Source organism: Aeromonas sp. R7-4, from assembly GCF_040908055.1.
Lineage (GTDB): Bacteria > Pseudomonadota > Gammaproteobacteria > Enterobacterales > Aeromonadaceae > Aeromonas > Aeromonas sanarellii.
In genome coordinates this window covers 57,672-114,015 of the sequence record NZ_JBFODA010000022.1, presented here as the reverse complement: position 1 = coordinate 114,015, position 56,344 = coordinate 57,672, and the positions used below count along the sequence as shown (strand labels likewise).

The 56,344-nt window shown below is 64.0% G+C and carries 50 protein-coding genes and 1 other RNA gene (2 of these 51 only partly in view); 19 read left to right on the top strand and 32 right to left on the bottom strand.

Annotation, left to right across the window (positions count from 1 at the left end):
- From secD to queA, 4 genes are all read right to left on the bottom strand, one after another.
- On the bottom strand, positions 1 to 898 hold the 5' end (the start) of the coding sequence (secD, locus tag AB5Y72_RS04310) for a protein translocase subunit SecD (protein WP_042076627.1). Its footprint begins 956 nt before the window's first position; the window shows 898 of its 1,854 coding nt (coding positions 1-898); the start codon lies at positions 896 to 898; its stop codon lies beyond the left edge, outside the window.
- 18 nt (positions 899 to 916) lie between these two features.
- Positions 917 to 1,252: a preprotein translocase subunit YajC gene (gene yajC, locus AB5Y72_RS04305; protein WP_042076628.1), complete on the bottom strand. Its 336-nt coding sequence runs from the start codon at positions 1,250 to 1,252 to the stop codon at positions 917 to 919.
- Positions 1,253 to 1,302: 50 nt separating this feature from the next.
- Positions 1,303 to 2,439 (bottom strand): tRNA guanosine(34) transglycosylase Tgt, encoded by a 1,137-nt coding sequence (tgt, locus tag AB5Y72_RS04300; protein WP_042076631.1) that lies wholly within the window; start codon positions 2,437 to 2,439, stop codon positions 1,303 to 1,305.
- A gap of 118 nt (positions 2,440 to 2,557) precedes the next feature.
- On the bottom strand, positions 2,558 to 3,625 hold the full coding sequence (gene queA, locus AB5Y72_RS04295; protein ID WP_209792697.1) for a tRNA preQ1(34) S-adenosylmethionine ribosyltransferase-isomerase QueA: 1,068 nt from the start codon (positions 3,623 to 3,625) through the stop codon (positions 2,558 to 2,560).
- 211 nt (positions 3,626 to 3,836) lie between these two features.
- Between queA and AB5Y72_RS04290 the strand changes: the two genes are divergently transcribed.
- From AB5Y72_RS04290 to ahpF, 3 genes are all read left to right on the top strand, one after another.
- On the top strand, positions 3,837 to 4,283 hold the full coding sequence (locus AB5Y72_RS04290; protein WP_042076634.1) for a CBS domain-containing protein: 447 nt from the start codon (positions 3,837 to 3,839) through the stop codon (positions 4,281 to 4,283).
- 628 nt (positions 4,284 to 4,911) lie between these two features.
- The gene (ahpC, locus tag AB5Y72_RS04285; protein ID WP_042076637.1) at positions 4,912 to 5,478 is read left to right on the top strand and encodes an alkyl hydroperoxide reductase subunit C; all 567 of its coding nucleotides are present in this window, start codon (positions 4,912 to 4,914) and stop codon (positions 5,476 to 5,478) included.
- A 142-nt stretch (positions 5,479 to 5,620) separates the two neighbouring features.
- A complete protein-coding gene (gene ahpF, locus AB5Y72_RS04280; RefSeq protein ID WP_325782959.1) occupies positions 5,621 to 7,207 on the top strand; it encodes an alkyl hydroperoxide reductase subunit F in 1,587 nt (528 codons plus the stop codon).
- Between the two features lie 68 nt (positions 7,208 to 7,275).
- Here ahpF and AB5Y72_RS04275 read toward each other — a convergent pair whose 3' ends face one another.
- Positions 7,276 to 8,586: an MFS transporter gene (locus tag AB5Y72_RS04275; protein WP_325782960.1), complete on the bottom strand. Its 1,311-nt coding sequence runs from the start codon at positions 8,584 to 8,586 to the stop codon at positions 7,276 to 7,278.
- Between the two features lie 118 nt (positions 8,587 to 8,704).
- Here AB5Y72_RS04275 and AB5Y72_RS04270 point away from each other — a divergent pair, with 118 nt between their 5' ends.
- Positions 8,705 to 8,950 (top strand): hypothetical protein, encoded by a 246-nt coding sequence (locus AB5Y72_RS04270; protein ID WP_042076661.1) that lies wholly within the window; start codon positions 8,705 to 8,707, stop codon positions 8,948 to 8,950.
- Between the two features lie 133 nt (positions 8,951 to 9,083).
- Here the strand turns inward: AB5Y72_RS04270 and AB5Y72_RS04265 are convergent, their stop codons facing one another.
- On the bottom strand, positions 9,084 to 10,652 hold the full coding sequence (locus tag AB5Y72_RS04265; RefSeq protein ID WP_368198630.1) for a diguanylate cyclase: 1,569 nt from the start codon (positions 10,650 to 10,652) through the stop codon (positions 9,084 to 9,086).
- A 308-nt stretch (positions 10,653 to 10,960) separates the two neighbouring features.
- The gene (locus AB5Y72_RS04260; RefSeq protein WP_368198629.1) at positions 10,961 to 11,710 is read right to left on the bottom strand and encodes a class I SAM-dependent methyltransferase; all 750 of its coding nucleotides are present in this window, start codon (positions 11,708 to 11,710) and stop codon (positions 10,961 to 10,963) included.
- 430 nt (positions 11,711 to 12,140) lie between these two features.
- On the opposite strand from AB5Y72_RS04260, the gene AB5Y72_RS04255 reads away from it, so the two are divergent.
- Complete coding sequence (locus AB5Y72_RS04255) at positions 12,141 to 12,353, top strand: hypothetical protein (protein ID WP_157005364.1); 213 nt, start codon at positions 12,141 to 12,143, stop codon at positions 12,351 to 12,353.
- A 47-nt stretch (positions 12,354 to 12,400) separates the two neighbouring features.
- Positions 12,401 to 12,886 carry a VOC family protein gene (locus AB5Y72_RS04250; protein WP_368198628.1) on the top strand — a complete coding sequence of 162 codons (486 nt, stop codon included), beginning with the start codon at positions 12,401 to 12,403 and terminating at the stop codon, positions 12,884 to 12,886.
- Between the two features lie 87 nt (positions 12,887 to 12,973).
- On the opposite strand, the gene gcvP is transcribed toward AB5Y72_RS04250, so the two are convergent.
- The 6 genes from gcvP to AB5Y72_RS04220 form a co-directional block, all read right to left on the bottom strand.
- Positions 12,974 to 15,850, bottom strand: coding sequence for an aminomethyl-transferring glycine dehydrogenase (gene gcvP, locus AB5Y72_RS04245; RefSeq protein ID WP_368198627.1), 2,877 nt, complete (start codon positions 15,848 to 15,850; stop codon positions 12,974 to 12,976).
- Positions 15,851 to 16,084: 234 nt separating this feature from the next.
- Positions 16,085 to 16,474 (bottom strand): glycine cleavage system protein GcvH, encoded by a 390-nt coding sequence (gene gcvH, locus AB5Y72_RS04240; protein WP_042076214.1) that lies wholly within the window; start codon positions 16,472 to 16,474, stop codon positions 16,085 to 16,087.
- A 74-nt stretch (positions 16,475 to 16,548) separates the two neighbouring features.
- A complete protein-coding gene (gene gcvT, locus AB5Y72_RS04235; RefSeq protein WP_368198626.1) occupies positions 16,549 to 17,649 on the bottom strand; it encodes a glycine cleavage system aminomethyltransferase GcvT in 1,101 nt (366 codons plus the stop codon).
- Positions 17,650 to 18,030: 381 nt separating this feature from the next.
- Positions 18,031 to 19,251 carry an FAD-dependent 2-octaprenylphenol hydroxylase gene (locus AB5Y72_RS04230; RefSeq protein ID WP_368198625.1) on the bottom strand — a complete coding sequence of 407 codons (1,221 nt, stop codon included), beginning with the start codon at positions 19,249 to 19,251 and terminating at the stop codon, positions 18,031 to 18,033.
- A gap of 100 nt (positions 19,252 to 19,351) precedes the next feature.
- Positions 19,352 to 20,575, bottom strand: coding sequence for a 2-octaprenyl-6-methoxyphenyl hydroxylase (ubiH, locus tag AB5Y72_RS04225; RefSeq protein ID WP_368198624.1), 1,224 nt, complete (start codon positions 20,573 to 20,575; stop codon positions 19,352 to 19,354).
- A 184-nt stretch (positions 20,576 to 20,759) separates the two neighbouring features.
- Positions 20,760 to 21,329: a UPF0149 family protein gene (locus tag AB5Y72_RS04220; RefSeq protein WP_042076206.1), complete on the bottom strand. Its 570-nt coding sequence runs from the start codon at positions 21,327 to 21,329 to the stop codon at positions 20,760 to 20,762.
- 173 nt (positions 21,330 to 21,502) lie between these two features.
- On the opposite strand from AB5Y72_RS04220, the gene zapA reads away from it, so the two are divergent.
- Both zapA and ssrS read left to right on the top strand, forming a co-directional pair.
- On the top strand, positions 21,503 to 21,835 hold the full coding sequence (zapA, locus tag AB5Y72_RS04215; RefSeq protein WP_042076205.1) for a cell division protein ZapA: 333 nt from the start codon (positions 21,503 to 21,505) through the stop codon (positions 21,833 to 21,835).
- A 16-nt stretch (positions 21,836 to 21,851) separates the two neighbouring features.
- A non-coding RNA gene (gene ssrS / locus AB5Y72_RS04210) (6S RNA) lies at positions 21,852 to 22,034 on the top strand.
- 132 nt (positions 22,035 to 22,166) lie between these two features.
- On the opposite strand, the gene emrD is transcribed toward ssrS, so the two are convergent.
- The 4 genes from emrD to AB5Y72_RS04190 form a co-directional block, all read right to left on the bottom strand.
- Positions 22,167 to 23,366, bottom strand: coding sequence for a multidrug efflux MFS transporter EmrD (gene emrD / locus AB5Y72_RS04205; RefSeq protein WP_325782967.1), 1,200 nt, complete (start codon positions 23,364 to 23,366; stop codon positions 22,167 to 22,169).
- Between the two features lie 359 nt (positions 23,367 to 23,725).
- Entirely contained in the window at positions 23,726 to 24,388 is a 663-nt protein-coding gene (locus tag AB5Y72_RS04200) for a glutathione S-transferase family protein (RefSeq protein WP_219142080.1), read from the bottom strand.
- A 31-nt stretch (positions 24,389 to 24,419) separates the two neighbouring features.
- Positions 24,420 to 25,028 carry a glutathione S-transferase family protein gene (locus AB5Y72_RS04195; protein ID WP_325782968.1) on the bottom strand — a complete coding sequence of 203 codons (609 nt, stop codon included), beginning with the start codon at positions 25,026 to 25,028 and terminating at the stop codon, positions 24,420 to 24,422.
- A 132-nt stretch (positions 25,029 to 25,160) separates the two neighbouring features.
- Positions 25,161 to 25,616, bottom strand: coding sequence for a hypothetical protein (locus tag AB5Y72_RS04190; protein WP_216990466.1), 456 nt, complete (start codon positions 25,614 to 25,616; stop codon positions 25,161 to 25,163).
- Between the two features lie 201 nt (positions 25,617 to 25,817).
- Between AB5Y72_RS04190 and suhB the strand changes: the two genes are divergently transcribed.
- Complete coding sequence (gene suhB / locus AB5Y72_RS04185) at positions 25,818 to 26,621, top strand: inositol-1-monophosphatase (RefSeq protein ID WP_042076198.1); 804 nt, start codon at positions 25,818 to 25,820, stop codon at positions 26,619 to 26,621.
- 102 nt (positions 26,622 to 26,723) lie between these two features.
- Here suhB and AB5Y72_RS04180 read toward each other — a convergent pair whose 3' ends face one another.
- Both AB5Y72_RS04180 and AB5Y72_RS04175 read right to left on the bottom strand, forming a co-directional pair.
- Positions 26,724 to 27,599 (bottom strand): OmpA family protein, encoded by an 876-nt coding sequence (locus AB5Y72_RS04180; protein ID WP_209428953.1) that lies wholly within the window; start codon positions 27,597 to 27,599, stop codon positions 26,724 to 26,726.
- Positions 27,600 to 27,667: 68 nt separating this feature from the next.
- Complete coding sequence (locus AB5Y72_RS04175) at positions 27,668 to 29,641, bottom strand: methyl-accepting chemotaxis protein (RefSeq protein WP_368198623.1); 1,974 nt, start codon at positions 29,639 to 29,641, stop codon at positions 27,668 to 27,670.
- A gap of 145 nt (positions 29,642 to 29,786) precedes the next feature.
- Here AB5Y72_RS04175 and rnt point away from each other — a divergent pair, with 145 nt between their 5' ends.
- Together rnt and AB5Y72_RS04165 are read left to right on the top strand one after the other, a co-directional pair.
- Positions 29,787 to 30,446: a ribonuclease T gene (rnt, locus tag AB5Y72_RS04170; RefSeq protein WP_325782970.1), complete on the top strand. Its 660-nt coding sequence runs from the start codon at positions 29,787 to 29,789 to the stop codon at positions 30,444 to 30,446.
- Positions 30,447 to 30,693: 247 nt separating this feature from the next.
- The gene (locus AB5Y72_RS04165; protein WP_325782971.1) at positions 30,694 to 32,016 is read left to right on the top strand and encodes a Na+/H+ antiporter family protein; all 1,323 of its coding nucleotides are present in this window, start codon (positions 30,694 to 30,696) and stop codon (positions 32,014 to 32,016) included.
- 69 nt (positions 32,017 to 32,085) lie between these two features.
- Here the strand turns inward: AB5Y72_RS04165 and AB5Y72_RS04160 are convergent, their stop codons facing one another.
- The 6 genes from AB5Y72_RS04160 to AB5Y72_RS04135 form a co-directional block, all read right to left on the bottom strand.
- Positions 32,086 to 33,258 (bottom strand): MFS transporter, encoded by a 1,173-nt coding sequence (locus AB5Y72_RS04160; protein WP_325782972.1) that lies wholly within the window; start codon positions 33,256 to 33,258, stop codon positions 32,086 to 32,088.
- Positions 33,259 to 33,362: 104 nt separating this feature from the next.
- Positions 33,363 to 34,268 (bottom strand): LysR family transcriptional regulator, encoded by a 906-nt coding sequence (locus AB5Y72_RS04155; protein WP_325782973.1) that lies wholly within the window; start codon positions 34,266 to 34,268, stop codon positions 33,363 to 33,365.
- 201 nt (positions 34,269 to 34,469) lie between these two features.
- A complete protein-coding gene (locus AB5Y72_RS04150) occupies positions 34,470 to 36,383 on the bottom strand; it encodes a DEAD/DEAH box helicase (protein WP_325782974.1) in 1,914 nt (637 codons plus the stop codon).
- Between the two features lie 180 nt (positions 36,384 to 36,563).
- Positions 36,564 to 37,025 carry a hotdog fold thioesterase gene (locus AB5Y72_RS04145; RefSeq protein ID WP_325782975.1) on the bottom strand — a complete coding sequence of 154 codons (462 nt, stop codon included), beginning with the start codon at positions 37,023 to 37,025 and terminating at the stop codon, positions 36,564 to 36,566.
- 126 nt (positions 37,026 to 37,151) lie between these two features.
- Positions 37,152 to 37,640, bottom strand: a complete 489-nt coding sequence (locus AB5Y72_RS04140; RefSeq protein ID WP_042078829.1) for a hypothetical protein — start codon at positions 37,638 to 37,640, stop codon at positions 37,152 to 37,154.
- Positions 37,640 to 40,699, bottom strand: a complete 3,060-nt coding sequence (locus AB5Y72_RS04135; protein WP_325782976.1) for an FAD-binding and (Fe-S)-binding domain-containing protein — start codon at positions 40,697 to 40,699, stop codon at positions 37,640 to 37,642. The genes AB5Y72_RS04140 and AB5Y72_RS04135 overlap by 1 nt, the downstream gene beginning before the upstream one ends.
- 169 nt (positions 40,700 to 40,868) lie before the next feature.
- Here AB5Y72_RS04135 and AB5Y72_RS04130 point away from each other — a divergent pair, with 169 nt between their 5' ends.
- From AB5Y72_RS04130 to AB5Y72_RS04115, 4 genes are all read left to right on the top strand, one after another.
- Entirely contained in the window at positions 40,869 to 41,795 is a 927-nt protein-coding gene (locus AB5Y72_RS04130) for a cation diffusion facilitator family transporter (protein WP_042078827.1), read from the top strand.
- A 278-nt stretch (positions 41,796 to 42,073) separates the two neighbouring features.
- Positions 42,074 to 43,615, top strand: coding sequence for a TerC family protein (locus tag AB5Y72_RS04125; protein ID WP_368198622.1), 1,542 nt, complete (start codon positions 42,074 to 42,076; stop codon positions 43,613 to 43,615).
- A 173-nt stretch (positions 43,616 to 43,788) separates the two neighbouring features.
- Complete coding sequence (locus AB5Y72_RS04120; RefSeq protein WP_325782978.1) at positions 43,789 to 44,898, top strand: alkene reductase; 1,110 nt, start codon at positions 43,789 to 43,791, stop codon at positions 44,896 to 44,898.
- Between the two features lie 151 nt (positions 44,899 to 45,049).
- On the top strand, positions 45,050 to 46,036 hold the full coding sequence (locus AB5Y72_RS04115; protein ID WP_325782979.1) for a zinc-binding dehydrogenase: 987 nt from the start codon (positions 45,050 to 45,052) through the stop codon (positions 46,034 to 46,036).
- Positions 46,037 to 46,126: 90 nt separating this feature from the next.
- On the opposite strand, the gene AB5Y72_RS04110 is transcribed toward AB5Y72_RS04115, so the two are convergent.
- On the bottom strand, positions 46,127 to 47,146 hold the full coding sequence (locus AB5Y72_RS04110) for an adenosine deaminase (protein ID WP_325782980.1): 1,020 nt from the start codon (positions 47,144 to 47,146) through the stop codon (positions 46,127 to 46,129).
- A 207-nt stretch (positions 47,147 to 47,353) separates the two neighbouring features.
- Between AB5Y72_RS04110 and AB5Y72_RS04105 the strand changes: the two genes are divergently transcribed.
- From AB5Y72_RS04105 to AB5Y72_RS04090, 4 genes are all read left to right on the top strand, one after another.
- Positions 47,354 to 48,103, top strand: a complete 750-nt coding sequence (locus tag AB5Y72_RS04105; protein WP_052816355.1) for an HAD-IIA family hydrolase — start codon at positions 47,354 to 47,356, stop codon at positions 48,101 to 48,103.
- A 142-nt stretch (positions 48,104 to 48,245) separates the two neighbouring features.
- Positions 48,246 to 48,614 carry a cupin domain-containing protein gene (locus AB5Y72_RS04100; protein ID WP_325782981.1) on the top strand — a complete coding sequence of 123 codons (369 nt, stop codon included), beginning with the start codon at positions 48,246 to 48,248 and terminating at the stop codon, positions 48,612 to 48,614.
- Positions 48,615 to 48,818: 204 nt separating this feature from the next.
- The gene (asnB, locus tag AB5Y72_RS04095) at positions 48,819 to 50,483 is read left to right on the top strand and encodes an asparagine synthase B (RefSeq protein ID WP_325782982.1); all 1,665 of its coding nucleotides are present in this window, start codon (positions 48,819 to 48,821) and stop codon (positions 50,481 to 50,483) included.
- A 182-nt stretch (positions 50,484 to 50,665) separates the two neighbouring features.
- Complete coding sequence (locus AB5Y72_RS04090; RefSeq protein WP_325782983.1) at positions 50,666 to 51,166, top strand: thioredoxin family protein; 501 nt, start codon at positions 50,666 to 50,668, stop codon at positions 51,164 to 51,166.
- A 79-nt stretch (positions 51,167 to 51,245) separates the two neighbouring features.
- Here the strand turns inward: AB5Y72_RS04090 and maiA are convergent, their stop codons facing one another.
- From maiA to AB5Y72_RS04060, 6 genes are all read right to left on the bottom strand, one after another.
- A complete protein-coding gene (maiA, locus tag AB5Y72_RS04085) occupies positions 51,246 to 51,884 on the bottom strand; it encodes a maleylacetoacetate isomerase (protein WP_209792753.1) in 639 nt (212 codons plus the stop codon).
- Positions 51,885 to 51,952: 68 nt separating this feature from the next.
- Positions 51,953 to 52,951 (bottom strand): fumarylacetoacetate hydrolase family protein, encoded by a 999-nt coding sequence (locus AB5Y72_RS04080; RefSeq protein ID WP_325782984.1) that lies wholly within the window; start codon positions 52,949 to 52,951, stop codon positions 51,953 to 51,955.
- A 10-nt stretch (positions 52,952 to 52,961) separates the two neighbouring features.
- Positions 52,962 to 54,110 carry a homogentisate 1,2-dioxygenase gene (locus AB5Y72_RS04075; RefSeq protein WP_325782985.1) on the bottom strand — a complete coding sequence of 383 codons (1,149 nt, stop codon included), beginning with the start codon at positions 54,108 to 54,110 and terminating at the stop codon, positions 52,962 to 52,964.
- Complete coding sequence (gene hppD, locus AB5Y72_RS04070) at positions 54,103 to 55,233, bottom strand: 4-hydroxyphenylpyruvate dioxygenase (RefSeq protein WP_325782986.1); 1,131 nt, start codon at positions 55,231 to 55,233, stop codon at positions 54,103 to 54,105. The genes AB5Y72_RS04075 and hppD overlap by 8 nt, the downstream gene beginning before the upstream one ends.
- A gap of 236 nt (positions 55,234 to 55,469) precedes the next feature.
- On the bottom strand, positions 55,470 to 56,123 hold the full coding sequence (locus tag AB5Y72_RS04065; RefSeq protein WP_368198621.1) for an HAD family hydrolase: 654 nt from the start codon (positions 56,121 to 56,123) through the stop codon (positions 55,470 to 55,472).
- On the bottom strand, positions 56,120 to 56,344 hold the 3' end of the coding sequence (locus tag AB5Y72_RS04060; protein ID WP_325782988.1) for a TIGR01621 family pseudouridine synthase. The gene runs 420 nt beyond the window's last position; only the last 225 of its 645 coding nucleotides appear in the window; the start codon falls outside the window, past its right edge; the stop codon is at positions 56,120 to 56,122. Before AB5Y72_RS04060 ends, AB5Y72_RS04065 begins: the two co-directional genes overlap by 4 nt.

Genomic DNA, 56,344 nt, shown 5'->3' with positions numbered 1-56,344 from the left:
CCCGGCCACTGGCGGCGGCCTGGATGTCGGCGGCCTCGTCGACCATGTGGAACTCCAGGGTCGCGGTGGCGCCCAGGATCTCCTTGGCACGGGCGGTGTCCTGAATCCCCGGCAGCTCCACCACGATGCGCTCGGCACCCTGCTGCTGGACCAGCGGCTCGGCCACCCCCAGCTCGTTCACCCGGTTGCGGATGATGGTGATGTTCTGCTCGAGGGCGTACTTCTTCACTTCCTTGATCTTGGCTTCGCTCAGGCTGGCCAGCAGGATGAAGTCATCCCCTTTCTGTTCGCCGGTGAAGACAAGATCCGGATTCTGACGGCGCAGATGGGAGATCGCCTTGGCCTGATCGGCCTCGTCACGGAACACCACCTGCACCTGATCGCCGACCCGGCGCACGCCGGAGTAACGGATCTTCTGGGTACGCAGCTCGGAGCGGAAATCCTGCACCATCTGCTCCTGCTGCTTGGCCAGCGCCTCGGCCATGTCCACTTCCATCAGGAAGTGCACGCCGCCACGAAGGTCCAGACCGAGCTTGAGGGGAGCGGCGCCGATGGCTTCGAGCCAGGCCGGGGTGGAGGGCGCCAGGTTGAGGGCCGTGATGAAGTTGTCCCCCAGCTTGTTGGCCACGATGTCGCGGGCCTTGAGCTGGTCTTCGGTGTTGTTGAAACGGATCAGGATGAAGCCGTGTTCGAACGCCGCATGCTTGACCGGGATCCGGGCCGCCTCGAGCGTCTCCTTCACCAAGTCAAGGGTGTCGAGCTTGACTTCGGCACCACGGCTGGCAGAGACCTGGAGGGCCGGGTCTTCGCCGTAAAGATTGGGGGCTGCATATAGAAAACCGATGGCGATCACCACGATCACCATCAGGTATTTCCACAGCGGATAGCGATTTAACACGCTGTGCTCCTCGGGAGATTAGAGGGACTGGATAGAACCCTTGGGCAGAACGGCAGAGACGAAGTCACGCTTGATGGTGACCTGGGTCTGATCGTTCAGGGCCAGCACAATGTAGTCGCTGTCGGCGGAGACCTTGGCGATCTTGCCGACCAGGCCACCGGAAGTGAGCACTTCGTCGCCCTTGGTCAGGGAGCTCATCAGGTTGCGATGCTCCTTGGCGCGTTTGGCCTGGGGACGGTAGATCATGAAGTAGAAGATGAGACCGAACACGGCCAGCATGATGATCATTTCCATGCCACCACCCTGTGCCGCCGGAGCCGCGCCTTCTGCATACGCCTTGGAGATAATGCTCATTTAACAACCTCTTATTGATGTAGATTTGATAACTAACTTATATGTCGTTGTTATTTCACGTCATTTTCAGCCAGTGGAGGCACAGGCTTCCCTTGCCGACGGTAAAACTCAGTTACAAAGTCGTCTAATTTACCCTGCTCGATCGCGTCCCGCAAACCCTGCATCACACGCTGGTAATAACGCAGGTTGTGGATGGTATTCAGACGGGCACCGAGGATCTCGTTGCACTTGTCCAGATGGTACAGATAGCTGCGGGTGTAGTTCTTGCAGGTGTAGCAGTCGCAGTCCGCATCCAGGGTGCTGGTATCCTCGCGATACTTGGCGTTGCGGATCTTCACCACACCGTCCGTGGTGAACAGGTGGCCGTTGCGGGCGTTGCGGGTCGGCATCACGCAGTCGAACATGTCGATGCCGCGGCGCACCCCTTCCACCAGGTCCTCCGGCTTGCCCACCCCCATCAGGTAGCGCGGCTTGTCGGCCGGGATCTTCGGGCAGACGTGGTCGAGGATGCGGTGCATGTCCTCTTTCGGCTCACCCACGGCGAGACCGCCGACCGCGTAGCCATCGAAGCCGATCTCCAGCAGGCCGTCCAGCGACACATCCCGCAGCGGCTCGTAGACGGAGCCCTGGATGATGCCGAACAGGGCGTTCTTGTTGCCGAGGGCATCGAACTTGGCGCGGGAGCGCTTGGCCCAGCGCAGGGACATCTCCATGGACTTGCGCGCCTCTTCGTAGGTGGCCGGGTAGGGCGTGCACTCGTCGAAGATCATCACGATGTCGGAGCCGAGATCGTACTGGATCTCCATGGACTTCTCGGGGTCCAGGAAGATCTTCTCGCCGTTGATGGGATGACGGAAGTGCACCCCCTCCTCGGTGATCTTGCGGATGTGCCCCAGGCTGAACACCTGGAAACCGCCGGAGTCGGTCAGGATGGGTCCCTGCCAGTTCATGAAGTCGTGCAGGTCGCCGTGGGCGCGCATCACTTCCTGCCCCGGGCGCAGCCAGAGGTGGAAGGTGTTGCCGAGCAGGATCTGGGCGCCGGTCTCGCGCACCTCTTCCGGGGTCATCCCCTTGACGGTGCCGTAAGTGCCGACCGGCATGAAGGCCGGGGTCTGGACCACGCCGCGCTCGAATACCAGCTGGCCGCGGCGGGCGCGACCGTCTGTGGTTTTCAGTTCAAATTTCATTGCTACCTCGATTCAGTCAGAGAAACAGTCTGACAAGGGAGAGCCCGAGGGCCCGGTAATAAAGAAGCCGGCCGGGATCCTGACAAGCAGACCCTGAACGGCTTCTGAAGGGCGAGGCTTAACCTTGCGCCCGGCGACGGGTGACAAACATGGCGTCCCCGTAGCTGAAGAAACGATACTGCCCGGTCACGGCGGCCTGATAGGCGGCCATCACATTGTCATAGCCCGCGAAGGCGCTGACCAGCATGATCAGGGTGGATTCGGGCAGGTGGAAGTTGGTGATCATGGCGTCGACCACCTGAAACTCGTAGCCTGGGAAGATGAAGATGTCGGTGTCGCTGAAGAAGGGTGCCAGCGGCTTGCCCTGGGCCAGGGTCGCCTTGGCCGCGCTCTCCAGCGAACGTACCGAGGTGGTGCCCACGGCAATCACGCGGCCACCGCGCGCACGGGTCGCCGCGATGGCGTCCACCACCTCCTGGGGCACCTCGGCGTATTCCGAGTGCATGTGGTGATCTTCAATCTTCTCCACCCGCACCGGCTGGAAGGTGCCCGCCCCCACGTGCAGGGTCACGAAGGCCAGCTCCACCCCCTTGGCGCGGATCTTCTCGAGCAGCGGCTCGTCGAAGTGCAGGCCCGCGGTCGGCGCCGCCACGGCACCCGGCTTCTGGTTGTAGACGGTCTGGTAGCGCTCCTTGTCGGCGTCCTCGTCGGGGCGGTCGATGTAGGGGGGCAGCGGCATGTGGCCGATGGCTTCCAGAATGGTCAGCACGGGGCGCGGATCCAGGAAATGGATCTCGAACAGGGCGTCGTGGCGAACACGCATCTCGGCCTCCACCTTCTCCCCATCGGGGCCACCGTCCAGGATCAGGCGGGTGCCGGGCTTGGGGGACTTGGAGGAGCGGACGTGGGCCAGCACGCTGTGCTCGTCCAGGATGCGCTCCACCAGCACCTCCAGCTTGCCGCCGCTGGCCTTCTGACCAAACATCCGCGCCGGGATGACACGGGTATTGTTGAACACCAGCAGGTCGCCGGGATTGAGCTGGTCCAGCACATCGACAAATTGACCGTGGCGCAGGGCGCCGGTTTGACCATCGAGCTGCAGCAGGCGGCTGGCGGTCCGCTCCGCCATCGGATAGCGGGCAATCAGCTCGTCTGGCAGATCAAAATGAAAATCGGATACTTGCATCTTTCACCTCGGGGGAATCGGCGGCTAGTCTAGTTATCCCCCTCTTGCAAGGCAACCCAAAAGACCAAAAACCCAAGGCAGACAAGGGATAGCGGGCAATTATGTGAGGCAACACCCGTTAAAAAATCTTTAATCTTTTGTATTGACCCCGATCATGTTCCGCCCCTCCGGGCTGGGCTAGGGTGAAGATAGATACACAAGGAGGCCCACCATGATGACCCTCTCCGAGATCATGACCGAACACCCCTTCACCCTGGGTCCGGAAAACAGCGTCAAGCAGGCGATGGAGCTGATGCAGCAGGAGCGGATCCGCCACATCCCCATCGTCGACGAGCACCAGCATCTGCTGGGACTGGTCACCCTCTCCGACATCCTGGCCACCCGCGAATCCAAGCTGCTGCTGATCAACCCGGAGCGGGAGGCGGAGTTCACCGACAGCGTCCAGCTCGACGAGATCATGACCCGCCAGGTGGCGAGCGTGGACCCCCACGCCGGCATCAAGGAGGCGGCCCTCTACCTGCAGCGCCACAAATATGGCTGCCTGCCGGTACTCAAGGGGCGCAAGCTGATCGGCATCGTCACCGAGTCTGACTTCATCGCGGTGGCCATCAACCTGCTGGAGCTGATGGAAGAGCAGGAGCCCCCCACCGACTTCTGATCACTTATTTATGAAATTAAATTACAATAAAAGCGTTTTAAGCCTTATTTTTCGGCTAAAACACTGAAACACTTTCAGTTTGATTGAAAAATTACACCATATTCTTGCTTTGTGATCCTCATCACACTATGATGCGACCCATGCAATGGTTGCCGAAGAGGTGATGAGGATTGTGCACCCACGTCTTCTCTTCATATATCCGCAAGTTTGCACACCCCGTAGTTAGTCTTTGCTGTAAAGCATTTTTATCGCCATTCCTTGTTTGATGACCCGGCCCTGTCCTCGCGACCGCGCCGGGATTTTTTTGTCCGCGTTCTTCCCCTCTCCGCCGCGTCTGCGGCACGCCCATGCATGCCATCCATAAAACAAGATCCCATCCGGGACTTGAAAATGTGAACTGCAGGACAGAAATTGAACTTCGACAATGAGTTATCTCAGAAGACTTGAGATATTCATGTTAGGTACAGTTGGGATGGGCTATCTAATAAATAGATTTAAGTGATTCAAAATTGTGGCTTTGACCGATTAGCGAAAAGCCCTATGATGCCTCCATCGAAAGTTAAGCGCCTCGTCTGGCACAACTCTTCAACACCAGACCGGCATATGTACATCACCAAGGAGCAAATACATGTCTACCTACATCAACACTGAAATCAAGCCGTTCAACGCTACCGCCTACCACAATGGCAAATTCGTTCAGGTGTCTGACGCTGACCTGAAAGGCAAGTGGTCCGTGGTCTTCTTCTACCCGGCTGACTTCACCTTCGTCTGCCCGACCGAGCTGGGCGACCTGGCCGACAACTACGCTGCCTTCAAGAAGCTGGGCGTCGAGATCTACGCTGTCTCCACCGACACCCACTTCACTCACAAGGCCTGGCACGACACTTCTGACACCATCAAGAAGATCCAGTACCCGATGATCGGCGACCCGACCGGCACCATCACCCGCAACTTCGGCGTGATGATCGAAGAAGCTGGCCTGGCTGACCGCGGTACCTTCGTCATCGACCCGAACGGCGTCATCCAGATCGTCGAGATCAACGCCGGCGGTATCGGCCGTGACGCTCTGGAACTGCTGCGCAAGGTCAAGGCTGCCCAGTACGTTGCCGCCCACCCGGGTGAAGTGTGCCCGGCCAAATGGCAAGAAGGCGATGCCACCCTGGCCCCGTCCCTGGATCTGGTAGGCAAGATCTAAGCCTCCCCGCTCCAAAGACCGGCCCGTTTCAGGGCCGGTCTGTTTTCCGGCCTAGCTCAAGGGTGATGGCCTGCTTTTCGGCACAGCCTTTTCAGTATTCAGCCATACCGCCGACCCGCATTCAGCCAGAAGGAATTCGACCATGTTAGATACCAACCTCAAACAACAACTCAACGGTTACCTGCAGTACATCGTCAATCCCATCGAGATCAGCGTGTCCGGCAACGACAGCGACAAATCCGCAGAGCTCCTGGCATTGGCCACCGAGATAGCCGAGATGTCCCCCAAGATTTCCCTGACCGATGGTACTGCCGCCCGCAAGCCTTCCATGAGCATCGCGCCCCAGGGGCAAGCCCCGCGCGTGCACTTTGCCGGCATTCCAATGGGTCATGAATTCACCTCCCTGGTGCTCGCCCTGCTGCAAAGCGGCGGCCACCCCTCCAAGGCCGATCCGGCCGTGCTGGAGCAGGTCAGGAACCTGAAGGGTGAGTTCCACTTCGAGACCTACATCTCCCTCTCCTGTCACAACTGCCCGGACGTGGTGCAGGCCCTGAACCTGATGGCCACCCTGAACCCGGGCATCAGCCACACCATGATCGACGGTGCCCTGTTCCAGGACGAGGTGAACGAGCGCCAGATCATGGCGGTCCCGAACGTCTACCTGAACGGCCAGCCGTTCAGCCAGGGCCGTACCTCCCTCGAAGAGATCGTCGCCAAGCTCGACACCGGCGCCGCCGAGCGCAAGGCCGCCGAGCTGAGCGAAAAAGCGCCTTACGACGTGCTGGTGGTGGGCGGTGGCCCGGCCGGCGCCGCGGCAGCCATCTATGCCGCCCGTAAAGGCATTCGCACCGCCATCGTCGCCGAGCGCTTCGGCGGCCAGGTGATGGACACCGTCGGCATCGAGAACTTCATCTCCGTGCCCTACACCGAAGGCCCCAAGCTCGCCGCCAGCCTGGAGCAGCACGTCAAGCAGTACGGCGTGGAAGTGATCACCGAGCAGCGCGCCGCCGCCATCAGCAAGGATGGCTACGTCAACGTGGATCTCGCCTCCGGTGCCACCCTGAAGAGCCGCGCCGTGATCCTGGCGACCGGTGCCCGCTGGCGTGACCTAAACGTGCCGGGTGAGGTGGAATACCGCACCAAGGGCGTGGCCTATTGCCCCCACTGCGACGGCCCCTTCTTCAAGGGCAAGCGGGTCGCGGTGATCGGTGGCGGTAACTCCGGCATCGAGGCGGCCATCGATCTGGCCGGCATCGTCGAACACGTCACAGTAGTGGAGTTCGCCGATACCCTGCGCGCCGACGACGTGCTGCAGAAGAAGGCCCGCTCCATGGGCAACATCGACATCATCATGAGCGCCCGCACCACAGAAGTGATCGGTGACGGCAGCAAGGTGGTGGGCATGGATTACGAGGATCGCACCACGGGCGAGATCAAGCACCTCGCCGTGGCCGGCATCTTCGTCCAGATCGGCCTGGTCCCGAACACCGAGTTCCTGAAAGGGAGCGAGGTGGCCCTGACCCGCTTCGGCGAGATTGAGATCGACACCAAGGGCGCCACCTCCCTGCCCGGTGTCTACGCCGCAGGGGATGCCACCACAGTACCGTTCAAGCAGATCATCATCTCCATGGGGGCCGGTGCCACCGCCGCCCTGGGGGCGTTCGATTACCTCATTCGCAACCCGGCTCCTGAGGCCCAGGCCACCCAGGCCGACGCCATGACTGCCTGATAACCTCCTTCAGGCCAACAAAAAACCGACTCCCAGGAGTCGGTTTTTTTATGGGTGAATGGCCAGGCTCAGCACTTGGCCTCTTCCGGTTCGCTCGCCTCTGGTTCGGGCGCTGCGGGCTCCGGCGTGGCATAACTCGCGGGTACCGCCTCCCCTGCCAGATCCGTTCTCGGCTCCAGCTCCGCCGTCATGGGGGTGTTGGGGGGCACCGGCATGAACACCTGGTGTTCCGCCAGCGGAATGGGGGCCCGCTGCCGCCTGCGCCAGCCCAGATAACCCGAGAGCAGCAGGCCGCACAGGGCGAAGTAGACGAACAGCCCCTGCGGCCCGAACAGCCCCATGACCGAGGGGGCCAGCAGCGGCCCTATCATGGCCCCTAGGCTGTAGGCGAGCAGCAGCCCCTGGTTGGCCCCCAGCACCTGATCCGGGCGCAACTCGTCGCAGGCGTGGCTGAGGCTCAAGGGGTAGATGGAGAACGCCATGCCCCCCAGCAGAAAGATCAGGCCTCCCTCGATCGGCGCGCGCCAGGCGCCTGGCAGCAGCACCATCATGAGGGCGAGCAGGGTCAGCGCGCTGCACAGCAGCAGGATCACCAGCCGCCTGTCATGGCGGTCGGACATCCGGCCTATGGGGTATTGCAGGCACATGCCTCCCAGGATCACCAGCGCCATCATGTCCGCCACCCGCGAGAGAGTGGCACCGCTGTCGGTAAAATAGAGCGGCAACAAGCCGTAGATGGCACCGAGCACCAGGCCCGAGGTGAAACTGCTGCCCATCCCCGCCGGAGTGAGGCGCACCAGCTCCCGCACCCCGACCCGTTGGGGGGCCACCATGGCCGGGGTCGATACCCGGGAGATCGCCAGGGGCACCACCGACAGGGTCGCCGCCATGGCGCACAGGGCGAAGGGAGTCAGCACCATGGGGTCCACCCACTTGAGCAGCTGTTGCCCCATCGCCAGGGAGCCATAGAGCAGGATCATGTAGAGGGACATCAGCCGTCCCCGGTTGGCCGGGGTGCTGGAAACCAGCATCCAGGACTCCAGCACCACGAAGATCCCGCCGGTGGCAAAGCCCCCCACCAACCGCAGCACGGTCCAGGCGATGGGATCCACCACCATGCCGTGAAGCAGAAACAGGAAGCAGAGCAGGGAGGCATAGGCCGCATAGGCCCGGATGTGGCCCACCCGTATGATGAGACGGGCGTTGACGAAGGCCCCCAGCACCAGGCCACCGAAGTAGGCCGCCGACACCAGGCCGATGGCCTGGGCGGACACCTGCTCGGCGGACAGGCGCACCGTCAGCAGGGTGTTGAACAGGCCGTGACCCAGGATGAAGACCACCAGACTGGTCAGGGGTGAGAACAATCTCGTGAGTGCCATGACGCCTCCCCTCGGGGTAAAACGGTCATGGTAGCGTCTGTTTCTTGCCCACTTCAACCGACCGCCCCCATTTTTGAGAGGCTATCCTTAACGGGATCCCATCATGGAGGTCGTCAAGATGAGACTCACGCTGTTGTTGGCAACTTTGCTCTTCTCCGCCAGCGCCCTCGCCTTCCACTGTCCCATGGACATGAAGAAGATCGATGACGCCCTGGCCACAAACCCGGCGCTCAGCGCCGAGCGGCTGGCCGAGGTGAAGCAGCTCAGGGCCGAAGGAGAGAGCCTGCACAAGGCAGGCAAACATCAGGAATCCGTCGATAGCCTGGCCAAGGCCATGGCCATTCTCGGCATCGACGAGGGCTAGTCGCCGGCTCGCCGCGCGACGGTCTGCCCTGCATCGCGCCGATGTGGCAGGCCGCCCACTTGACACAAGGCCCTCGTCCCCCGTGGCGAGGGCCTTGTCATGAGCGGGGTGGCGGCAGGCAGACGCTCGCTACCTATGCCTCCTCGATGCGATGGATGCGGTTCTTGCCGGCACGCTTGGCCTGATACATCGCCTTGTCGACCAGGGCTATCAGCACCTCGGGGGATCGTCCCTGGCTGGTGCCGATACCGGCGCTGAAGGTGACCCGCATCCCCTTCTCCCGCCATTTCTGCTCGCTGAGCTGGCAGCGCCACAGCTCCATCAGCCGCTCGGCCTCTGCCAGCGAGTGCTGCTCGAAGAGGGCCACCAGCTCCTCGCCACCGTAGCGGCACAGTAAGACCCCCTCGCCCAGCAACGTCTGTCCCAGCTCGACACAACGGCACAGCGCCGCATCGCCGCCGGCATGGCCGTAGACGTCGTTGAGCTGCTTGAAATTGTCCAGGTCGACCAGGGCCAGGACAAAGCTGTTCCCCTCCTCGTGCAGCTGGCGCAGACGCTGATCCAGAAACCGCCGATTGTAGCTGCCGGTGAGTGCGTCCCTGTGGGCCAGGTCAAACGACTCTTGCAGGTGATCTGACACCTGATCCAGCTCCTGATCCAGCAAGGCCATCTCCGGGAAGGCGGGCAGCGCACTCGCCGGCCGAGCCTCTCGCGAGCCGGCACCGAGTCGACGGATCCGGCCGGCCAGGTTGTCGATGAGCACCAGCAGGCGCAGGCGGAAGAAGGCCGACATGGTGATGAAGAGGGCGCAGGCAATGACCAGCAGCCCGAGCGCCAGGCCTCCCCCCATGGCGGCGACCGAGTCTCGCCTTGGCTGTACCGTGATGGCCATCCAGTGCTCCCGGTCCGGCAGGGTGCCGTAGGCCACATATTCATTGCTCAGGTCCGAGTAGAAGGAGCCGGAGTGCGCCGTCAGGCGCGCCAGCCAGGGGGCCTGCAGGATCTGGCCGTTGTTGGCCGACTGCGAGCTCACCAGGATCTGGTGGGTGCGCCGGTCAATCACCATGTGGCTCACGGCATTGTCCCCATACAGCATGTCCCTGAGCATCTTGGACCACTGTGCAACGTTCACGTCGATGCCGATGACCCGCTCCCCCTGCTCACCCTGCTGCCGGCCATCCGTCAGACGATGGGCCAGGGTCAGGATGTAGTCGCCCGTCAAGATGTCCTGATAGGCCGGGGTCCAGTAAAACGTCCGGGCCTCCAGCGCCCCCTTGAACCAGGCTCTGGATCGCACATTGGCCCTGGCATTGACCCAGGCCTGGTCCGCCTCTTTGCTGCCGGAGAAGAAATAGCCGTTCGAATCGGCATGAAAGATCAGGGTCACCAGGGGATCGAGGGCCGCCATGTTGCCCCACCGCTCGCGATACACCTGCCTGGCCTCGGTCGAGGAGAACACTGGGGTCAGCAGGTCCGCCGTGACCTCGACGGACATCAGCTGTTCGAGGTGGTCGAGCATCCTGTCTTCCGTCACCACCGCCATGCCGTTCAGGCTGGCCAGTTTCTGCTCCACGACCACGCCGTGGTTGTAGACCGACAGGGCAAACAGGCCGCCAATCCCGAGCAGCATCGGCAAGGCCAGCAGCCAGAGATAGCCCGTGATGAAGGTGAAATTTTTCTGCGTGCGTCTGAACGTCAACATACCCTGGATCCTACCCATTACCCTTTTCGCTTGCCCGAGATACCGACGGGGCTGCCATCAAAAGGCGCGCAGTATGCCGTTATCACTTTCGAGAGGGCGAATCCTTTCGCGGCCTTGTTCAAGCACGATTCAGGCAGATTTGGGGGGTAAATGCGGTTTTATCTGATAAAACAGGGAGATGCTGAGTGTTTTCTGGTCAAGGAAAAACCTGGGCGACGGCGCTGATCTCCGGGCCAGGAAAAGCGCCGACACAGGGGCAGGCGATCGGCGGCCCGGCCGTCCTCCCGCCCCCTTCCACTCGCGCTTCGCTATACCCGGCCGCTGTAGACCAGGGTGCAATAGTTGAACGCTATCTTGCCGTTCACCGCATGGCGCTCAAACGCACGGCGGATGAGCGCCGTCATCTGATCGTGGGCCCGGGTGCCGACGGCTGGGGCATAGGAGGAGGAGTTGAGCCGCCCCAGCACCCCGTCGAGATCGAACAGCTGCTGGTTCTCGAAGCGATCGAGCCGATACTCCCCCTCGAAGAAGGCACGAAAATCGGCCTCGCCCAGGTTGCGATGATTGACCTCCTCATAGTCCCCCGAGTAGGCGTGCAGCCCCTCCTCGTAGGCCTCGAGAAACGGGGTGTTCATCAGCCGATCGTTCCAGATGAGGGCGATCCGGCCACCGGGTTTGAGCAGGCGCTGGCACTCCAGTCGGAAGGCTGTGCGATCGAACCAGTGAAACGCCTGGGCGACCGTCACAAGATCCACCGAGCCCGCCGGCAGGCCGGTGGCCTCCGCACTGCCGTGGGACCAGCCGACGTTGCCCACACCCGCCAGCAGCCGTCTGGCGGCCGCCCGCATCTCGTCATTGGGCTCCACCGCCCAGACTCGCGCCACCCGGGGGGCCAGCAGGGCCGTCAGGATGCCGGTGCCCGCGCCGATATCGGCCACCTGGGCCTCGGGCCCCATGGCCAAGTCGCGGGCCAGAAAATCCAGCATGGCCGCGGGATAACCGGGGCGGTATTTCACATAGGCCTCGACCCGGGTCGAGAATCGCTGGGTACTGTCCATCGCTCGCTCCTTGTGGTGGATCACGCGAGTCGCATGATGCCGTTAAGGCATCCTGCACCAACATCCAGAGTCGGGGCAACCGCATGAGGGCACTTGACTGCCACAAAAAACGGACCTGGCCAGGGTAAGTTCCGTCAGCATCGGCGCGTGCCATGCACTGCGCCTTGATGATATCCCCCTTGAGCATGGGCTCATCGGGAACTGGTAGAGTGGTCGCGACAGCCAGACCGCAAGGGCAGGGCATTCAAGCTAGGACAAGGCTTTAACCTGGCAGAGGCCCCTGTGATGAGGCATTGACCCATGACGGAGTGAGACGGAAGAGATTGACGCCTCTTCGAGCTTCCCTATTCACTCTGGCACTACACTCAACCCTGAACGGCCTCGCCGAGGGAGGCGCACACCATTGACCACCAGACCGTACGGGGGATCCATGTCGACATCCAGATACCTGCTGCCACTCATCGCTGCCCTGTTGACCGGGTGCGGCGGCGAATTGCTCAGCACGGCGGCAACCACCGGAAAACTCCAGGCGGAGCAGGCCAATCAAGCCAGGGCGCAACTGGATCAGTTCAACGAGGCCCTGAGTGCCGCCGTCGACGCCACCGAGGCGGCGTCCGTATCGGCCGCCCCTCCGGCCCAATAGCAACGCCTGGCCGGCAACTGTCCCGCTGTTTTCAACGGAGAAATGAGATGACGCAAGCTGCAAAGAACCGGATCTGCCTCTGGTACGACGGGGATGCCGAAGAGGCGGCGCACTTCTACGCCCGAACCTTCCCCGACTCCGCCGTCGGTGCCGTACACCGGGCCCCGGCCGACTATCCCGCCGGCAAGAAAGGGGACGTGCTGACGGTCGAGTTCAGCGTGATGGGGATCCCCTGCCTCGGCCTCAACGGCGGGCCCGGGGTCAACCACAACTGGGCCTTCTCGTTTCAGGTGGCCACCCAGGACCAGGCCGAGACGGATCGCTACTGGCACGCCATCATCGAGAGCGGCGGTCAGGCGAGCAAGTGCGGCTGGTGCCAGGACAGGTGGGGCATCTCCTGGCAGATCACCCCCCAGGCCCTCATCGAGGCGATAAGCGATCCCGACCCCGAGGCAGCGAGGCGCGCCTTCGAGGCCATGATGCAGATGGGCAAGATTGACATTGCCGCCATGGCGGCGCGCCGGGGCGACTAGCCCGTTTGCGCGGGCGCCACAAACAACAAGGCCACCCCTGGGGGTGGCCTTGTGCGTATTGGCTGTCAGCCCTTCACGGTGCCGCGATTACTTGGCGTAATCCTCGGTGGGCACGCAGGAGCAGAACAGGTTGCGATCGCCGTAGACGTCGTCGATGCGGTTGACCGACGGCCACAGCTTGCTGGCGCGCACGGCGTCGGACGGGAAGACCGCCTCGGCGCGGGTGTAGCCACGGTTCCACTCTGCATCCATCACGTCATCCTGGGTGTGCGGCGCATGGACCAGGGGGTTGTCGGCGAGGCTCCAGTGGCCGTCCTGCACCTTGGCTATCTCGGCGCGGATGGCGGTCATGGCTTCCACGAAGCGATCCAGCTCGCGCTTGGATTCGGATTCGGTCGGCTCGACCATCAGGGTCCCCGCCACCGGGAAGCTCATGGTCGGCGCGTGGAAGCCGTAGTCCATCAGGCGCTTGGCCACGTCCATCTCGCTGATGCCACTGGCCTCCTTGAGCGGACGGATGTCCAGGATGCACTCGTGGGCCACCCGGCCGTTGCGACCTGTATAGAGCACGGGGAAGGACTCGCCGAGCTTCTTGGCCAGGTAGTTGGCGTTGAGGATGGCGACCTGGGTGGATTTCTTCAGGCCCTCGTCACCCAGCATGGCGATGTACATCCAGCTGATGGGCAGGATGCTGGCCGAGCCGAACGGGGCGGCAGACACGGCGCCGTTGTCACGGCTCTCCTTGTCGGTCTTGACCACGGCGTGACCGGCCACAAACGGTGCCAGGTGTTTCTTCACGCCGATGGGACCCATGCCCGGACCGCCACCGCCGTGGGGGATGGCGAAGGTCTTGTGCAGGTTGAGGTGGGAGACGTCCGCCCCGATGAAGCCTGGCGCCGTCAGCCCGACCTGCGCGTTCATGTTGGCGCCGTCCAGATAGACCTGACCGCCATACTGGTGAACGATGTCGCACACCTCCTTGATGGTCTCCTCGTACACCCCGTGGGTGGAGGGATAGGTCACCATCAGGCAGGAGAGCTGGTCCCCCACCTCGGCAGCCTTGGCGCGCAGGTCGTCCAAGTCCACGTTGCCGGCCTTGTCACAGGCGGTGACGATCACCTTGAGGCCCGCCATCTGGGCTGAGGCCGGGTTGGTGCCGTGGGCGGAAGCCGGGATGAGACAGACATCGCGATGCCCCTCGCCGCGGGACTCGTGGTATTTCTTGATGGCGAGCAGGCCCGCGTATTCCCCCTGGGCGCCGGAGTTCGGCTGCATGCAGACCGCATCGTAGCCGGTCACCTTCACCAGCCAGTCTTCCAGATCTGCCAGCAGCAGCTGGTAACCCCTGGCCTGCTTGAGCGGCGCGAAGGGGTGCAGCTTGCCAAACTCGGGCCAGGTCACCGGGATCATCTCGGCGGTGGCGTTAAGCTTCATGGTGCAGGAGCCGAGGGAGATCATGGCGTAGTTCAGGGCCAGATCTTTCGCTTCGAGACGGTGGATGTAGCGCAGCATCTCGGTCTCGGAGTGGTACTTGTTGAACACCTCGTGGGTCAGCACGGCGTCGGTACGCAGCAGCGCCTGCGGGATGGCCTGGTGGCCCTGAGCCGCCTTGTCCAGCGCCTCCACATCCAGGCCGTGGCCTTGTCCCAGGAAGAGGTCGAACAGCTCGGCCACGTCACCCCGGGTGGTGGTCTCGGAGAGCGACACCCCCACGGCGCCGTCGAGATCCGCGCGCAGGTTGATGCCGAGCCCTTCGGCCTTGGCAATCAGCGCCGCCTTGTCCGACGTCAGGACTGTGAGGGTATCGAACCAGCTGTCGTGCTTGAGGGCCACGCCCTTGGCCTTGAGGCCGAGCGCCAGGATCGTGGTCAGACGGTGCACGCGGGAAGCGATGGTCTTGAGCCCCACAGGGCCGTGATAGACGGCGTAGAAGCTCGCCATGTTGGCCAGCAGCACCTGGGCGGTACAGATGTTGGAGTTGGCCTTCTCGCGGCGGATGTGCTGCTCGCGGGTCTGCATGGCCATGCGAAGGGCGGCCTTGCCGCGGGCATCCTTGGAGACGCCGATGATGCGGCCCGGCATGGAGCGCTTGTAGGCATCGCGGGTGGCGAAAAACGCCGCGTGGGGGCCGCCGTAACCCATGGGCACGCCGAAGCGCTGGGCACTGCCGAACACCACGTCGGCGCCCAGTTCACCCGGGGATTTGAGCAGCAGCAAGGAGAGCAGGTCGGCGCCGACGCAGGCCAGCCCCTTCTGGGCCTGGACGGCTGCAATGAGGGAACGCAGATCGGTCACATTGCCGGTGGTGGACGGGTACTGGAACATGGCACCGAACACCTCTTCACTCACGGCCTCACCCGCCGGGCCGACGACCACGTCGAAACCAAAGTGCACCGCGCGCTCCTTGACCACGTCGATCACCTGGGGGTGCACGTCGTCGGCCACGAAGAAGAGGTTGGACTTGGATTTGGCCATGCGCTTGGCCAGCGCCATGGCTTCGGCGGCGGCGGTGGCTTCATCGAGCAGGGAGGCGCTCGCCAGATCCATGCCGGTGAGATCCAGGGTGAGCTGCTGGAAGTTGAGCAGGGCTTCGAGACGGCCCTGGGCCAGCTCGGGCTGATAGGGGGTGTAGGCGGTGTACCAGCCCGGGTTTTCCAGCACGTTGCGCAGGATGACGTGGGGTACATGGGTGTCGTGATAGCCCATGCCGATGTAGCTCTTGGCGATCTGGTTCTGGGCGGCATAGCCCTTGAGCTTGGCCAGGGCTTCCACCTCGGTCATGGGGGCGCCGATACCGAGCGGCCCCGGGCGGCGGATGGCGGCGGGGACCGTCTGCTCAATCAGATCGTCCAGGCTCTCGGCGCCCACGGTGGCGAGCAGGGCGCGCATCTCTTCCTCACCCGGGCCGATGTGGCGGCGGATGAAATCGGTTTTTTGCTCGAGTTCAAACAGTGACTGGGTCATTTCCCTATTTCCTGGTAAATAAGTCCTGGTATGAAGGCCTGATAACCAAGACCTGATGTTCCTGATAGCCGGCAGATACCGGCTCCACTCATGTTCTCTGTCCGCCGCAGGCAGACGGGGGATGCGGCAAGGGCATCCCGAAGGCGCAGAGGCTGCGCCCTTCCTGCAACCTCCATGGCCGCAGGATGGCAGTCATACAAGAGGGCCCTGCTGTGTTGGCAGGGCCCGGGGGCATTACTCTTCGTCCACCACGTTCTGGTAGCCGTCGGCATCCAGCAGGTTGGCGAGCTCGCCCGCGTCGTCCAGCTTGATGCGGAACAGCCAGCCGGCGCCATAGGGGTCGGAGTTGACCAGCTCGGGGCTGCCTTCCAGCTCTTCGTTGACGGCCAGGATCTCGCCGCTCACCGGGCTGTAGATGTCGGAGGCGGCCTTGACGGACTCCGCCACGGCGCAATCTTCACCGGCGCTCACCTGCTTGCCCACTTCCGGCAGATCGACGAACACCATGTCACCCAGCAGATCCTGGGCGTGCTCGGTGATACCGACCACGGCTTCGCCGTTGGCTTCGACACGGACCCACTCGTGGGAGGTGGCATATTTCAGTTCGCTCGGGATATGGCTCATTTGTGCTTCCTTTATGCTCTTGGATCGCTTCAACAAAAATGGGTCGGCGAAGGGACGCCCCTCGCCGCAATGAATCATGACACCAGGGGCTGGCCGTTGCGCACGAAGGCCGGCTTGGTGACTTTCACGGTGACCTGCTTCTTGCGGATCTCCACCTGGGCCTGTTCGCCGATATCGCGGGGCACCCGCGCCAGGGCGATGCTGTAACCCAGGGTCGGCGAGAAGGAGCCGGAAGTGATCACCCCTTCACGCACTTCGCCGCTCTCGCTGGTGAAGGTGACCGGCATGCCGCTGCGCAGCACGCCCTTCTCCTCCATCACCAGGCCCACCAGCTTGGGCTGGTTGCCGGCAGCCTTCTGGGCCTCCAGGGCGGCGCGGCCGATAAACTGGCGATCGCTGGGTTCCCAGGCCAGGGTCCAGGCCATGTTGGCGGCGAGCGGAGAGATTGACTCGTCCATGTCCTGGCCGTAGAGGTTCATGCCCGCTTCCAGGCGCAGGGTATCGCGTGCACCCAGGCCGCAGGGGGCCACGCCGTTGTCCAGCAGGGACTGCCACAGATCGCACGCCTTCTCCTGGGGCACCACTATCTCGTAGCCATCTTCACCGGTATAGCCTGTGGTGGCGATGAAGAGATCCCCGGCCTGCACGCCGAAGAAGGGCTTCATGCCCTCAACCGCGGCATTCTGCTCAGGGGTGAACACCTTGGCCGCCTTGGCCTTGGCGTTGGGGCCCTGTACGGCGATCATGGCGAGCTCGGGGCGCTCGGTCACGCTCACGGCGAAGTCGATGGCGTGGTGGCGGATCCAGGCCAGATCCTTCTCGCGGGTGGCGGAGTTCACCACCAGGCGATAGAAGGCATCGGTCAGGTAATAGGTGATGAGGTCATCGATGACGCCGCCTTCCGGATTGAGCATGCCGCTGTAGAGGGCCTTGCCGGGGACGGTGAGTTTGGCCACGTCGTTGGCCAGCAGGTGTTGCAGGAAGGCTTTGACCCGCTCGCCGGTCAAATCGACGATGGTCATGTGGGAGACATCGAACATGCCTGCATCGGTGCGCACCGCGTGGTGCTCTTCCAACTGGGAACCGTAGTTGATGGGCATCTCCCAACCGTGGAAGTCCACCATCTTGGCACCCGCTTCCAGGTGTTTCGGATGCAATACAGTAGTCTGGATCATCGCTGTGTTTCCTTAAGCGTTCGCGACAACACTCGCAATCCGCCCCGGCACGTCGGGCAAAACGGACCACAAGCTCTGTGCTCGTCCCCGCCCGGGCGGGCAGGAGTGATTCCTTGAACGGTGCGGATTATATGACAAGCGCGCCGGGGCGCCGCTCAAAAAAAACTAATCCCCACCTGACAAACTGACACCAGACACTAAGGCAAAAACAGTGATAAAAACAGTGCAAACCGAACATTGGCGAGATTTAATGTTGATTTTTACCGTTTCGTCACAATTTACGGAAAAACGTTTCGCTTCTTGCCAACATTAAAGGCTGACACCACGAGGGGGCATACTGCCCCATCAGATTAGTTTTATTGTCAAAACCCCGGGGTAAGATTAGATTTTTTCACCCTTGGCCAGGGCGGGCAGCTCCCCGTCCAGCCCCATGGCGGCCCGGATCATGCCCTGCTTGAGGGGGCCGAGGGCGTCGACGGCACAGAGCCCCACCCCGCGCACCAGCTTCTTGAGGGGGTTGCTGCCTGCAAACAGCCGCTTGAGCCCCTCCATGGCCGCCAGCATGCGGGCCGCCTCGCTCTTGCGCCAGCGTTCGTACCCGCGCAGGTTGGCGTGCAGGCCGATGTCCGCGCCCTTGCCGTGATGAATGAGGATCTGCTCCGCCAGGGCGGCGGCATCCAGCAAGCCCAGATTCACCCCCTGCCCCGCCAGCGGGTGTATGGTGTGGGCCGCATCCCCCACCAGCACCAGCCGCTCACGGGCAAAGTCGCGGGCGTAGCGGGCGGTGAGCGGAATGGCGCTGCGGGCCCCCTCCACCTTGCACAGCCCGAGCCTGCCATCGAAGGCGGCGGTGAGCTGGCGGCTGAACCGCTCGTCATCCAGGGCGCACAGCGCCTCGGCCCGTTTGGCCGGCACAGACCAGACGATGGAGCAGAGGTCGGGTTCCCACAGGGGCAGGAAGGCGAGCGGCCCCTGGGGGGTGAAGATCTGGCGCGCCACCGCCTCGTGGGGCTCGGCACAACGTACCGTCGCCACCAGGGCGTGGTGGCCATAATCCCAGCTGGTGAGGGGAATGTCCGCCTGGCGGCGCACCCAGGAGTGGGCGCCGTCGGCGGCCACCACCAGGCTAGCCGAGAGGGCGCGGCCATCCTCGAGCAGCAGCAGGGCGCCCGCTGCACTGCTCTGCAGGCTCTTGGCCCGGGCCGGGGTCAGCAGCTGGATATTGCCTGCGCCGCCGATGGCTTCCAGCAGCGCAAGCTGGATCACCCGGTTCTCGACGATGTGGCCGAGGGCGCCCTGGCGCAAACTGGCGGCATCGAACGCGATCTGGCCGAAGCTGTCCTGCTCCCACACCTGCATCCTCTCGTAGGGCTGCAGGCGGCGCGCCGCTATGCCGTCCCAGGCGCCGACCCCCTGCAGTATCCGCTGGCTGGCAAGGCTCAGGGCGCTGACCCTGTTGTCAGGCGCCGTCCCCAGCACGGGATCCGGCAGCCGGCCTTCCACCACGGCCACCCTGAGTGTGCTCTGCTTGAGGGCGGCGGCGAGCCCCAGGCCCACCATGCCGCCCCCCACGATCACCACATCTACCTCTTGCATCTGCATTCTCTTATGTCCTTTCGTGGCTGATCACCGGGATCAGCGGAGGCACGCCCGCGGGCGTCCCTCCTCAAATATGTCGAGTCCGCCGCCGGGGGCGCGCACCTCATTGGCGACACAGGTCGGTGACGAATCCCAGGGTGCGGGAGGCCAGCGGAGCCTTGAGCCAGGGCACTCTGCCCATCAGGGAGAGCGCCAGGTTGCGGCCCACCACCAGGGGGGCGTGATGGTTCGAGAAGAGCTGGGCCAGGGAGGAGGTGAGCCAGACGGTCTGGGCCTGATCCTCCCGGCGCGACTGCCAGTAGCCGCTCAGTACCTCGAAGCTGCCGATGTCCTCCTCCGCCGCGAGCGCCCGGCCGACTGCGCAGGTGAGCAGGTCAAGGTCGCGCATGCCGAGGTTGAAGCCCTGACCCGCGATGGGATGCAGCAGGTGGGCGGCATTGCCCACCAGCACGGTACGCTGGGCCAGGGGATAATCGGCCACCGTCAGCACCAGGGGATAAAGGTGACGCACGCCGGTGCGCTCGAAACGCCCCAGGCGCCAGCCAAAGGCCTGCTGCAGGCGGGCGAGAAAGGCGGCGTCATCCAGCCCCATCAACGCCTGCGCCTCGTCCCGCGGGACGCTCCAGACCAGGGAGGATAGCCCGTCCTGCATGGGCAGCAGGGCGAGCGGCCCCCCGTCGGTGAAGCGCTCGAAGGCCCGCCCGGCGAGATCCTGGGCCGTCTTGACGGCGGCGATGACGGCACTCTGGCCATAGTCGTGGCGACTGACCGGCATCTTGAAGTGCTGGCGCACGAAGGAGTGACCCCCATCGGCCGCCACCAGCAGCCGGGTGCGGTAGCGCGCGCCATCGGCCAGGGTCAGCATCACCCCCTCCTCTTCGGGCTCTATGTTCGCAAGCTGGGCCGGACAACACACCCGGATCTGCGGGGTGGCCGCCATCGCCTGCTGCAACTCGATGCCGGCCGCAGAGAGCTCGATCACCTGGCCGAGTGCAGCCAGGCCGTATTCCGCCGCCGACAGCCTGGCCTGGCCGCAGTGGCCCCGATCCGAGACGTGGATGTCGGTGATGGGGGCGCAGTGGGGGGCGAAACGGGGCCAGAGCCCGTGACGGGCCAGGGCCTCGCAGGTGCCGGCGGAGAGCGCGATGGCACGGGCGTCGAAACCGGGGTGAAGGTTGAGCTCGGTGGCGCTCGCCTCCAGCAGCAGGATCTGCAGGGGGGCCGCGTCCGGCCCCTTGAGGGCGGCGAGGGAGAGGGCCAGCACGGCGCCGCTCATACCGCCACCGACGATAGCCACGTCGACGTGAACCAGATCAGATTGAGACATGAGAAGAGGGCATGGACGAAAAACGTGGACCAATCCTACCACAAAGCCGGCAGGCAGGATGCGAAGCCACGGGCAAAAAACCGATTCGGCGCCGTCAGTTAGCGAGTCATGGCGGCCCTGACCGGCAAAACAAGGAGAGCGCCTCGTGGCGCTCTCTTGTCAGACATCCCGACGGGGCGGGCGATCAGTGCAGGGTCGGCGGGCTGCTTGGCGAGTCCGGACGCTTGCCGAACTCCTCGAACGCCATCATGACCCCCAGGCGCACGTGCTCGTAGAGCACCAGGAAGGAGGCCTCGTTCTCGTCATCCTCCTGATCGAACTCCGCCGAGACCTGGGTGATGCTGGCGATGTCCTGGATCATCTCCTGCAACTCCTCGGAGGCCTTGGAGAGTTCCTGCTGCACCACGCCAAAGCCGGCCAGGAAGGCCTGGGACCAGTCCACCAGCGAGTCGATGCGCTCGTCGAGAGGCGCCTCATCGCTTGGCAGCAGCAGCTCGACCCCTTTCTGGGCCATCAGGCTCTCGATCACCTCGTGATAGAGCTCGGTCATCACCTGGCGCACCGGTGCCGGCAGCCCGAAACCGTCGTTGATCAGATCGTTGAAATGGGGCAGCCAGCTCTTGTCGTCCAGGGCCACGCCACCGCACACCAGGCCACAGATCACGCCATGGGCCTCGACGGCCGTCGCCATCAGTTCGTGCTGCGCCATCAGGTCGGCCAGGGTCGCATATTTCAGGGGGGTCGTTTTGCTCATCTAGGATCCGCTCAAAGTTCAGGCAAATATGCAGAATTTATGGCCGAGATCCTAGCATTCTCCCCTTCCCAGAGCCAGCAAGGCCTTGAAACTTCTGCATCTGCGCTATATAGTCCCGCCCAGTTGTCCACGTGGATAAAGGCGGAAATCAGCCCCGCCGTATTGAGGAAGGCATGAGCATAGAGGCCGTAGAAATCGTCATTTTGGGACGTCCCTACAAGGTGTCTTGTCCCCTGGGACAACAGGATGCCCTGCGCCAGGCCGCCGACCAGCTGACCGACAAGCTCATCGAGCTTCGTCAACGCTCCAAGGTCTCCAGCAACGAACAGCTGGCCGTCATGGCGGCGCTCAATTTCTGTCACGAGCTCTGCCTTGAAAAAGAGAAAAACCATCAATACTCTGAGACCATGGACAAGCGGATCAAGATGCTGCAACGCACCATAGAAGCCGCCTTGATCGAGCACGGACAATACGGTGAATCCGGCGAAGAGGCGCAACAGCCCTAATCGCACCGAGTTTTGAAATTCCCTGGAGTGTTTGTCAGCCGGTTCAAGTCCCCGAGCCGATATTCATACCAAACAGGGGGTCTGCCTTCTGGCTATTGAGCATGCTCGGCCCGACCGAGAAGCCTGCGGCCAGATTAGATCTCCGCCTTGAACCGACGGTTCAAGGGCCCAAACCGGCAACGGCATCTCCGGGGTACCTATCCAAAAAGCCCGTCATCGCGACGGGCTTTTTCTTTGCCTGCGCGGCCCCCCCCTTCCACTCGCCTGCGGCGTCCCGCCACCCGGCAGGAGGCAGTAAAAAGCCCGCCAACGGGGCGGGCTCTTGGCCGTGTCAGACGGCCATCTGTTCCCGGGGGGCGCCGTGGTGGCGCAGCCAGAGGAAGCTCAAGGCCACGATCAGCACCATCAGGGTCATGATGGTCCCCAGGGTGACCTGCCCCTCCATGGGGAAGCTGGCCGCCAGCAGGGTGACCACGCCGGCCCCCAGGTTCTGCATGCCGCCGAGGATGGCGCCCGCGGTGCCCGCCTGACCCGGGAAGGGCTCGATGGCGCAGGAGGTGGCGGTCGGATAGAGGATGCCGCTGCCGATGAAGTAGACGGCGGCGCCGCCTACCAGGGAGGCCGCGCTCACCATCCCGAGCAATCCGGGCACCAGGATGATGAGGGAGCCCAGCGCCAGGAAGGCGATGCCAAGGCGCATCAGCTTGCCCTGGCTCAGGCGGTAGCTCAGGCGGGCGGAGAGCCAGGCGCCGAACAGATAACCCGGCAGCGGCAGCACGAACAGCACGCTGACGGTGCGGGCACTCAGTTTCAGCACGTCCCCCAGCAGCACGCCGGCCGCCGCCTCGAATACCGCGAGCCCCGCGAAGGTGGCCATCAGGCAGAGCAGGTTGCCCTGGAAGCGCGGGTTGCCGAGCACATGGCGATAGGCCGCGCCGACCCGCAGCGGCTGCTGCCTGGCCGCCTCCGGTAGGGTCTCGCCAAACCAGGCCAGCAGCGCAAGCGTGGTCAGGGTGCCAAAACCGAACAGGAACCAGTAGCCGGCACGCCAGTTGAACAGCTCGGTGAGCCAGCCGCCCAGCACAGGCGCCAGCAGGGGGGAGAAGATGACCCCCATGCTCACCAGGCTGTTGGCCCGGTTGAGCTCGGCGCCGCTGTAGCGATCCCGCATCACGGTCCGGCTCATGGCCCCCCCGGCGCCGGTGCCCAGCCCCTGGATGAAGCTGCCCGCCAGCAGGGCCGCGAAGTGCGGTATGAGCTGGATGACCAGGGTGCCGGCCAGGAACACCATCATGCCGATGAGCAGCACGGGGCGACGACCGATGCGATCCGACAGGGGACCGTAGACGAACTGGGAGAGGCCGTAAGGGATGAGGTAGCAGGCCATCACCGCCTGCAACTGACCGGAGGCCACATGAAAGTCCCCCGCCATCATGGGAATGGAGGGCACATAGAGGGTCTGGGTCATCTGACCCACGGCGACCATCAGAATGGTCAGGAAAAACAGGGGATAGAAACTGTGCCGATACATATGTCGTCCGAAAAAATCAAAAAGCCACCGCCCTCCGGGCAGAGATCTGCAGGAGGATCCAGACAAGGGTCGTTGAAGGATTGAAACAAGGCGGAGGACCCGCACCAGCCGGGAGCAGGACGCTCTTTGGCTTGCGATAATCTTAGTGATTCATGTCACAAAACACGAACGAATCTTTATAATCTGCTTCCCCAAGTTTTTCTAATGTGACGTGCCTGAGTCCCCGTTAGCCGGTAGTTCACAGGGTCGTAATCGGTATCGCGACGGCGCAAGGCGGGCACTGGGGAAAGAGATGCAAGGAAGGAGGGATAACAGGAGGGCAGAAAAAGAGATGGCCCATCGCAGGCCATCTTCTTGCATCAGCGGGTCACCATCTGCTGTGCCCGCTTGACCTGATCCTCGGGGCTCTCATTGCGCTGCGGTATGGTGATGCCCTTCTGGCAGGCGGGTCTGGCCTCCATGCGTGCCATCCAGGCCTGCAGATGCACCAACCCCTCGATGGAGATGCCGCTCCAGTCGTAGATGCGCACCCAGGGCCAGGTGGCGATGTCGGCGATGCTGTACTCGTCGGCCAGATACTCATGGTGTGCCAGATGACCGTCGAGCACCTCGAACAGGCGTCGCCCCTCCTTCTGGTAACGCTCGATGGCGGCCGGGATCTTCTCGGGGAAATAGCGATAGAAGACGTTGGCCTGCCCCATCATGGGACCGACGCCCCCCATCTGGAACATCAGCCACTGGATGGCCTGGGAGCGGCGCTTGGGATCCTGCGGCAGCAGCTTGCCGGTTTTTTCCGCCAGATAGATCAGGATGGCGCCGGATTCGAACACGGCGAAGTCACCGTTGTCCCGATCGACGATGGCCGGGATGCGACCATTGGGGTTGATGGCCAGAAACTCGGGTTTCTTCTGCTCCATGGTCGAGAAATCAAGGGGAATGACCTTGTAGGGCAGTCCCAGCTCCTCGAGGGCGATCGACACCTTGAACCCGTTGGGCGTGGCAGCAGTGTACAACTCTATCATCTTGGACTCCTTGGATGTTCAGAGGTAAGGATCAGGCCTGGGCGCTGGGACGGGTGCTCACCCGCTCATGCCAGGCCTGCAAATTGGGTTGTTCGGGGGTGGTGCGCAGGCCGACGACCTTGCCAAAGTCGAGAGTGCACAGGGCCAGGATGTCGGCAATGGTGAAGCGATCCCCGGCAACATAGGACACCTCGGCAAGACGGGCATCGAGCTTGTCAAACCAGGCCAGCGCCTGTTGCTTGCACTCTTCACCCCACTCGGGGAAGAGGGTCTCCCTGTCCTTGTAAAAACCGGTGATGTGGCGAAACGCCATGCCGGTCGGCAGCCAGAGGTTGAACTCGATGAAGCGGCTCCACATCTCTATGGTGGCGCGCTCGAGCGCCGTGCGACCAAACAGGTTGGGTTCTGGGTTGAGCTCTTCAAAATAGCGGCAGATGGCCAGGCTTTCACTGAGACAGCTACCGTCATCGAGTTCCAGCACCGGAATGCGTCCCGCCGGATTCTTGGCCAGGAAGGCGGGCGCCAGGTTTTCCCCCGCCCCCAGATCGACCTGATGATAGGCCATCTCTATGCCCTTCTCCGCCAGAAATATCCTGACCCGGCGGGCATTGGGGGCCCGCTTCAATTCATAGACCTTCATCTCACCCCCTGTGGCGGGACAGATCGGAGCCATCTCCCAGCAGGCGAGCATGGGCCATGGCGCACGGCGCAATATCGGTCTGTTATGACAAATATTGCGCCGTTTGAACAGTCCACATTGAGGGGGAAACGACTAGCTGCACATCGCCATGGGCTGACGCTGACGCAGCAGGATGAGACGGGAAAGCAGCGGGAAATAGGACTCGAGCTTGCTCTGCAGCACTAGGCTGCAGGCGGGATCCGCCAGCTCCGCCTCATCCAGCACTATGCCATTGGAAACGAAGTAGAAGTGGGGATCCCTGACATCCGGCCCCCGGGGGGGATGGTCATATTGTCGATGCACCAGGAGGGGCAGCACCGGCAATCCCAGCGCCTCGCCGCTGGTGCTCCAGGCGGGAGCCGGCCATGCACCGCCATCTTCTTCCAGCAGCAAGATGGCTGCTTCCTCCTTCGATGGTTGCCACTGCCCCGGCTGTGACACCCGGATCTCGCTGAAGTAATCCCCAAATCCGCTGGCGCTGCGCAAGGCGGCCAGCACACTCAATGTCGTCGCTGCCGACGGTTTTTGACTGACTAATGACAGATTCATGGCTCATATCCCTATGCTCACCACAGCCTGTTCTCCGGCTGTCGCGATAAGACTAGACGAAGATGAGCCTTTATTGGAGCCGTCAGATCTGTCAGTCCCGAACGTGATCGCGCCCGGGCATAACGGTTGCTATTCCCGGATATCTTGGTAAGATATCGCGTCCTTTTATCCCCCCGTTCTTTAACATCCAGTGGTGAACCTATGCATCCGATGCTGAATATCGCCGTGCGCGCTGCGCGCAACGCCGGTCAAGTAGTAGTAAAAGCCTTCTCTCAACCCGAGAACATCGAGGTTATCCAGAAAGGCAGCAATGACTTCGTGACCAACGTTGACCGTGACGCCGAAGCGGCCATCATTCATACCATCAAGAAATCTTACCCGGAACACAGCATCGTGGCTGAAGAGTCCGGCGAGATCGCCGGTACCAATCCGGATTACCAATGGATCATCGACCCACTGGATGGCACGACCAACCTGGTCAAGGGCATTCCGCACTTTGCCGTCTCCATCGCCCTGCGCGTGAAGGGCAAGACCGAGCAGGCCGTCGTCTACGATCCCATCCGTGACGAGCTGTTCACGGCCACCCGTGGCAACGGCGCCCAGCTGAACGGCTACCGCATCCGGGTCGGCAAGGCCAAGGATCTGTCCGGCACCATCCTGGCGACCGGCTTCCCGTTCAAGCAGAAACACCACATCGAGTCTTATCTGAAGATGTTCCAGAGCATGTTCATCGAGTGTGCCGACATCCGCCGCGCCGGCTCGGCCGCGCTGGATCTGGCCTATGTGGCCGCCGGCCGCGTCGACGGCTTCTGGGAGATCGGCCTCAAGCCCTGGGACACCGCAGCCGGTGAGCTGCTGGCCAAGGAAGCCGGCGCCATCGTCACCGACTTCGTCGGCGGTCACAACTACGAGAACTCCGGCAACATAGTGGTGGCCAACCCCCGTGTGTTGAAAGAGATGCTCGGCAAGATCCGCGAAGAGCTGCCGGAATCCCTGGCCAAGTAAGCTCGCGTTTCGCTCAAGAAAAATGCCAGTCGGCCCGGCCGACTGGCATTTTTTTATGGCTGCGTGAAGTGGATGATTCGCCAGCCCGGGTACGCGACGCGCTCAGATGGTGCCGTTACGGCCCATGTTGATCACCACCCGCCGGTTCTTGGCACGGCCTGCCTCCGTCTCGTTGGAAGCCACGTGCTGCTTCTCGCCGTGCCCCTCCACCGAGACCTTGCCCTCCTCGATGCCGAGATCCACAAACACCTGCTTGATGGCATCGGCTCGTTTCTCGGACAGCTTCTGGTTCGGCCAGCGACCGCCATAGCTGTCGCTGTAGGCGTCGATCACCACCACGTCTATGCTCTTGTCCGCCTTCACGTACTCGCCGATCATCGCCAGCCGTCGCTTGGACGCCGGCGACAACTGGTCGCTGTTTTTGTCATAGGAGAGCACGCTGAAGGCGATGTCGTTGAAGCTGTAGGGCAGCAAACCGCTCAGGCAGTCCATGAAGGCCTGGTATTTGACCCTGAAGTTGACCGACGAGAGAGAGACCCTTACCGGCCTGTCCTGGCGGTACCAGTCGCGATACTGGAAGGTCGGCATGCGCCCGCCTTCCAGCTCGTCCAGCATGGTCCAGGCGGTCTGGCCCGCGACCAGGCCGTCGAACTGCTGGTAGAACTGCAGCTGGCTTATCTGCCTGCCGGAGACCCCGGGACGCCAGCTGGGCGGCATGATCCCGAGGCTCACCGTCTGGGTACGCGCCTGGGGCCGCTGCCCCTTCAGCTCGAAGTCCAGATTGATCTTGCGCCCTGCCCGGCTGACGAAGGCCCCCGTCCCCCAGCGGGGAATGGGATGCTCCAGCCGGCACTCCACCTGTGTGTCCGAGGTCAGGCGCCAGACGGACTGATCCAGGCCGGCGCCGAATTCGGTCACTCCCGCCTGCAATGGCATACTCACGGATATGCTGATCAACCCCAACATCCAAGCATTCAACGGCTTGCCCTCCACACTATCTCGAATTACCTATCGGCCGTGGCGGGGCAAGCTTTAGGGCAAAACGCTCAGTCGGTGGGAGAACGCGCCATCAGTTTGAAGCTGGCGAGACGCTCCGCGAGCTCCCTGGCCAGGGTGTCCAGCTCGGCGCTGTGCTGCTGCAGGGTTTCCGAATGCTGGCGATGGGCCTCATAGACCTCGCGGATGGTCATCACGTTGTGCTGGATATCGTCGGTCACGTAGCGCTGCTCCTCGGTGGCGGTGGCCACCTGGGCTGTCATGTCGCTCACCTTGCGCACCTCGTCGACGATGACATTCAGCTCGCTCCCCGCCCGCCTGGCCTCTGTCACGCTCAGACCGGCCTGCTCTGTGCCCATGTGCATGGCGGTCACCGCCTGATTGGCCCCCTGGCGCAGACGGCCCAACATCTGCGCAATGTCGTCCGCGGCCTGCTGGGTGCGGGAGGCGAGCGCCCTCACCTCTTCGGCCACCACCGCAAAGCCACGGCCGGACTCCCCGGCGCGGGCCGCCTCGATGGCGGCATTGAGGGCCAAGAGGTTGGTCCTGTCCGAGATCTGCTTGATGAGGTTCAGGGCCTCTCCCACCGCCTCGGTGTCCTGATGCAGGCTGTCCACCAGGTGCCGGGTGTCGACCAGGGTGCCCGCCACCTGCTGGATGGCGTTGATGGTATGATCCACCTCCCTGTCCCCCTGCCGGGCCCGGCCGATGGCCTGCTGAGTCGCCTGGGAGGTCTGGGTGGCGTTGCGGGCTATCTCGGCCACCGTCGAGGCCATCTCGGTGGCGGCGGTCGCCACCAGGTCCACCTGGCCAAATCCCCTGACCACGCCGGCGTTCACCTCGGCGATGACCCCTGCCGAGACGGCGGCGCTGCGCCTCAGCACGTCGCAGGAGTGGCGCACCGCCAGCAGCAGGCTCTCCAGGTGGGCGAGGAAGCGGTTCAGATCCCGCGCCAGCGCCCCCAGCTCATCCCCCGAGCGCCAGTCGACCCGCACGGTCAGGTCGTTCTCCTGCACCAGCCGCTTGAAGGTCTGGTGCAGGGTCATGAAGCCCAGATGCAGATCCCGCACCACCCGCCAGCAGACGAAGGTGGTCAGGACGATGCACAGCAGCACGCCAAACGCCCCCCACCAGAGCGCGCGGGCGCTGTCTGCCCGCATCTGCTCGACCCGCTCGAAGAGCTGCAGATAGAGGCGATCCTCGATCTCCTTGAGCAGGCCTATCTTGTCGGTGCTCAGGGCAAACCAGGCCTCCGCATCCACCCCGAACCCGCCGCTGGCCGCCTTGTCCAGGGCCAGCGTCTCCATGGCCGCCACCTTGGCCACCACCGGGGAGGCCAGGCTCTCCCTCAACAGCTGGCGCTGGGCGGGACTCGCCACCGCCTGGAAACGCTCGAGATAGGTGTTCTGGGCCGCCAGCAGGGAGATGAACTGCTGCAACAGCGCCGGGGTGAAGCTGCCTCGCCCGAACACATTGCTCAGGGTCGCCCGCTCCAGCCCCATGCGCTCCTTGCTCTGCAGGAAGGCGGCGTAGGCGGTGGTCTGCAGCGCTATGGTGGCGTCCCGGCTGTCGACGCTGATCCCGTCCACCACCGCCAGCAGCTCCGTCACGAGGCGGGTGTAGAAGCCGACCGGCTCCGCCACCTCGACCCCGAGATCACTGACCCGCTCACGCATGGCGGTGAGCCCCGCCAGAGCCTGCTGCACCTCGGTCAGGGCCAGCAGGGCCGGCTCCTGGCGAAAACGCTGCAACAGGGTGTCCACCACCTTGCGCTGGGCGGGCAGCGCATCGCGGAACTTGTTGCCGCCGGACCCCAGGAAGCCGGCCGACATGCCACGCTCCTTTTGCAGTTCGTGGGCGAGCTGCGCCGCCTCCTTCACCACCTCCAGCGCGGCCCTGGCCTCGCTCATCTCCTGCTCGACCCGGTAGCGCTCATAGACATAGCGACCGGAAAAAAACAGCAGGGCCAGCAGTGGCAGACAGACTACCAGCAGCATCTTGTGCGCCAATCCCAGCTTCATCATCGCCTCTCCCTCCATGGTTGAAGTCGCCAATTATAAGCTCAAGCGCTTCAAAGAGAACCAGATGCCGGCCCCATGACGGCGGATAAGGGACAAGGGCCCGCTTTTTTGCCATAATGCCGCCTCCTTTCATGCCGACCGAGATACCATGACCGACGCCGTTCACACCCTCAAGGGCCGCTTTCGTGGCTTTTACCCCGTCGTCATCGATGTTGAAACCGCCGGATTCAATGCCAAGACCGATGCCCTGCTGGAGATAGCCGCCCACACCCTCAAGATGGATGAACAGGGCTGGCTAGTGCCCGATCAGATCTTCCATTTTCATGTCCAGCCCTTTGAGGGGGCCAACCTGGAGAAGGCGGCGCTGGAGTTCACCGGCATCGATCCCTTCAACCCCCTGCGCGGCGCCGTGGACGAGAAGGAGGCGCTCACCGAGATCTTCAAGGGGGTGCGCAAGGGCATGAAGGAGAGCGACTGCGGTCGCGCCATCATCGTCGCCCACAATGCCACCTTCGATCACGGCTTCGTGATGGCCGCCGCCGAGCGGGCCGGCCTCAAGCGCAATCCGTTCCACCCCTTCGCCACCTTCGACACCGCCGCGCTCTCGGGCCTGGCCCTGGGGCAGACGGTGCTGGCCAAGGCGTGCCAGAGTGCGAACATCCCCTTTGACAACAAAGAGGCCCACTCCGCCCTCTACGACACCGAGCGCACCACCGAGCTGTTCTGCCATATCGTCAACCGCTGGAAGAGTCTGGGGGGCTGGCCCCTGGCCACCTCGGATGACAGCAGCGACGACGCCGGGGTCTGAGAGTCCCGACCTGCCCAGACAGGCTGCCGGACGGCAGCCTGTCTGCGTTACAGGGGTCCGATAGGGGGTGAACAGGTTGGACCAGGAGAGGCGGCGAAGCCCAGGCACCGGGTTGCCAGCAACCTTGTGCCACAAGATGCTGCCGATGGCCGGGATCCGCCGATTTTTTTCTCGACATTTGCCCGGTTTTTCGCAAACTAGCTGCCTTTCACTCGACAGACAGCAATACAATCCATAAGGAAATCAAATGAATCCTGTTGTTATCGCGGTGGCGCTGATGCTGGTGCTCAGCCTGCTGCGGATCAATGTGGTGGTCTCCCTCGCCATCGGCGCCATCGCAGGTGGCCTGCTCGGCGGCCTCTCCCTCGAGAAGACCCTCAGCACCTTCACCGGCGGCCTGGGTGGCGGCGCCGAGATCGCCCTCTCCTACGCCATGCTGGGGGCTTTCGCGGTGGCCATCTCCCGCTCCGGCATCACCGATCTGCTGGCCCGCAAGGTCATCAGCCAGCTCGGCAAGGATGCCAGCAGCTCCCGCATTCTCTGGGTCAAGAGCCTGCTGATCACCTCCCTGCTCGCGGTCTCCATCTCCTCCCAGAACCTGATCCCGGTGCACATCGCCTTCATTCCCATCCTGATCCCGCCGCTTCTGCACGTCATGGCCCAGATGCAGATCGATCGTCGCCAGGTGGCCTGCGTCATCACCTTCGGCCTCACCGCCACCTACATGCTGCTGCCGGTGGGCTTTGGCGGCATCTTCCTCAACAACATCCTGGCCAAGAACCTCGTCGACAACGGCGTGCCGGTGGAATACAGCCAGATGCCGCTGGCCATGGCCATCCCGGTGCTCGGCATGTTCGTCGGCCTGCTCATCGCCGTCTTCTTCAGCTACCGCAAGCCGCGCCAGTACGATCTGGAGAAGATCCTGGCCGCCGAGCCCGAGACGGTGGAGCTCAACCTGAACCACATCTGGGTGGCCCTGCTGGCCATCGCCGTGGCGCTGGGGCTGCAGCTGATGACCAACAGCATCGTCCTCGGGGCGCTGGCGGGCTTCGTCATCTTCACCTGCGGCGGCGTCATCAAGTTCCGTGAGAGCCAGGACGCCTTCACCCAGGGGGTGCGCATGATGTCCCTCATCGGCTTCATCATGATCTCCGCCGCCGGCTTCGCCGCCGTGATGAAGGAGACCCACGGGGTGGAGAGCCTGGTGCAGTCCGTCTCCGGCATGATGGCGGGCCACAAGGGACTGGCCGCCTTCCTGATGCTGCTGGTGGGCCTGCTCATCACCATGGGGATCGGCTCCTCCTTCTCCACCGTGCCCATCATCGCCACCATCTACGTGCCCCTGTGCATCCACCTCGGCTTCTCGCCCATGGCAACCATCGCCCTGGTGGGAACCGCCGGTGCGCTCGGGGATGCGGGCTCCCCCGCCTCCGACTCGACCCTGGGCCCCACCTCGGGCCTCAATGCCGACGGCCAGCACGACCACATCTGGGACAGCGTGGTGCCCACCTTCATCCACTACAACATCCCGCTGGTGATCTTCGGCTGGGTTGCCGCCATGGTGCTCTAACCACCAGCACAGGATGCAAGGCTGAAAAAGGCGACCCCGGGGTCGCCTTTGTTGTCTCCGGCACCGCCATCAGCCGGCAGCTTGCAGAGGACGCCGCCCGGCCAGGGCACAGAGACAGGCCACCAGCGCCAGCCCCATGCCCACCGAGCCCACCCCCACCCAGTGCCCCTGCTGCCAGGCCAGCATGGCCAGAGTCGACCCCAGGGTGCCTCCCAGAAACATGCCGGTCATGAAGAGGGTGTTGACCCGCCCCCTCGCCTCGGCCCTGAGGCCATAGATCCGCTGCTGATGGGCGACCAGTGCGCTCTGTACCCCGAGATCCAGCAGGATGACTCCGCACGCCAACCCGGCCAGGGAGATCCAGGCCTCGAAACAGACCCAGGCCAGCGCCACCAGCACGGCTCCTCCCAGCACCACGGGCCTGGCCCCCAGGCTGTCTGCCAGCCGGCCCGCCAGCGGGGCGGCCACCACCCCCGCCACCCCGATGGCGCCGAACAGGCCGGCGACATCGGCCCCCAGCCCGTAGCCGGGCTCGGCGAGATAGAAGGCCAGCACTGTCCAGAAGGCGCTGAAGGAGGCAAACAACAGGGCCTGGATCAGGGTGGCACGGCGCAAGGCGGGCTCCTCCCGCCACAGGCCCATGAGCGAGCGCAGCAGACGGCCATACCCCAGGGTGGTGCGCGGCAACCCGAGCGGGATCGTCCTGGCCATCAGCAGGGCCCCCAGCAGGGCCAGGGGTACGGCGAGCCAGAACATGGCACGCCAGCTGCCGTAGGCGGTGACCAGCCCGGCGAGGGTGCGGCTGAGCAGGATCCCGGCGAGCAAACCGCTCATCACGCTGCCGACCACGGCACCACGCCGGGCCGGAGCCGCCAGGGTCGCCGCCACCGGCACTATCTGCTGGGCCGCCGTAGCACCGATGCCGAGCAGCACAGAGGCCAGCATCAGGCTGATGGCCCCGCTGGCCGTGGCGGCCAGCAGGGAGGCCAGGGCGATCAGCCCGAACTGCCCCACGATGAGCCAGCGGCGCTCGACCACATCGCCAAGCGGCACCAGGAGCAGCAGGCCTGCGGCATAGCCGAGCTGGGTCAGCATGGCGATCAGGGCGATGGCGGGCTGCCCGGGAAAGTCGTTGGCCATCACCGCCAGCATGGGCTGGTTGTAATAGATGTTGGCGACCGCCAGGCCGCACGACAGGGCCATGGCGAAGAGCAGGGAGGGGCTGGGTTGCGATGTGCTCACGTTGTCATCCTCTTGGCTGAATGGATCCCGCGCTGAGGCGGGCCGGATGCACACAGCCTACCCGGGGACGCGGGTCGCCAGTAGGCGGCCTCACGCCATAACAGCTATTCCGCCTGCGCATGCCCCAGGCCACAGTGGCCTGCCATGAAGCTCAGGAAGGCGCCCGCCTTGGCGCTGAGCTCGCGGCCAGCCGGCAGCAGAGCCCAGAGATCCAGCGTGGGCAGTTGCCACGCAGGCAGCACCGCCACCACCTCCCCGCTGGCGAGCTCGGGGGCGAACATCCACTCCGATGCGATGCCAAGCCCCAGCCCTGCCAGCACGGCGGCACGCATGCCCTCGGCCGCCGAGACCGTCAGCCGGCCACGCCCCGACACCTTCACCTCCTCCTCCCCCCGATGAAACCGCCACTGCTGCCCCATCCCGGGTTTCGGGCTGTAGATCACCAGCTCATGGTCTTGCAGATCCCCGGGAGAGGCCGGCGCCCCCCTGGTCGCCAGATAGGCCGGGGTGGCCAGCACCCGCATCCCGCACTGGGAGAGGCGGCGGGCCACCAGCGCCGAGTCCGCCTGTGCCCCCAGCCGCAAGGCGACGTCGATGCCGGCCGGGATGAGATCGATGTTGCCGTCATCCAGCAGGATCTCGAGCTCCAGTCCGGGATGGTCCGCCAGAAAGCCGGCAAGACGGGGGATGATGTGCAGGCGGGCGAAGGTGACGGGGGCGCTCACCCGCAGGCGTCCGCTCAGCCCGGCCCGGCACTGCTGCACCATGGCCTCGGCCTCGTTGACCTGGAGCAGGATCTCCCTGGACTTCTGGTAATAGGCCTCCCCCGCCTCGGTGGGCATCAGGCCGCGGGTCGAACGCAGCAGCAGGCGGCTGCCGAGGTGCTCCTCCAGCTGGGCGATCAGCCTGGAGACAGTGGGCTGCCCCAGCCCCAGCCGGCGGGCCACCGCCGAGAAGGAGCCTGTCTCCACCGCCAGCACGAACACCTCCATCATCCCCAATCGATCCATGCATCCCCCTCAATCCACGGCTACGACGGCGTCACGCCGTCCGGCCAAGGTAACACCAGGCCCTGGCCGGCTCCACTCCTGCGTTGCGGCACCAGAGGCAACAGGACGCCGCCAAGGCGGCGAGGAGCGAGTCCGCCCTGCGCAGCGCGCATAAAAAAAGGCCGCTCATCATGAGCGACCTCTTGTCAGCAGGATCCGGACTCAGCTGTCGCGGCGCTTGCTGAACTTGCGATCCTTGTTGAAGCCACCTTCACGGCGCTCCCCACCCTTGTTGAAGGGACGGTCACCGCTGGGACGGCGATCCTTGTTGAAAGGACGCTCCTTGTTGAAGGGGCGGTCACCACGGGGCGGACGGGGGGCAGTGTTGCTGCCGGCCGGCACTTCGGTGTAGCGGGTGATCTGCAGCGGACGCTGGCAGACACGGGCCTTCTTGATCACCTCCAGCACCTCGGCGCTGATGCCCTTGGGCAGGTCGACGGTGGAGAAGTCGTCGGCGATGTCGATGTTGCCGATGAAGCGGCTCTCGATGTTCGCCTCGTTGGCGATGGCGCCGACGATCTGGCCCGGCTTGACGCCGTGATGGGCACCCACGTCCACGCGGTAACGCTCCATCTCCACGTCCGGGTTGTCCTTGAGCGGACGCGGCTCCAGGGATGGCATGCGACGGGCCGGGCGATCGCCGCGGTCACCGAAGTCACGGTTGCCGAAGTCACGACCACCGCGGTCGTTGAACTCACGGCGCTCGAAGCCACCGCGATCGTTGCCGGCGTTCAGCAGCGGATCCGGGATGGAGTCGTCCAGCAGCAGCGGCTGGTCGCCCTGCACCAGCTTGGCCAGCGCGGCAGCCAGCTCCAGCGGATCGGCGGAATCCTCTTCGATCAGCTCGTTCACCAGGTTGTGGTAGATCTCGAGCTCCTCGCCCATCATGGTCTCGCGGATGCGCTCCTTGAACTTGGCCAGACGGTGCTGGTTGATGTCCTCGGTGCTCGGCATCTTCATCGGCTCGATGGCCTGGCGGGTAGCGTGCTCGATGGCGCGCAGCATGCGGCGCTCGCGAGGAGCCACGAACAGGATGGCCTCGCCCTTGCGACCGGCACGACCGGTACGGCCGATACGGTGCACGTAGGATTCGGTGTCGTAGGGGATGTCGTAGTTCACCACGTGGGTGATGCGCTCGACGTCCAGACCACGGGCGACCACGTCGGTGGCGATCAGGATGTCCAGCTGGCCCTGACGCAGCTTGTCGACGGTGCGCTCACGCAGCTTCTGCGGGATGTCGCCGTGCAGCGCCTCACAGGCGTGACCGCGGGCGGCCAACTTGCCGGCCAGCTCCTCGGCGGCGTTCTTGGTACGCACGAACACCAGCAGGGCTTCGTAGGATTCCACTTCCAGCAGACGGGTCATGGCGTCCAGCTTGTGCAGACCGGTCACCTGCCAGTAACGCTGGCGAATGGTGGTGGCGGTAGCAGTCTTGGAGGCGATCTTGATCTCTTTGGGCTGCTTCAGGTGCTTCTGGGCCACGCGACGGATCTGCTCCGGCATGGTGGCGGAGAAGAGCGCGACCTGACGACCGGCCGGGCACTGTTCCATGATCCAGTCCACGTCGTCGATGAAGCCCATGCGCAGCATTTCGTCCGCTTCGTCCAGCACCAGGGCCTTCAGGCCGGAGAGGTCCAGGTTCTTGCGACGGATCAGGTCCATCACGCGGCCCGGGGTACCGACGACCACCTGGGCACCGCGGCGCAGGGCGCGGGTCTGGGTTTCATAGGAGGCGCCGCCGTAGATGGGCAGCACGTGGAAATCGGGCATGTGGTGGGCATAGCGTTGGCACGCTTCAGCCACCTGCAGGGCCAGTTCGCGGGTCGGCGCCAGCACCAGGATCTGGGTGTTGCGGTTACCAGCTTCCAGACGAGACAACAGAGGCAAGGCAAAGGCAGCGGTCTTCCCTGTACCGGTTTGCGCCTGCCCCAGCAGATCGTGTCCCGCCATCAGGTGGGGAATTGCTGCGGCCTGGATGGGGGACGGGCGCTCATAGCCCACGTCCTGCAGCGCTTTCAATACGGGCGCGGCCAGTCCAAGCTCACTAAAAAGGGGCAGTTGTTCGGTATCAGACATAGATTCTTCCAGATTAAGGCAGGCGGCTAACACCGCGGAATAGCAAAAAGGCGGCGATTATAGCGCCACTTTGTTCTGCTGTCTTGAAAAATGTGATAGGCCTCTCAAGACGTTGGCAATTATAGAGGGATCTCGCGACTATGGCTTGCTTATTTTGCACTCATGGTGCGTTATTGCCGATCACTCATCACTCGAGTCCTTGCCCCGCTTGTGTTTGAGCACCGCCATGGTCAATCGGCTGGTGCACAATAAACGCCCACGTTCATCGCGGATTTCAATCTGCCACACCTGGGTGGTCGCCCCCAGATGCAGCGGCGCACAGCGCCCCGTCACCACCCCTTCCCGCTTGGCCCTCAGGTGGTTGGCATTGACCTCCAACCCCACGCAGTAGCTCTCCTCCCCCACCGCCATGTTGGCGGCCAGAGACCCGAGCGTCTCCGCCAGCACCACGGACGCCCCGCCGTGCAGCATGCCGAGCGGCTGATGGGTACGGTGATCCACCGGCATGGTGGCCTCCAGCCAGTCGGGACCAAAGGCGGTGTAGCGGATGTCGAGGTGGGCCATCAGGGTGTGGCGGGAGCTGGCGTTGAGCCCCTCCAGGCTCATGGGCTTGCGCCAGATGGGGGCGTTCTCTTGACTCATGGCGAGCGGACTCCTTGCGTGATCAATGGGTTATCGTCGAGCTGTGTCGGCGAACGTGCAGTGTCGGCGAAAAAGGACGGAAAAAAAAGATGCCCCGCGTGGGGCATCCTGTATCCGAACTGGAGATCACCAGGGATAGGTCACCCCTGGCCACTCGGCCCAGGGCAGTTCCCGTCCCGGCAGGCGGGGCTCGGGCCAGCGCCACACCTTGCCGAGCCAGGCGCGCAGCTCGGCCTCAAGCTCGGCATCGGTGAGCGGCGCCTCGGCCACCTTCCAGAAAAAGAGCTCCACCTGCACCTCCGGCAGCACCGAGGGATAGAGGTAGACGCCGCCCCAGAACTCGGGCTCCCGATCCGGGCTCCAGAGGCCGTAGGCAAAGGAGCGCTTGGCGAGAAACTCCGAGCGCTGCCACTCCAGATCGGCCTCATGCTGGCTCAGGCCGAAGTGGTCGGAGGGCCAGACGTCGTCCGGGCGAAACAGCTGATGGAGCTGCTCGCGCTCGCGCAGCATGGCTACGAACTCCACCACCGCCTGATCCGGGCTGACCGGCAGCAACAGAAAATGCGGGTGCCGATGGGCCTTTGGCACCCGAAATCCCTTGGGGAGGCTGAGCATCAGAGCAGTTCCAGCAGGGCCTGCAATGGGTGCTTGAGCTTCTCCCCCTCCATCCGCTTGACCTGGCTACGGCACGAATAACCGGTGGCCAGGCAACGCTCCTTCGGCAGGCGGGCCAGGGGATCGGCCCAGCTGAGGCCATAGATGCCCTTGGAGTTCTCCACCTGTTTGGCATCGTGACCATAGGTGCCCGCCATGCCGCAGCAACCCACCGAGACCGGCTGCAGCCGGGCACCGAAGCGGCCAAACAGGGCGCCCCAGTCGCCGTGGGTGGAGGGTTTCGCCGTCTTCTCGGTGCAGTGGGCAAACAGATACCAGGGCTCGGCAGCGGCATGCTCCTCCCGTACCGGCAGCACCTCTGCCGGCAGGGAGAGCAACCACTCCTGGGGCAGCAGCACCTGGAAGTCGCCGCGGGCCGGGCCCAGCGCCTTCACGTACTCGTCCCGATAGCAGAGCACCAGGGAGGGGTCGACCCCCACCATGGGGATGCCGAGCGCCGCCACCTTGTTGAGGAACTGGGCGCTGCTGGCCGCGGTGCGGGCAAAGGCGCGCAGGAAGCCCTTCACGTGCTGGGGCTTGCCATTGGGCTTGAACGGCAGCAGATAGGGTTGCAGCCCGAGCTTGCTGGCGAGCTTCACCAGGTCACGCACCACGGGGGCGTCGTAATAGCTGGTGAAGGGATCCTGCACGATGAGCACCACTTTTTTACGCTGCTCGGGGCTCATGGCCTCCAGGCCCGGCAGGTCGAAGTAGCGGGCCTTGTGATCGCGCAGCTCCTCGGCCAGGGTCGGTACCGAGAGCAGCGGCACGTCCACCATGCCGATGCTCTTCTCGCTCGCCTTCTGGGCCCACTCTTTCTCGAGGAAGAAGTTGACCAGCTTGGGGGCCTTGGCGAGCAGGGGGGTATAGCTCTCGACGGTGCCGACGAAGTAATCCTTGGGCCCGCGCAGGTAGCGGCTGTGATAGAGCTGCATGAAACGGGCGCGGAAGGTGGGCACGTCCACCTTGATGGGGCACTGGCTGGTGCACGCCTTGCACGCGAGGCACCCCTCCATCGCCTCCATCACCTCGTGGGAGAAGTCATACTGACCGCGGGCGCGGGCCAGGGTGTTGCGGAACTTGTCGACGATCTGCTTGACGCGCAGGCCGCCGCTTTGCAGCGCCACCTCCTCGGCCAGGGGATCGAAGCCCTGCTCCGCGAGCTGGCGCAGCCATTCGCGCATCAGCCCTGCCCGCCCCTTGGGGGAGTGACGCCTGTCCTTGCTTATTTTGACCGAGGGGCACATGGGGGAGTCGGTCTCGAAGGTGAAGCACAGACCGTTGCCGTTGCAATCGAGGGCCCGAGTGTAGCTGGTGCGCACCGCCAGCGGGATCTGGCGATCGAACTTGCCGCGCTTGGGCCCGTCCACCGAGACAAGCGAAGCGCCGCTGCCATAGGGCATGCAGATCTTGCCGGGGTTGACGCGGTTCTGGGGATCAAAGGCGCCTTTGACCCGTTGCAGCTCCTCCCAGAGTTCGCCGAAGAAGGCGGGGCTGTATTCGGAGCGGAACCCCTTGCCGTGCTCCCCCCACATCAGGCCACCGTATTTGGCGGTGAGGGCCACCACCTGATCCGAGATGCGCCGCAGCAACACCTCCTGCTCGGGGTCGCACAGGTCCAGCGCCGGGCGCACGTGCAAGACCCCCGCATCCACGTGGCCGAACATGCCGTAGTCGAGGCCATGGGCGTCCAGCAGGGCGCGAAACTCCATGATGAAGTCCGCCAGAGACTCCGGCGGCACCGCGGTGTCTTCGGTGAAGGCCACCGGCTTCTTGCGCCCCTCGGCGTTGCCGAGCAGCCCCACCGACTTCTTGCGCATGGCGTAGATGGTCTCGATGCTCGGCAGGTGGTCGCACACCTGATAGCCGATGATCCCCGCCTCCCCCCTGGCCAGCAGGGCGTCGATGCGCCGGCACAGCTCGTCCACCTTGGCCTTGTGTTCGGCCTCGTCGGTATCCGCAAACTCGACGATGTTGAGCCCCTGCAGATCCTTGCCGGGCACATCCTGGATCAGATTTTTGACCGAATGCCAGATGATGTCGGCGCGGGCCAGCCCCAGCACCCGGGAATCCACCGTCTCCACCGACAGGGCGTGAGCCTCTACCATAAAGGGGGCATTGCGCAGGGCGGAGGGGAAGCTGTCGTACTTGACGTTGACCAGGGTCCGGTAGCGCGGGATGGGGGTGATGTTAAGCCTGGCTTCGGTGATAAAGCCGAGGGACCCTTCCGAACCGCATAGCACCCGGCTCACGTCCAGGGTGTCGCTCTCGGGGATATAGAGATGCTTGAGATCGTAACCGGTCAGAAAGCGGTTCAGCTTGGGGAAGGTGGCCTCGATGTCGGCGCGGCGCTCCTTGCCGATACGATAGAGGGTGCGATAGATCTCCCCCTCGCGGCTCTCCAGGGCCAGCTTGTCCGCCAGACGCGTGCCGCTGACCGGCTCGGTGGCCATGATGTCGCCGTTCTCCAGCACGGCTTTGAGGCCGAGCACGTGATCCGAGGTCTTGCCGTACACCAGCGACCCCTGCCCCGAGGCGTCGGTGTTGACCATGCCCCCCAGGGTGGCGCGGTTCGAGGTGGAGAGATCCGGCGAGAAGAAGTAGCCGTGGGGTTTCAGATAGGCGTTGAGCTGATCCTTGACCACCCCGGCCTGGGCCCGTACCCAACCCTGCTCCAGATTAATTTCCAGGATCTGGTTCATATGGCGCGAGAGATCGACGATAATGCCGCCGCCCAAGGACTGACCATTGGTGCCGGTACCGCCGCCGCGAGGGAAGAAACTCAAGGCCGCGTACTCGGGCCCCTGGGCCAGCTTGAGCATCACCGCTATGTCATCCGCGCTGCGCGGATAGAGCACCGCCTGAGGTACTACCTGATAGACGCTGTTATCCGTCGCCATCGCCAACCGGCTTGCATAAGACTTTTCGATATCACCACGAAATGCTGAGCGCGCCAGCAACTCAAGAAACTGCAGGGTTGTAGGTGACAAACTGTCCTGGTAATCGAGTCTCGGGATCATGAATCCTTGTTCCCTTCCTTTGCTTGATGCCGGAACTCCGGCGACAACGACCGTTCGGGCCAGCCTCTTCGCGGGCCCCCGAACCAGTCCGCTCACATGTGAGCGGGCAGTATATCAGCTAGAAAACCGCTTGCGCGCGCAATCTTCACCATTTGAAAGGAGGACTCTTATGGCTAATCACAGCCATGTTATCAGTACGCTGATCCGCACCGAAAAACAGGCGCTGACCCTGTCGCTGTTTGGTTGCATCACCTTTGCCATTTTCGGCATCGGCTATGGCCTCTTCGTCGGCTCCAACGCCATCATGCTCGACGGCATCTTCACCCTGTTCAGCATGGGCATGACGGGCCTCGGACTCATCACCGCCTACCTGGTCACCCGCCCCTCAGACGCCCGCTTCCAGTACGGCTACGCCCACTTCGAACCCATCGCCAACGTCATCAACGGCGCCATCATTCTGCTGCTCTGTCTGGCGGCACTCTACAACGGCCTCACCACCCTGCTGGCGGGCGGACGGGAAATAGACCTCGGCCACGCCCTCATCTATGCCGTCGTCTCCACCTTCTTTTGCGGCATCCTCTATCTCATCGAGGCCGACGTGGCCGAGCGGGTCGACTCCGAGCTGGTGCGGGTGGACTCCAAGGAGTGGCTGGTGGACACCCTGCTGAGCGCCACCCTGCTCATCGGCTTCCTGGTCGCCATCGGGCTCGATACCCTGGGTTACGGCCACTACAACCGCTTCATAGACCCGGTGCTGGTCTCGCTGCTGGCCCTGTGTGCCACCCTCATTCCCATCAAGGTGCTGGGCCGCAACCTGCGGGAAGTGCTGAAGATTGCCCCCAAGGGGGATGTCTCCCGGCTGGTGGCCAGCGAAGTCGAGGCCCTGCGCCTGCGCCATGGGATCGAGTGCTACAGCCACCTGGCGAAAAGCGGCCGCCGCTTCGATCTCGAACTCAACATTCTGGTGGCCCCCGGCCAGGAGTGGCCCGTCGAACGCCAGGACGCCCTGCGCCAGGAGCTCTGGTCCCGCCTCGGCGACACCCTGGGGGATGCCTGGCTCTCGGTCTGCTTCACCCGCGAGAAACGCTGGCTGTAATGCCCCTGAGGGGGAGGTCATCCGCCGCCTCCCCCTGTCATCACATCTTCCTGGGTTCCCTCTTGCCAAAACGGTGCCAACCGCTATCATCAGGGCTCACTTTTGACCCGAGGTTTTATTGCCCATCATGGACAATCCCCGAAGTAGCCCTTCGTCTTTTCCCATCAAAGCCTATCTGTACCTGCTCAACCAACGCCTCTGAAGCGAACGCCCCTGTCACCACGGCGTCCTTGCCGTGACCGCGATTCACTGCATCTGTCTTCATTGAGGTTTATGATATGGAATTTCTGCTGGACCCCTCTATCTGGGTCGGTCTGCTTACCCTGATCATCCTGGAAATCGTTCTCGGGATAGACAACCTGGTCTTCATCGCCATCCTGGTGAAAAAGCTGCCCCCCGCCCAGCGGGACAGGGCGCGCATCATCGGCCTGTCGCTGGCCCTGCTGATGCGCCTGGGGCTGCTCAGCGTGATGTCTTGGCTGGTCACTCTCACGACCCCCATTCTGCACGTCTGGGATCACCCCTTCTCGGGGCGGGATCTCATCCTGATGGGGGGAGGCCTCTTCCTGCTGTTCAAGGCGACGTCAGAGCTGCACGAGCGGCTCGAGGCCAGGCCGGAGGAGCAGGGCGCGACTGGCGTCTATGCCGGGTTTGGGGTGGTGATCGCCCAGATCCTGGTGCTGGATGCTGTCTTCTCCCTGGACTCCATCATCACCGCCGTCGGCATGGTGGATCACCTCGGCGTCATGATGGCGGCCGTGACCATCGCCATGGTGGTGATGGTGCTCGCCTCCAAGCCCCTGACCCGCTTCGTCAACGCCCACCCCACGGTGGTGGTGCTCTGCCTGAGCTTCCTGCTGATGATCGGCTTCAGCCTGGTGGCGGAAGGCTTCGGCTTCCACATTCCGAAGGGCTACCTCTATGCGGCCATCGGCTTCTCGGTGCTCATCGAGTTCTTCAACCAGCTGGCCCAGCGCAGCGCCCTGCGCCATGAGGCCCGCCAGCCCCTGCGCGAGCGCACCACGGCCGCCATCTTCAAGCTGATGGGGGGCAACAAGCGCTCGGCACACCCGCAGGAGGACGAGGAAGAGGAGCAGGATGCGCCCCTGCCCCCCGGCTTCGGTGAGGAGGAGCGCTACATGGTGAGCGGCGTGCTCTCCCTGGCAGAGCGCTCCATCCGCACCATCATGACCCCCAGGGCCGAGATGGAGTGGGTCGACGTGAACGACGGCGCCGAGGAGATCCGCGCCCTGCTGCAGCGGGCCCCTCACAGCCTGTTCCCGGTCTGCGACGGGGAGCTGGACGAGATCATCGGGGTGGTGAAGGCCCGGGATCTGCTGTTTGCCCTGAACGAGGGGCAGTCCCTCGCCGAGCTGGCCAGGCAGAACGATCCCGTCATCGTGCCCCAGACCATCAACGTGATCCGGCTGCTGGCGGAGCTGCGCCAGGCGCGCGGCAGCCTCATCCTGGTGGCGGACGAGTTCGGCGTCATCCAGGGGCTGGTCACCACCCACGACCTGCTGGAGGCCATCGTGGGCGAGCTGCCGGACGAGGACGAGGCCCCGGACGTGGTCATCGACGGCGCCGGCTGGCTCATCAACGGCAGCACCAACATCCATCAGGTCGAGCAGACCCTGAATTGCGACGGCCTGGTGAGCGAGAGCGACGAGTACGTGACCCTGGCGGGCATGCTGCTCTCCCACTTCGGCAGCCTGCCCGAGGTGGGCCAGCAGCTGCAGCTCGGCCGGTTTTGCTTCGAGGTCATGGGCGTGAGCGAGCGCCGCATCGAGCGGGTACGGGTCACGCCGCTCGCCCCCTGATCCCCGACGGCAATGACATGAAGAGAGGGCCGCCGGCCCTCTTTTTCATGGCGACACCCCGGGGAGTTCGACCCATTGCTGTGAAAACGGCAATTCTCTTCTGCAATACCCCCTCTTTTTCACAACGACCATCCCCTCTAGAGTCTCCTCCATTCCAAGATGAGGAGTTCACCATGAGCCACGACAACCTGTTCTGCCCCCTGCGCCTCGGCCAGCTGCACCTTGCCAACCGCATCGTCATGCCCCCCATGACCCGCTCCCGCGCCAGCCAGCCCGGCGACGTGGCGAACGCCATGATGGCCACCTATTACGCCCAGCGCGCCGGGGCCGGCCTCATCATCTCCGAGGGCACCCAGATCGATCCCATGGGCAAGGGCTATGCCTGGACCCCGGGGATCCACAGCGCTGAACAGATCGCGGGCTGGAAGGGGGTGACCGATGCCGTCCACGCCAAGGGGGGCACCATCTTCGCCCAGCTCTGGCACGTGGGCCGGGTCACCCATCCCGACAACATCGGCGGCGCCCAGCCCATCTCCGCCTCCGCCATCCAGGCGAAAGGAGTACGGGTGTTTGTCGACAACGGCAGCGATGCTCCGGGGTTTGTCGAGACGGTCACGCCCCGCGCCATGACCCAGGCCGATATCGACGCCGTGGTGGGCCAGTTCCGCCGGGCAGCCCGCAACGCCATGGAGGCCGGTTTCGACGGCATCGAGCTGCATGCCGCCAACGGCTACCTCATCAACCAGTTCCTCGACTCCGAGTCCAACGCCCGCACCGATGGCTACGGCGGCTCCCTGGAGAACCGGCTGCGCTTCCTGAAAGAGGTGACCGAGGCGGTCTGCCGCGAAATCGGGTCAGATCGGGTTGGCGTGCGCCTGGCCCCCCTCACCACCTTGAACGGCACCGTGGATGCGAATCCCCAGGAGACCTACCTGGCCGCCGCCCGCCTGCTGGGCCAGCTCGACGTGGTCTATCTGCACGTGGCCGAAGCGGACTGGGACGATGCGCCCCTGATGGCGGAGAGCTTCAAGCAGGGGCTGAGGGACGCCTTCCCCAACACCCTCATCTACGCGGGCAAGTACGACGGCAAGCGGGCTCGCGCCGCCCTCGCGGCGGGTTGGGCCGACATGATAGGCTTCGGTCGCCCCTTCGTGGCCAATCCGGATCTGCCGAACCGGCTGCGCCACGGCTACCCCCTCGCGCCCCACGATCCCGCCACCCTGTTTGGTGGCGGCGAGAAGGGGCTGACCGACTATCCCGCCTATGAGGCCGCGCAGGCCTGAGGCGGCCAGTTCGCAGAGACGACCGACAGCCCGGGCGGGCCCCACCAGCGGGGGCCCGCCTCGCTGTCTTGTGACTGCAACCATGGAGAATGGTGTTGTCGCGCTACCTTATTCAATCAGGGGATCCCCCCTCATCCAACAAGGAGTCACCATGAGCCATACCCAGGCCTGGTGCTGGCACGCCCCCGGCGAGCCGGGCCAGCTCACCCTCACCCGGCAAGCGCTCCCCGTCCCCGGGGCCAACGACGTCCTCATCGCCAATCGGGTCATCGCCCTCAACCCGGTGGACTGGAAACTCATCGAGCATGGCCACCCCCAGTGGCAGCCAGGCCATGTGCCAGGCGTCGACGGCATGGGCACCATAGTGGCGCTGGGCGCCAACGTCAGCCATCTGCGCCTCGGCACCCGGGTCGCCTATCACACCGACTTGCGCCACGGCGGCAGCTTCGCCCACCACGGCTGCGTGCCGGCCCGCGCCCTGCTGCCGGTGCCCGATGCCCTGAGCGACGAGGCCGCCGCCGCACTGCCCTGCCCCGGCCTCACCGCCTGGCAGGCGCTGGCCAAGCTGCCGCGCCTACACGGGGAGGCGCTGCTCATCACGGGGGCAGGCAGCAATGTGGGGCGTTTCGCGGTGCAGCTCGCGCTCAGGCAGGGGGCACGGGTCTTTGCCAGCGCCAGCCACCGTCACCATGGCTGGCTCAGGCAGCTGGGGGTGCAAGGGGTCGCCGACTATCGCGAGCACGACTGGCTGGCCCAGCTGCAGGCCGCCAACGGAGGGGAACCGTTCGAGGGGATCATCGATCTGGTCTCCAGCCAGCAGGCTGAAGCCTTGTTGCCGGCCCTGGGCTACTATGGCCACATGGTGACTGTGCTCGGGCGCATCGCCAGCAACCCGCAGCCCCCCTTTGCCCACTGCCACTCATTGCACGAGATTGCGCTCGGGGCCCAGCACGCCTTCGGCACCGACCGGCAGTGGAGCCGTCTGGTGGCGGCCGGGGTCGCCATGATGGCGCAGATGGCGAGCGGCGAGCTCGGTTTGCCGCCGCTGGTGATCGGCGACTTCGAGGCACTGCCCGCCCTGCTCGACCGTCTCAAGCGCGAGGGGCAAGGGGAGAAGTTTCTGGTGCGGGTGGCCTGATACCCGCTCGGCCCGCCGCCGAGGCTGACAAGAGAGAGGCCCGCCAGTCATGGCGGACCTCTTTGCCTCTCATCTTCATCGGCGCCTGGCTCAGTGCAGGCTCACCCCGTGCAACGCAGCATGCTGGCGAATGTCCCGGGTCAGGCGCACCTTGTCCGTCAGGCTCAGCCAGCTCGCCTCCACCGCATTGAGGCACAGGCGGCAGAGCTGCTCCCGGCTGGCGCCGAGCGCTTGCACCAGCGCCTGGAAGTTGGCCGTCAGGTAGCCACCGAAATAGGCGGGATCGTCGGAGTTGACGGTGACGCAGAGCCCCTGCTCCAGGAGGATCAGCACGTTGTGGTGCGCCATCTCGTCAAACACCTTGAGCCGCACGTTGGAGAGGGGGCAGACGGTGAGCGGCAGCCGGGTATCCGCCAGGAAGCTCAGCAGCTCGGGATCCTCGCTGCAGCGCACCCCGTGATCGATGCGCTTCACCTCAAGCTCCCGTATGGTCTGCCAGATGTATGCCGCCGGCCCCTCCTCCCCGGCGTGGGCCACCACCGGCAGCCCCAGCTCCCGGCAGCGGGCAAAGACCCGGGCAAACTTGCCGGGCGGATTGCCGAGCTCGCTCGAGTCGAGACCGAAGCCGTGGATGCGGGAGAGGAAGGGGCTTGCCTCTGCCAGCGTGGCGAAGGCCGCCTCCTCGCTCAGGTGGCGCAGGAAGCTCATGATAAGGCGCCAGCTGATACCGAACACCCGCTCCGCCTCCTGCAGCGCCCGCTCTATGCCCCCCAGCACCGTCTCGAACGCAATGCCGCGGGCGGTATGGGTCTGGGGATCGAAGAAGATCTCCACGTGCACCACCTTGTCGGCTGCGCAGCGCTCCAGATAGGCCCAAGTGAGGTCAAAAAAATCCTGCTCGGTGACGAGCACGCTGGCCCCCAGGTAGTAGAGATCGAGGAAGGATTGCAGACAGTCGAACTCATAGGCGGCCCTCAGGCTCGCCACGTCGGGCCAGGGCAGGGTCACACCGTTGCGCTGGCCAAGGGCAAACATCAGCTCGGGCTCCAGGGTGCCCTCGATATGCAGGTGCAGTTCCAGCTTGGGCAAGCCGGCAATAAAGTGCTCCATGATGACGGCTCCATCGTCAGATCCTGTGCGGGCACCACCGGGGCGGCGCCCTCCCTTGTCTTCCATTGTGCACCCATCTGGCGCGCCGGGGGAGACTTGTCATCAAAGCGCCTTATAATGGCGTCACAAAAAACAACATAACTATTTGAAGATCTTGAGGGTTGGCGCAACGTTCCGCCGCCTCTTGCGCCTACACAAGGAGTCCCCATGAAAAAAAGCGTCATCTGCGACATCGACGGCGTCATCCTGCACAACAACGATCTGGTACCCGGTGCCGATCGCTTCGTCCATCGCCTGTTGGAGCAGGGCAGCAAGCTGCTGTTTCTCACCAACTACCCGGCCCAGACCCAGAAAGATCTGCAAAACCGCTTCCGCTCCGCCGGCATCGAGGTGCCGGAGGAGTGCTTCTACACCTCCGCCATGGGCACCGCCGACTTCCTCAAGCGTCAGGACGGCAAGAAGGCCTATGTGATCGGCGAAGGGGCCCTGACCCACGAGCTCTACAAGGCGGGCTTCACCATCACCGACATCGACCCCGACTTCGTGGTGGTGGGGGAGACCCGCAACTACAACTGGTCCATGATGCAGCTGGGGGCCAAGTTCGTGGATCAGGGGGCCCGCTTCATCGCCACCAACCCGGACACCCACGGCCCATTGATGCACCCGGCCTGCGGCGCCCTGTGCGCCCCCATCGAGCGGATGACCGGCAAGAAGCCCTTCTACGTGGGCAAGCCGAGCGCCTGGATCATCCGCGCGGCGCTCAACCGGATGGAGGCCCACTCCGACGACACCATCATCATCGGCGACAACCTGCGCACCGACATACTGGCGGGCTTCCAGGCCGGTCTCGAGACGGTGCTGGTGCTCTCAGGGGTGAGCAAGGTGGCGGACATCGACCGCATGCCGTTTCGACCGAACCACATCTTCGACTCCGTGGTCGACATCGACATCGTCTGATCCCCTGCCCCGCCCCCGGGCGGCGAGCGCACAACACGGGCCCCCTTGGCAAAGGGGGCCCGTTTCGTTTAACGTAACCGCAACATTGTTAAACAAACTAAACGGGAGCAGGATGCTCCCCTCGCCACCGCAAGGACGCACCATGAAGAGCCTGAACGACTGGATCCTGCTGGACCAGCACACCGTCTCCCCCACCCCGCTGATGCCCGCCCCCGAGCGGATCCGGGCCGGCAACCCGAGCCAGACCCTGTGGAATCACTACTCGGACCCGAGCCAGCAGTTTCACGTGGGCTTCTGGGCCTGCGAGCCGGGCCGCTGGGCCGTGCACTACACCGAGCACGAGTATTGCCAGTTGCTGGAGGGGGAGGCGCGGATCCACGACGGTCAGGGTGGCCAGCTGCACCTCAAGCCGGGCGATCAATTCGTCATCCCGGCGGGCTTCGTCGGCGAGTGGGAGACCCTGGTGGCCTGTCGCAAGCTCTATGTGATCTTCGAACCCGCCGCGACCTGACGCGCACGTCAACCTTGTTCCCTTTTCCGGGCGACCGTGCGGTGACCATCCCCTGGCACGGCTTGACGCTTACGGCATGATTTTCTGCGGTTTTCCCGCTTGCAAAAGGGTTTTCCGCTAGGCATTGTGATTGGCGAGGAATGTAAATGGAATTTCGAGCCCAAACGTGGGGGGCTCATATAAAAATCAAGAGGATTACCGCCAATGTGTTCTATTTTCGGCATTCTGGACATCAAGACCGACTCCGCCACTCTGCGCAAATCGGCCTTGGAGATGTCCAAGCGACTGCGTCACCGCGGGCCTGACTGGTCCGGCGTCTACAGCTCCGACAAGGCCATCCTGGTGCACGAGCGCCTGGCCATCGTCGATCCGGGCAACGGCGCCCAGCCGCTCTACAACCCCGAGCGCACCCACGTATTGGCCGTCAACGGCGAGATCTACAACCACAAGGAGCTGGAGAGAAACCTCAAGGTCGATTTCCAGTTTCAGACCCACTCCGACTGCGAGGTGCTGCTGGCCCTTTACAAAGAGAAGGGCCCCGCCTTCCTGGACGATCTCAACGGCATCTTCGCCTTCATCCTCTATGACGCCGAGCAGGATGCGTATCTTATCGGTCGCGACCACATGGGGATCATCCCCCTCTACACCGGCCGCGACGAGCACGGCAACTTCTACGTCGCCTCCGAGATGAAGGCCCTGGTGCCGGTGTGCAAGAGCGTCGAGACCTTCCCGCCGGGACACTACCTCTGGAGCAAGGATGGCGAACTTAAAACTTGGTACAAGCGCGACTGGATGGAGTACGCCGCAGTCGAGCACAACGTCAGCGACAAGGCCGAGCTGAAAGCCGCGCTGGAAGCGGCGGTCAAGCGCCAGCTGATGTGTGACGTCCCCTACGGCGTGCTGCTCTCCGGCGGGCTGGATTCGTCCGTCATCTCCGCCATCACCAAGCTCTATGCCGCCCGCCGAGTCGAGGATGACGACAAGAGCGAGGCCTGGTGGCCGCAGCTGCACTCCTTCGCCGTCGGCCTGGAAGGCTCGCCGGACTTGGCCGCCGCCCGCAAGGTGGCCGATCACCTCGGCACCATCCACCACCAGATCCACTTCACCGTGCAGGAGGGGCTGGACGCCCTGCGGGACGTCATCTATCACCTCGAGACCTATGACGTCACCACCATCCGCGCCTCCACGCCCATGTACCTGATGGCACGCTACATCAAGGCGATGGGCATCAAGATGGTGCTCTCCGGCGAAGGCTCCGACGAGCTGTTCGGTGGCTACCTCTACTTCCACAAGGCGCCCAACGCCCGGGAGTTCCACGAGGAGACGGTGCGCAAGCTGTCCGCCCTGCACCTCTACGACTGCCTGCGGGCCAACAAGTCCATGGCCGCCTGGGGCGTGGAGGGCCGCGTGCCCTTCCTCGACAAGGAGTTCATGGACGTGGCGATGCGCCTCAACCCCGCCGACAAGATGTGTGGCAAGGGCAAGATCGAAAAGCACATCCTGCGGGAAGCCTTCGAGGATCTGCTGCCCCACGAGGTGGCGTGGCGCCAGAAGGAGCAGTTCTCCGACGGCGTGGGCTACTCCTGGATAGACAGCCTCAAGGCCATGGTCGAGGAAGAGGTGACGGATCAGATGTTCGAGGCGGCGGCGTTCCGCTTCCCCATCAACACCCCGCTCACCAAGGAGGCCTACTACTACCGCGCCATCTTCGACGAGCACTTCCCGCTGGAGTCCGCCGCCCGCACCGTGCCCTACGGCAAGTCCGTCGCCTGCTCCACCCCGACGGCGCTCGAATGGGATGCCAAGTTCAAGGAGATGGCCGACCCGTCAGGCCGCGCCGTGATGGACGTCCACCAGCAGAGCTACTGACAACGCCGCGAACCGGCAGCCAACCACACAACAAAGCCCTTCTCGAGGGGCTTTGTTGTTTTCTGCCATTCCATTTCTGCTTTTTGCCTTCCCCCTCCCCGCTTGCCGCTTGGCGAAGGGGGTCGTTCGTGTCACATTGTTGCTGCTTGGAAGCCAAACAATAACGACACAAGGAAGAGACCATGAAACACCTGCTATTGCCCCTGGTGCTGGGCACCCTGCTGTTCAACGGCGCCGCCCGCGCGGACGAGCACTTCTGGGCCAGGGGCCTGCCCGATTACAGCCAGGGCTATGACGCGACGCGGGATCCGGCGAAAGATCTGGCCACCGCCACTACCAGGGCGCAGCAAGAGGGCAAAAAGGTCTTGCTGCTGGTGGGGGGCGAGTGGTGCAGCTGGTGCCAGGAGATGAACCGCTTTCTGGACCGGGAGCCGGATCTTGCCAGCCAGCTCAACCGCACCTTCGTGGTGGTCAAGGTGAACGTCAGCGAGCAGAACAAGAACGAATCCTTCCTCAAGGCCTATCCCGAGTATCTGGGGGTGCCCCACTTCTACGTGCTGGACGCCCGCGGCAAGCTGCTGGAATCCTTCAACACCGGGTTGCTGGAGAAGGAGAAGAGCTATGATGAGGCGAAATTCGGCAAGTTCATCGCCTTCTTCCAGCGCCAGGAGGTTCGCAGCTGACAAGCCCCGGCCATGATCCAAACACCCCGCACGGTCGCCTGACGGTGCGGGGTGTTTGTTGTTTATCACGGAGGTGAAATCAGGGCTGGGCGTCTGGCTGATTGGCGGGGGCGGCCTTGATAAAGGCCTGCAGCTGCTCGCAGTTGGCGACGATACGGTTGATGGTGGGGTAGTCGTCCAGGGTCATGTTGAAGCGGCGGGCGTTGTAGACCTGGGGCACCAGCATGCAATCCGCCAGGGTCACCTCGTTGCCGACGCTGTAGACCCCGGCCGTGGTCATCAAGAGCTGCTCCAGCGCGGTGAAGGTCTCGTCGATCCAGTGGCGATACCAGCTGGCCTCCTGCTCCTTGCCCACCCTGAAGACCTCCTCCAGATAGTTGAGCACTCGCAGGTTGTTGAGGGGGTGGATGTCGCAGGCGATCATGTTGACTATCTGGCGCACCCTGGCCCGCTCCTCGGGGGCGGACGGCATCAGGGGGTGGGCGGGGTAGGTCTCGTCGAGGTACTCCATGATGGCCACCGACTGACCCACCTGCACCTCGCCGTCCACCAGAAACGGCACCAGCCCCTGGGGGTTGATCCGGCGATAGGCCTTCTCCCGCTGCTCTCCCTGCCGCAGATTGATCGGATGCTGCTCATAATCGAGCCCCTTGAGCTGCATCACGATCCGCACCCGATAACTTGCCGATGACCGCCAATATCCAAACAACTGCAACATAGTCTGTCCCTGTGTTGGCAGGAGCAAGGACACCTGCCGCTCGCCAGCCCCTGTCCCCGCCGATCCTCTCACTGCGTCTGGCTGGCGTCCGCCGGCATGACCCGCTGCAAAATGGTGCCAAACAGATTCAGTCCATTGCGATCCTGCATCGCGATGGACACTGTATCACCAAAGCGCAGGAAGGGTGTAGTGGCTTGACCCGACTCGATAATTTCCAGCATCCGCAGCTCGGCAAGGCAGGAGGAGCCAAGGCTTCTGTCGTAATTGGAGACGGTACCCGAGCCGATGATGCAGCCCGCTCCGAGGGACCGGGTCTTGGTGGCGTGGGCGATGAGCTCATAGAAGTTGAAGGTCATGTCCACCCCAGCGTTGGGCTGCCCGAACAGGGCGCCGTTGAGGTGTGTCACCAGGGGCAGGTGCACCTTGCCATCGCGCCAGTCGCCGCCGAGCTCGTCCGGGGTGATGGCCACCGGCGAGAAGCTGCTGGAGGGCTTGGACTGGAAGAAGCCGAACCCCTTGGCCAGCTCCCCCGGGATGAGATTGCGCAGGCTCACGTCGTTGACCAGCATCAAGAGCTTGATGTGGCCGGCCGCCTCTTGCGGGCTCGTCCCCATGGGCACGTCGTCCGTAATGACGGCCACTTCCGATTCGAAATCGATGCCCCACGCCTCGGAACCCATGACGATGGGACCGCGCGGAGCCAGGAATGTATCCGAGCCTCCCTGGTACATCAGGGGATCGTGCCAGAAGCTGTCCGGCATCTCGGCGCCGCGGGCCTTGCGCACCAGCTCCACGTGGTTGACGTAGGCGCTGCCATCCAGCCACTGGTAGGCGCGGGGCAGCGGGGAGAGGCAGGCCCCCTCATCGAAGGGGAAGGCATCCGGGCAGGTGCCGTCGTTGAGGGCCTGATAGACGCTTGCCAGTCGTGGCGCCACCTCGTCCCAGGCGTCCAGAGCCCCTTGCAGGGTGGGGGCGATGGCCGGCACGCGCACGGCGCGGGAAAGATCCCGGCTCACCACCATCAGGGCGCCGTCGCGGCTGCCGTTGTTCAGGGTTGCCAATTTCATGTGGAATTCCTTATTTGCCGCTGGTCTCTGGCCGCTGCCAGCTGGAGACATACTGGAGGTTCTCGACCTTCTCGCCGATCTGGCCGACGGCCAGGGCGTCCCGGGTATCGAGCATCACCGCTACCTCGTCGGTGAAGGTCTTGGCATGGGCCAGCCCTGCCGCAAACGCCTTGGGATGGGGGCCGTGGGTGAAGCCGGCGGGGTGGAAGGTGACCATGCCCCGCTCAATGTTGTCCCGGCTGAAGAAGTCCCCGGCGTGGTAGAAGAGCACCTCGTCGAAATCATCGTTGCTGTGATAGAAGGGCACCCGCAAGGCGCCGGGATCGCTCTCTATGGGGCGCGGCACGAAGGTGCAGATGACAAAGCGGCTCGTCACGAAGGTGGAGTGGGCCGAGGGGGGCAGATGGTAGCGGTGGCTCATCAGGGGACGGATGTCCCGCCAGTTGAGGCGCACCACGCACAAGTCCCCGTGCCAGCCCTGGGCATCCAGGGGGTTGAAGGGCCAGGTGACGACCGAGACCTGGTTGTGGCGCTTGATCTGCAGCGACCAGGGGTTCTCGTCCTGCTGAGCCAGGAAACGCTCGTTGATGGCGGGCACGTCCAGTGCCGCCGGATCGAAGATGGCGTGGTTGCCCACCAGCCCCTTGTCCGGCAGCTGGTAGCTGTCGTCCGTCGCCTCGATCATCAGGATGAACAAGGGGGCTGTGGGCTCGATGCGCCACATGGTGCCACGGGGGATCACCACATAGTCCCCATCTTTCAACGTGAGATGGCCGTAGTCGCAGTAGAACTCGCCGCCCCCCTCGTGGATGAACAGCAGCTCGTCCCCGTCGGCGTTGCGCACCAGGAACGGCATGGGCTCATGCAGGCGCCAGATCCGGTAGCGGCAGTGGGGATTGCTGAGGATGTCCGGCATCACCCAGGGGGAAAGGGAACTCACCTCCTCCTGCAGCTCGTTGAGATCGAAGGCCCGCGGCCTCAGCGGCCCCTCCCAGTTGCTCCAGTCGGTGGGGGCGTGCTTGTGGTGCATGTGGGTGGCGGGGCCGAAGAAGCCGGAACGCCCCAGCTCGCGCTCGTAGATGGCCTGCTCCGGCAGATCGGCATGGGCCTGGCGGGAGTGGGTCCCCTCCCGATGGGGGAAGCTTATCCAGTTACGCATCGTTAGGTTCTCCCTTTCTCTGGCCCTGCTCGGCGCCATCCAGCACGCCACGGCGGATCTGGTCCAGCTCGATGGATTCGAACAATGCCTGGAAGTTGCCCTCGCCAAAGCCTTCGTTGCCCTTGCGCTGGATGATCTCGAAGAATACGGGGCCGATCACGGTGTCGGTGAAGATCTGCAGCAGGATGCCGTCCTTCGTCGGCGAGCCGTCGATGAGGATGCGCAACTCTTTCAGCGCCGCCAGATCCTCCTGGTGCCCCGCCACCCGGCTGTCCACCTTCTCGTAGTAGGTGTCCGGGGTCGGCATAAAGCCGGTCCCCCGCCCTCTGAGCGTGCGGATGGTCTGATAGATGTCGGCGGAGGCGAGCGCGATGTGCTGGATCCCCTCCCCCTTGTACTGGCGCAGGTACTCCTCGATCTGGGACTTGTCGTCCGCCGACTCGTTGATGGGAATGCGGATCTTGCCGCAGGGCGCCGTCATGGCGCGGGAATGCAGCCCGGTCAGCTTGCCCTCGATGTCGAAATAGCGGATCTCGCGGAAGTTGCCGATCCGCTCGTAGAAATTCGACCAGAGGTTCATGTTGCCGCGATGGACGTTGTGGGTCAGGTGATCGATCTCATAGAGCCCCGCATCCACCTCGGCCATGCGCGTCTGCCAGTCGGGGTAGAAGACGAAGTCCACATCATAGATGGAGCCTCGCTCGCCATAGCGGTCGACAAAGGAGAGGGTGCTCTCGCCGATGCCGTAGATGGCGGGGATGTTGAGCTCCATGGGGCCTATCTTGCCGACGAAGGGCTTGGCCCCCTGGGCAATAGCGTACTGCTGGGCCAGGCCCGCGTCCGCCACCCGAAACGCCATGCCACAGACGCTCGGGCCGTGGGCCCGGGCGAACTCCTCCGCCTGGGAGTGGGGCTCGGCATTGACCACGAAGTTGATGTCCCCCTGGCGATAGAGCCAGCACTGCTTGTGCCTGTGCCTGGCCACTTCGGCAAAACCCAGGGAGACGAACAGCGCCTTGAGGGCATCAATGCCCTTGGCATCGGGCGCCGTGTACTCGACGAACTCGAACCCGTCGGTGCCAAGCGGGTTGATGGTATGAGTACGGGAAGAGGGGGTCGTCATGATGCGCTCCTTGCGATGAACGGATAACGAAATGGGTCACGCCGGATGGCTCGACAGCAGCCAGACGGCCTTGTTAACAACTTGTTTCATTAGAGAGGCGGGCGCCGAAGATGAGAAGAGGTGGTATTCAGATAGTTTGGCGGGGATCTGCGGCAAAAAATGTAAATGAAGTGTGACAACCATGTCCCAGCCTTGCGCTGCGCTCCTTGGCGCCCCACAAGGCTGTCAGCTTTGCCTTACAGGTGCCAGGTTTTCACCCTGAGGTGGGGCAAGCGGGCCCGCGCCAGTTGCAGACGGCGGCGCGTCGGATTGATGAACCAGGCCTCTTCCCCCAACGCCAGCAGCGGCAGATCGTGCAGGCTGTCGCTCAGGGTGAGCACGGCGTCCAGGGTGAGGAGCTCGGGCTGCAACTTGTGCCTGCCGTGGCAATAACAACGCGGCACCAGGCCACCGAGGCGATAGTGCATGCGTGAGCCCAGAATGCGATGGGGGAGCTTTGGCAGTTGACGATGGAGCTGGGCTCGTACCAAGGCGTGGGGGCTCGCGGAGATGACCCAGCAGCGGTGCCCCTCTCCCATCAAGAGGGCGCGCGCCTCCCGATAGAGGCCGGGCCGGGTCAGGCAGTACTCCCGCACCAGTCGGCGCCACGCCAGGGGCGAGAGCCCCAGGGTGATGGCCCACCAGATCAGCGAAATGCCGCGTCGGCGCTGGCTTGGCAGCAGATAGACAAGCCCGCCCAGCGTCATCACCGGCCACAGCAGCAGCGGCCAGAGACGGCGGCGCAGGATATGGCGCAGCAGGCCAGCATGGCTGTCACCGGGCGCCAGGGTGTCGTCAAAGTCCGCCAGGATCCAGCCGCTGGCAGGCACCTTCGCGGCGGCGGCACTCACTCGCCAAGTCCCGCGATGGCGGCGTGCAGCTCGGGTAGCAGAAACTGCGCCCCCTCGTCGGGCGGGCAGACAAGATCGAAGGGCTCCCCCGCCAGGGTGAAGGCGAGACGCCAGGCGTGCAGATAGCCGCGATCCGCCGCCGTGCCGCCGTAACGCTCGTCGCCGAGGATGGGGGCGCCGATGCTCTTCATGGCCACCCGGATCTGGTGGGTCTTCCCAGT

What these genes read in the sequence shown, in the direction of transcription:
- tgt (WP_042076631.1), bottom strand. Translation starts at nt 2,439, where the DNA reads ATGAAATTTGAACTGAAAACCACAGACGGTCGCGCCCGCCGCGGCCAG.
- gcvH (WP_042076214.1), bottom strand. Translation starts at nt 16,474, where the DNA reads ATGAGCCATATCCCGAGCGAACTGAAATATGCCACCTCCCACGAGTGG.
- AB5Y72_RS04150 (WP_325782974.1), bottom strand. Translation starts at nt 36,383, where the DNA reads ATGTCTGATACCGAACAACTGCCCCTTTTTAGTGAGCTTGGACTGGCC.
- AB5Y72_RS04075 (WP_325782985.1), bottom strand. Translation starts at nt 54,110, where the DNA reads ATGCGTAACTGGATAAGCTTCCCCCATCGGGAGGGGACCCACTCCCGC.
- maiA (WP_209792753.1), bottom strand. Translation starts at nt 51,884, where the DNA reads ATGTTGCAGTTGTTTGGATATTGGCGGTCATCGGCAAGTTATCGGGTG.
- AB5Y72_RS04195 (WP_325782968.1), bottom strand. Translation starts at nt 25,028, where the DNA reads ATGAAGGTCTATGAATTGAAGCGGGCCCCCAATGCCCGCCGGGTCAGG.
- AB5Y72_RS04080 (WP_325782984.1), bottom strand. Translation starts at nt 52,951, where the DNA reads ATGAAATTGGCAACCCTGAACAACGGCAGCCGCGACGGCGCCCTGATG.
- AB5Y72_RS04125 (WP_368198622.1), top strand. Translation starts at nt 42,074, where the DNA reads ATGGAATTTCTGCTGGACCCCTCTATCTGGGTCGGTCTGCTTACCCTG.
- AB5Y72_RS04165 (WP_325782971.1), top strand. Translation starts at nt 30,694, where the DNA reads ATGAATCCTGTTGTTATCGCGGTGGCGCTGATGCTGGTGCTCAGCCTG.
- ubiH (WP_368198624.1), bottom strand. Translation starts at nt 20,575, where the DNA reads ATGTCTCAATCTGATCTGGTTCACGTCGACGTGGCTATCGTCGGTGGC.
- AB5Y72_RS04120 (WP_325782978.1), top strand. Translation starts at nt 43,789, where the DNA reads ATGAGCCACGACAACCTGTTCTGCCCCCTGCGCCTCGGCCAGCTGCAC.
- asnB (WP_325782982.1), top strand. Translation starts at nt 48,819, where the DNA reads ATGTGTTCTATTTTCGGCATTCTGGACATCAAGACCGACTCCGCCACT.
- AB5Y72_RS04155 (WP_325782973.1), bottom strand. Translation starts at nt 34,268, where the DNA reads ATGGATCGATTGGGGATGATGGAGGTGTTCGTGCTGGCGGTGGAGACA.
- yajC (WP_042076628.1), bottom strand. Translation starts at nt 1,252, where the DNA reads ATGAGCATTATCTCCAAGGCGTATGCAGAAGGCGCGGCTCCGGCGGCA.
- AB5Y72_RS04265 (WP_368198630.1), bottom strand. Translation starts at nt 10,652, where the DNA reads ATGTTGACGTTCAGACGCACGCAGAAAAATTTCACCTTCATCACGGGC.
- gcvT (WP_368198626.1), bottom strand. Translation starts at nt 17,649, where the DNA reads ATGATCCAGACTACTGTATTGCATCCGAAACACCTGGAAGCGGGTGCC.
- gcvP (WP_368198627.1), bottom strand. Translation starts at nt 15,850, where the DNA reads ATGACCCAGTCACTGTTTGAACTCGAGCAAAAAACCGATTTCATCCGC.
- zapA (WP_042076205.1), top strand. Translation starts at nt 21,503, where the DNA reads ATGAGCATAGAGGCCGTAGAAATCGTCATTTTGGGACGTCCCTACAAG.
- AB5Y72_RS04175 (WP_368198623.1), bottom strand. Translation starts at nt 29,641, where the DNA reads ATGATGAAGCTGGGATTGGCGCACAAGATGCTGCTGGTAGTCTGTCTG.
- AB5Y72_RS04110 (WP_325782980.1), bottom strand. Translation starts at nt 47,146, where the DNA reads ATGGAGCACTTTATTGCCGGCTTGCCCAAGCTGGAACTGCACCTGCAT.
- AB5Y72_RS04100 (WP_325782981.1), top strand. Translation starts at nt 48,246, where the DNA reads ATGAAGAGCCTGAACGACTGGATCCTGCTGGACCAGCACACCGTCTCC.
- AB5Y72_RS04115 (WP_325782979.1), top strand. Translation starts at nt 45,050, where the DNA reads ATGAGCCATACCCAGGCCTGGTGCTGGCACGCCCCCGGCGAGCCGGGC.
- AB5Y72_RS04250 (WP_368198628.1), top strand. Translation starts at nt 12,401, where the DNA reads ATGACGCAAGCTGCAAAGAACCGGATCTGCCTCTGGTACGACGGGGAT.
- AB5Y72_RS04260 (WP_368198629.1), bottom strand. Translation starts at nt 11,710, where the DNA reads ATGGACAGTACCCAGCGATTCTCGACCCGGGTCGAGGCCTATGTGAAA.
- AB5Y72_RS04135 (WP_325782976.1), bottom strand. Translation starts at nt 40,699, where the DNA reads ATGATCCCGAGACTCGATTACCAGGACAGTTTGTCACCTACAACCCTG.
- AB5Y72_RS04105 (WP_052816355.1), top strand. Translation starts at nt 47,354, where the DNA reads ATGAAAAAAAGCGTCATCTGCGACATCGACGGCGTCATCCTGCACAAC.
- AB5Y72_RS04190 (WP_216990466.1), bottom strand. Translation starts at nt 25,616, where the DNA reads ATGAATCTGTCATTAGTCAGTCAAAAACCGTCGGCAGCGACGACATTG.
- AB5Y72_RS04275 (WP_325782960.1), bottom strand. Translation starts at nt 8,586, where the DNA reads ATGGCACTCACGAGATTGTTCTCACCCCTGACCAGTCTGGTGGTCTTC.
- rnt (WP_325782970.1), top strand. Translation starts at nt 29,787, where the DNA reads ATGACCGACGCCGTTCACACCCTCAAGGGCCGCTTTCGTGGCTTTTAC.
- AB5Y72_RS04090 (WP_325782983.1), top strand. Translation starts at nt 50,666, where the DNA reads ATGAAACACCTGCTATTGCCCCTGGTGCTGGGCACCCTGCTGTTCAAC.
- AB5Y72_RS04230 (WP_368198625.1), bottom strand. Translation starts at nt 19,251, where the DNA reads ATGCAGATGCAAGAGGTAGATGTGGTGATCGTGGGGGGCGGCATGGTG.
- AB5Y72_RS04145 (WP_325782975.1), bottom strand. Translation starts at nt 37,025, where the DNA reads ATGAGTCAAGAGAACGCCCCCATCTGGCGCAAGCCCATGAGCCTGGAG.
- emrD (WP_325782967.1), bottom strand. Translation starts at nt 23,366, where the DNA reads ATGTATCGGCACAGTTTCTATCCCCTGTTTTTCCTGACCATTCTGATG.
- AB5Y72_RS04255 (WP_157005364.1), top strand. Translation starts at nt 12,141, where the DNA reads ATGTCGACATCCAGATACCTGCTGCCACTCATCGCTGCCCTGTTGACC.
- AB5Y72_RS04140 (WP_042078829.1), bottom strand. Translation starts at nt 37,640, where the DNA reads ATGCTCAGCCTCCCCAAGGGATTTCGGGTGCCAAAGGCCCATCGGCAC.
- AB5Y72_RS04220 (WP_042076206.1), bottom strand. Translation starts at nt 21,329, where the DNA reads ATGAGCAAAACGACCCCCCTGAAATATGCGACCCTGGCCGACCTGATG.
- ahpF (WP_325782959.1), top strand. Translation starts at nt 5,621, where the DNA reads ATGTTAGATACCAACCTCAAACAACAACTCAACGGTTACCTGCAGTAC.
- hppD (WP_325782986.1), bottom strand. Translation starts at nt 55,233, where the DNA reads ATGACGACCCCCTCTTCCCGTACTCATACCATCAACCCGCTTGGCACC.
- ahpC (WP_042076637.1), top strand. Translation starts at nt 4,912, where the DNA reads ATGTCTACCTACATCAACACTGAAATCAAGCCGTTCAACGCTACCGCC.
- AB5Y72_RS04200 (WP_219142080.1), bottom strand. Translation starts at nt 24,388, where the DNA reads ATGATAGAGTTGTACACTGCTGCCACGCCCAACGGGTTCAAGGTGTCG.
- AB5Y72_RS04270 (WP_042076661.1), top strand. Translation starts at nt 8,705, where the DNA reads ATGAGACTCACGCTGTTGTTGGCAACTTTGCTCTTCTCCGCCAGCGCC.
- AB5Y72_RS04130 (WP_042078827.1), top strand. Translation starts at nt 40,869, where the DNA reads ATGGCTAATCACAGCCATGTTATCAGTACGCTGATCCGCACCGAAAAA.
- suhB (WP_042076198.1), top strand. Translation starts at nt 25,818, where the DNA reads ATGCATCCGATGCTGAATATCGCCGTGCGCGCTGCGCGCAACGCCGGT.
- AB5Y72_RS04290 (WP_042076634.1), top strand. Translation starts at nt 3,837, where the DNA reads ATGATGACCCTCTCCGAGATCATGACCGAACACCCCTTCACCCTGGGT.
- queA (WP_209792697.1), bottom strand. Translation starts at nt 3,625, where the DNA reads ATGCAAGTATCCGATTTTCATTTTGATCTGCCAGACGAGCTGATTGCC.